This is a genomic window from Azospirillum tabaci (assembly GCF_014596085.1).
GTDB lineage: Bacteria > Pseudomonadota > Alphaproteobacteria > Azospirillales > Azospirillaceae > Azospirillum > Azospirillum tabaci.
On record NZ_JACCJY010000038.1, the window covers coordinates 1 to 56,332 of the forward strand.

General features: G+C 65.9%; 51 protein-coding genes and 3 pseudogenes (1 of these 54 cut by a window edge). 21 read left to right on the forward strand and 33 right to left on the reverse strand.

The genetic code is table 11. From position 1 onward, the window contains the following. Positions 1-261: 261 nt before the first annotated feature. The 3 genes from H0B54_RS25660 (at position 262) to H0B54_RS30025 (ending at position 3,093) form a co-directional block, all read left to right on the forward strand. Complete coding sequence (locus tag H0B54_RS25660; protein WP_188262680.1) at positions 262-741, forward strand: DUF4398 domain-containing protein; 480 nt, start codon at positions 262-264, stop codon at positions 739-741. Further along, positions 741-1,511, forward strand: a complete 771-nt coding sequence (locus H0B54_RS25665; protein WP_188262681.1) for an OmpA family protein — start codon at positions 741-743, stop codon at positions 1,509-1,511. Before H0B54_RS25660 ends, H0B54_RS25665 begins: the two co-directional genes overlap by 1 nt. Positions 1,512-1,785: 274 nt before the next feature. After that, positions 1,786-3,093 (forward strand): methyl-accepting chemotaxis protein, encoded by a 1,308-nt coding sequence (locus H0B54_RS30025; protein ID WP_246472814.1) that lies wholly within the window; start codon positions 1,786-1,788, stop codon positions 3,091-3,093. A gap of 21 nt (positions 3,094-3,114) precedes the next feature. Here H0B54_RS30025 and H0B54_RS25675 read toward each other — a convergent pair whose 3' ends face one another. Beyond that, positions 3,115-4,698, reverse strand: coding sequence for a phospholipase D-like domain-containing protein (locus H0B54_RS25675; protein WP_188262682.1), 1,584 nt, complete (start codon positions 4,696-4,698; stop codon positions 3,115-3,117). A 313-nt stretch (positions 4,699-5,011) separates the two neighbouring features. Between H0B54_RS25675 and H0B54_RS25680 the strand changes: the two genes are divergently transcribed. After that, a complete protein-coding gene (locus tag H0B54_RS25680) occupies positions 5,012-5,431 on the forward strand; it encodes a hypothetical protein (RefSeq protein ID WP_094307080.1) in 420 nt (139 codons plus the stop codon). A 58-nt stretch (positions 5,432-5,489) separates the two neighbouring features. On the opposite strand, the gene H0B54_RS30450 is transcribed toward H0B54_RS25680, so the two are convergent. The 4 genes from H0B54_RS30450 to H0B54_RS25700 all read right to left on the reverse strand — a co-directional run bounded on the left by H0B54_RS30450 (position 5,490) and on the right by H0B54_RS25700 (position 11,415). Continuing rightward, positions 5,490-7,832: an ATP-binding protein gene (locus H0B54_RS30450; RefSeq protein ID WP_188262683.1), complete on the reverse strand. Its 2,343-nt coding sequence runs from the start codon at positions 7,830-7,832 to the stop codon at positions 5,490-5,492. A 107-nt stretch (positions 7,833-7,939) separates the two neighbouring features. After that, the gene (locus H0B54_RS25690) at positions 7,940-8,653 is read right to left on the reverse strand and encodes a gamma-glutamyl-gamma-aminobutyrate hydrolase family protein (protein ID WP_188262684.1); all 714 of its coding nucleotides are present in this window, start codon (positions 8,651-8,653) and stop codon (positions 7,940-7,942) included. 10 nt (positions 8,654-8,663) lie between these two features. Beyond that, the gene (locus H0B54_RS25695) at positions 8,664-9,665 is read right to left on the reverse strand and encodes an amidoligase family protein (RefSeq protein ID WP_188262685.1); all 1,002 of its coding nucleotides are present in this window, start codon (positions 9,663-9,665) and stop codon (positions 8,664-8,666) included. 73 nt (positions 9,666-9,738) lie between these two features. Then, positions 9,739-11,415 carry an ATP-binding protein gene (locus H0B54_RS25700; RefSeq protein WP_188262686.1) on the reverse strand — a complete coding sequence of 559 codons (1,677 nt, stop codon included), beginning with the start codon at positions 11,413-11,415 and terminating at the stop codon, positions 9,739-9,741. A 553-nt stretch (positions 11,416-11,968) separates the two neighbouring features. Between H0B54_RS25700 and H0B54_RS25705 the strand changes: the two genes are divergently transcribed. Continuing rightward, the gene (locus H0B54_RS25705) at positions 11,969-14,926 is read left to right on the forward strand and encodes a PAS domain-containing protein (protein ID WP_188262687.1); all 2,958 of its coding nucleotides are present in this window, start codon (positions 11,969-11,971) and stop codon (positions 14,924-14,926) included. Between the two features lie 21 nt (positions 14,927-14,947). Here the strand turns inward: H0B54_RS25705 and H0B54_RS25710 are convergent, their stop codons facing one another. Next, positions 14,948-15,169, reverse strand: coding sequence for a hypothetical protein (locus tag H0B54_RS25710; RefSeq protein ID WP_137103943.1), 222 nt, complete (start codon positions 15,167-15,169; stop codon positions 14,948-14,950). Positions 15,170-15,458: 289 nt separating this feature from the next. On the opposite strand from H0B54_RS25710, the gene H0B54_RS25715 reads away from it, so the two are divergent. From H0B54_RS25715 to H0B54_RS25725, 3 genes are all read left to right on the forward strand, one after another. Next, positions 15,459-16,409, forward strand: coding sequence for an ABC transporter substrate-binding protein (locus tag H0B54_RS25715; protein WP_137139760.1), 951 nt, complete (start codon positions 15,459-15,461; stop codon positions 16,407-16,409). Between the two features lie 188 nt (positions 16,410-16,597). After that, complete coding sequence (locus H0B54_RS25720; RefSeq protein WP_188262688.1) at positions 16,598-17,386, forward strand: ABC transporter permease; 789 nt, start codon at positions 16,598-16,600, stop codon at positions 17,384-17,386. 9 nt (positions 17,387-17,395) lie between these two features. Continuing rightward, positions 17,396-18,184: an ABC transporter ATP-binding protein gene (locus tag H0B54_RS25725; protein ID WP_188262689.1), complete on the forward strand. Its 789-nt coding sequence runs from the start codon at positions 17,396-17,398 to the stop codon at positions 18,182-18,184. Positions 18,185-18,261: 77 nt separating this feature from the next. Here the strand turns inward: H0B54_RS25725 and H0B54_RS25730 are convergent, their stop codons facing one another. Continuing rightward, positions 18,262-18,654: a hypothetical protein gene (locus H0B54_RS25730; RefSeq protein ID WP_188262690.1), complete on the reverse strand. Its 393-nt coding sequence runs from the start codon at positions 18,652-18,654 to the stop codon at positions 18,262-18,264. 405 nt (positions 18,655-19,059) lie between these two features. On the opposite strand from H0B54_RS25730, the gene H0B54_RS25735 reads away from it, so the two are divergent. Continuing rightward, positions 19,060-19,287 carry a YMGG-like glycine zipper-containing protein gene (locus tag H0B54_RS25735; protein WP_094307091.1) on the forward strand — a complete coding sequence of 76 codons (228 nt, stop codon included), beginning with the start codon at positions 19,060-19,062 and terminating at the stop codon, positions 19,285-19,287. A 512-nt stretch (positions 19,288-19,799) separates the two neighbouring features. After that, a pseudogene (locus H0B54_RS30035) lies at positions 19,800-20,263 on the forward strand (transposase); the annotation flags it as partial. Between the two features lie 36 nt (positions 20,264-20,299). On the opposite strand, the gene H0B54_RS25750 reads toward H0B54_RS30035, so the two are convergent. The 6 genes from H0B54_RS25750 to H0B54_RS25775 form a co-directional block, all read right to left on the reverse strand. Beyond that, a complete protein-coding gene (locus H0B54_RS25750) occupies positions 20,300-21,007 on the reverse strand; it encodes a hypothetical protein (RefSeq protein ID WP_188262692.1) in 708 nt (235 codons plus the stop codon). Between the two features lie 410 nt (positions 21,008-21,417). After that, positions 21,418-23,847 carry a ParB N-terminal domain-containing protein gene (locus H0B54_RS25755; RefSeq protein ID WP_188262693.1) on the reverse strand — a complete coding sequence of 810 codons (2,430 nt, stop codon included), beginning with the start codon at positions 23,845-23,847 and terminating at the stop codon, positions 21,418-21,420. Positions 23,848-23,850: 3 nt separating this feature from the next. Beyond that, positions 23,851-24,525, reverse strand: a complete 675-nt coding sequence (locus H0B54_RS25760; RefSeq protein WP_211109554.1) for a hypothetical protein — start codon at positions 24,523-24,525, stop codon at positions 23,851-23,853. Between the two features lie 68 nt (positions 24,526-24,593). After that, positions 24,594-25,427 (reverse strand): phosphoadenosine phosphosulfate reductase family protein, encoded by an 834-nt coding sequence (locus tag H0B54_RS25765; protein ID WP_188262694.1) that lies wholly within the window; start codon positions 25,425-25,427, stop codon positions 24,594-24,596. Next, positions 25,424-28,879, reverse strand: a complete 3,456-nt coding sequence (locus H0B54_RS25770) for an ATP-binding protein (RefSeq protein ID WP_188262695.1) — start codon at positions 28,877-28,879, stop codon at positions 25,424-25,426. Before H0B54_RS25770 ends, H0B54_RS25765 begins: the two co-directional genes overlap by 4 nt. Further along, positions 28,876-29,856: a DUF4007 family protein gene (locus H0B54_RS25775; protein ID WP_211109555.1), complete on the reverse strand. Its 981-nt coding sequence runs from the start codon at positions 29,854-29,856 to the stop codon at positions 28,876-28,878. The genes H0B54_RS25770 and H0B54_RS25775 overlap by 4 nt, the downstream gene beginning before the upstream one ends. A 203-nt stretch (positions 29,857-30,059) precedes the next feature. Here H0B54_RS25775 and H0B54_RS25780 point away from each other — a divergent pair, with 203 nt between their 5' ends. Continuing rightward, entirely contained in the window at positions 30,060-31,196 is a 1,137-nt protein-coding gene (locus H0B54_RS25780; RefSeq protein WP_246472815.1) for a cysteine desulfurase family protein, read from the forward strand. Here H0B54_RS25780 and H0B54_RS25785 read toward each other — a convergent pair. The 3 genes from H0B54_RS25785 to H0B54_RS25795 form a co-directional block, all read right to left on the reverse strand. Beyond that, positions 31,155-31,529, reverse strand: coding sequence for a hypothetical protein (locus tag H0B54_RS25785; RefSeq protein WP_188262698.1), 375 nt, complete (start codon positions 31,527-31,529; stop codon positions 31,155-31,157). The genes H0B54_RS25780 and H0B54_RS25785 overlap by 42 nt on opposite strands. A gap of 107 nt (positions 31,530-31,636) precedes the next feature. Beyond that, the gene (locus H0B54_RS25790; protein WP_188262699.1) at positions 31,637-32,953 is read right to left on the reverse strand and encodes a DGQHR domain-containing protein; all 1,317 of its coding nucleotides are present in this window, start codon (positions 32,951-32,953) and stop codon (positions 31,637-31,639) included. 25 nt (positions 32,954-32,978) lie between these two features. Then, the gene (locus H0B54_RS25795; RefSeq protein WP_211109556.1) at positions 32,979-33,422 is read right to left on the reverse strand and encodes a GIY-YIG nuclease family protein; all 444 of its coding nucleotides are present in this window, start codon (positions 33,420-33,422) and stop codon (positions 32,979-32,981) included. Between the two features lie 535 nt (positions 33,423-33,957). On the opposite strand from H0B54_RS25795, the gene H0B54_RS25800 reads away from it, so the two are divergent. Beyond that, on the forward strand, positions 33,958-34,401 hold the full coding sequence (locus tag H0B54_RS25800; protein ID WP_188262701.1) for a hypothetical protein: 444 nt from the start codon (positions 33,958-33,960) through the stop codon (positions 34,399-34,401). A 138-nt stretch (positions 34,402-34,539) separates the two neighbouring features. Here the strand turns inward: H0B54_RS25800 and H0B54_RS25805 are convergent, their stop codons facing one another. From H0B54_RS25805 to H0B54_RS25855, 12 genes and pseudogenes are all read right to left on the reverse strand, one after another. Continuing rightward, positions 34,540-34,905 (reverse strand): hypothetical protein, encoded by a 366-nt coding sequence (locus H0B54_RS25805; protein ID WP_188262702.1) that lies wholly within the window; start codon positions 34,903-34,905, stop codon positions 34,540-34,542. A 377-nt stretch (positions 34,906-35,282) separates the two neighbouring features. Then, positions 35,283-35,462 carry a hypothetical protein gene (locus H0B54_RS25810; RefSeq protein ID WP_188262703.1) on the reverse strand — a complete coding sequence of 60 codons (180 nt, stop codon included), beginning with the start codon at positions 35,460-35,462 and terminating at the stop codon, positions 35,283-35,285. Positions 35,463-35,515: 53 nt separating this feature from the next. Beyond that, positions 35,516-36,502 carry a site-specific integrase gene (locus tag H0B54_RS25815; protein ID WP_188262704.1) on the reverse strand — a complete coding sequence of 329 codons (987 nt, stop codon included), beginning with the start codon at positions 36,500-36,502 and terminating at the stop codon, positions 35,516-35,518. Further along, positions 36,499-37,119 carry a hypothetical protein gene (locus H0B54_RS25820; RefSeq protein WP_188262705.1) on the reverse strand — a complete coding sequence of 207 codons (621 nt, stop codon included), beginning with the start codon at positions 37,117-37,119 and terminating at the stop codon, positions 36,499-36,501. Before H0B54_RS25820 ends, H0B54_RS25815 begins: the two co-directional genes overlap by 4 nt. A gap of 298 nt (positions 37,120-37,417) precedes the next feature. Next, positions 37,418-37,788 (reverse strand): annotated as a pseudogene (locus tag H0B54_RS30040) (IS701 family transposase); the annotation flags it as partial. Between the two features lie 281 nt (positions 37,789-38,069). Further along, positions 38,070-40,526, reverse strand: coding sequence for a DUF262 domain-containing protein (locus tag H0B54_RS25825; RefSeq protein ID WP_188262706.1), 2,457 nt, complete (start codon positions 40,524-40,526; stop codon positions 38,070-38,072). A 660-nt stretch (positions 40,527-41,186) separates the two neighbouring features. Further along, positions 41,187-41,456, reverse strand: a complete 270-nt coding sequence (locus tag H0B54_RS25830) for a hypothetical protein (protein ID WP_188262707.1) — start codon at positions 41,454-41,456, stop codon at positions 41,187-41,189. Between the two features lie 329 nt (positions 41,457-41,785). Next, on the reverse strand, positions 41,786-42,148 hold the full coding sequence (locus tag H0B54_RS25835) for a hypothetical protein (protein WP_188262708.1): 363 nt from the start codon (positions 42,146-42,148) through the stop codon (positions 41,786-41,788). Next, positions 42,145-42,492, reverse strand: a complete 348-nt coding sequence (locus H0B54_RS25840; protein WP_188262709.1) for a hypothetical protein — start codon at positions 42,490-42,492, stop codon at positions 42,145-42,147. Before H0B54_RS25840 ends, H0B54_RS25835 begins: the two co-directional genes overlap by 4 nt. Before the next feature lie 245 nt (positions 42,493-42,737). Beyond that, positions 42,738-43,001: a hypothetical protein gene (locus H0B54_RS25845; RefSeq protein WP_188262710.1), complete on the reverse strand. Its 264-nt coding sequence runs from the start codon at positions 42,999-43,001 to the stop codon at positions 42,738-42,740. Next, positions 42,998-43,351 carry a hypothetical protein gene (locus tag H0B54_RS25850; protein WP_188262711.1) on the reverse strand — a complete coding sequence of 118 codons (354 nt, stop codon included), beginning with the start codon at positions 43,349-43,351 and terminating at the stop codon, positions 42,998-43,000. The genes H0B54_RS25845 and H0B54_RS25850 overlap by 4 nt, the downstream gene beginning before the upstream one ends. 62 nt (positions 43,352-43,413) lie before the next feature. Next, the gene (locus H0B54_RS25855; RefSeq protein WP_188262712.1) at positions 43,414-44,478 is read right to left on the reverse strand and encodes a tyrosine-type recombinase/integrase; all 1,065 of its coding nucleotides are present in this window, start codon (positions 44,476-44,478) and stop codon (positions 43,414-43,416) included. 645 nt (positions 44,479-45,123) lie between these two features. Between H0B54_RS25855 and H0B54_RS25860 the strand changes: the two genes are divergently transcribed. Both H0B54_RS25860 and H0B54_RS25865 read left to right on the forward strand, forming a co-directional pair. Next, positions 45,124-46,236 (forward strand): transposase, encoded by a 1,113-nt coding sequence (locus H0B54_RS25860; protein WP_188262713.1) that lies wholly within the window; start codon positions 45,124-45,126, stop codon positions 46,234-46,236. Positions 46,237-46,832: 596 nt separating this feature from the next. Then, the gene (locus tag H0B54_RS25865; protein WP_188262714.1) at positions 46,833-47,960 is read left to right on the forward strand and encodes a hypothetical protein; all 1,128 of its coding nucleotides are present in this window, start codon (positions 46,833-46,835) and stop codon (positions 47,958-47,960) included. Between the two features lie 167 nt (positions 47,961-48,127). On the opposite strand, the gene H0B54_RS25870 is transcribed toward H0B54_RS25865, so the two are convergent. Further along, entirely contained in the window at positions 48,128-48,778 is a 651-nt protein-coding gene (locus H0B54_RS25870) for a hypothetical protein (protein ID WP_188262715.1), read from the reverse strand. Between the two features lie 1,008 nt (positions 48,779-49,786). Here H0B54_RS25870 and H0B54_RS25875 point away from each other — a divergent pair. From H0B54_RS25875 to H0B54_RS30575, 6 genes and pseudogenes are all read left to right on the forward strand, one after another. Further along, positions 49,787-50,167 carry a hypothetical protein gene (locus H0B54_RS25875; RefSeq protein WP_188262716.1) on the forward strand — a complete coding sequence of 127 codons (381 nt, stop codon included), beginning with the start codon at positions 49,787-49,789 and terminating at the stop codon, positions 50,165-50,167. Then, positions 50,164-50,397, forward strand: coding sequence for a hypothetical protein (locus H0B54_RS25880; RefSeq protein ID WP_188262717.1), 234 nt, complete (start codon positions 50,164-50,166; stop codon positions 50,395-50,397). The genes H0B54_RS25875 and H0B54_RS25880 overlap by 4 nt, the downstream gene beginning before the upstream one ends. Next, a complete protein-coding gene (locus tag H0B54_RS25885; protein ID WP_188262728.1) occupies positions 50,394-50,816 on the forward strand; it encodes a hypothetical protein in 423 nt (140 codons plus the stop codon). The genes H0B54_RS25880 and H0B54_RS25885 overlap by 4 nt, the downstream gene beginning before the upstream one ends. A gap of 37 nt (positions 50,817-50,853) precedes the next feature. Then, a pseudogene (locus H0B54_RS30565) lies at positions 50,854-50,994 on the forward strand (transposase family protein); the annotation flags it as partial. A 60-nt stretch (positions 50,995-51,054) separates the two neighbouring features. Then, positions 51,055-51,354: a hypothetical protein gene (locus H0B54_RS30570; RefSeq protein ID WP_425490089.1), complete on the forward strand. Its 300-nt coding sequence runs from the start codon at positions 51,055-51,057 to the stop codon at positions 51,352-51,354. Beyond that, complete coding sequence (locus tag H0B54_RS30575; RefSeq protein ID WP_425490088.1) at positions 51,355-52,185, forward strand: terminase gpP N-terminus-related DNA-binding protein; 831 nt, start codon at positions 51,355-51,357, stop codon at positions 52,183-52,185. Here H0B54_RS30575 and H0B54_RS25895 read toward each other — a convergent pair whose 3' ends face one another. Both H0B54_RS25895 and H0B54_RS25900 read right to left on the reverse strand, forming a co-directional pair. Then, on the reverse strand, positions 52,186-52,380 hold the full coding sequence (locus H0B54_RS25895) for a hypothetical protein (protein ID WP_188262718.1): 195 nt from the start codon (positions 52,378-52,380) through the stop codon (positions 52,186-52,188). After that, the gene (locus H0B54_RS25900; protein ID WP_188262719.1) at positions 52,377-52,664 is read right to left on the reverse strand and encodes a hypothetical protein; all 288 of its coding nucleotides are present in this window, start codon (positions 52,662-52,664) and stop codon (positions 52,377-52,379) included. The genes H0B54_RS25895 and H0B54_RS25900 overlap by 4 nt, the downstream gene beginning before the upstream one ends. 385 nt (positions 52,665-53,049) lie before the next feature. Between H0B54_RS25900 and H0B54_RS30045 the strand changes: the two genes are divergently transcribed. Then, a complete protein-coding gene (locus tag H0B54_RS30045) occupies positions 53,050-53,295 on the forward strand; it encodes an AbrB/MazE/SpoVT family DNA-binding domain-containing protein (RefSeq protein ID WP_188262720.1) in 246 nt (81 codons plus the stop codon). A 389-nt stretch (positions 53,296-53,684) separates the two neighbouring features. Here the strand turns inward: H0B54_RS30045 and H0B54_RS25910 are convergent, their stop codons facing one another. Both H0B54_RS25910 and H0B54_RS25915 read right to left on the reverse strand, forming a co-directional pair. Beyond that, a complete protein-coding gene (locus tag H0B54_RS25910) occupies positions 53,685-54,521 on the reverse strand; it encodes a PAS domain-containing protein (protein WP_211109557.1) in 837 nt (278 codons plus the stop codon). Positions 54,522-54,910: 389 nt separating this feature from the next. Further along, a protein-coding gene (locus tag H0B54_RS25915) for an anti-phage dCTP deaminase (protein WP_188262722.1) crosses the window boundary here: on the reverse strand, positions 54,911-56,332 show its 3' portion. The gene runs 159 nt beyond the window's last position; the window shows 1,422 of its 1,581 coding nt (coding positions 160-1,581); the start codon falls outside the window, past its right edge; its stop codon occupies positions 54,911-54,913.

Genomic DNA, 56,332 nt, shown 5'->3' on the forward strand with positions numbered 1-56,332 from the left:
GCACCGTCTCCAACCTCTCCGCCGGCATCGGCAACAAGGCCCAGCAGCAGGTCATCGGCATCCAGAAGTAACCCCCTCCCCTTTCCCCCTCCCATCCAGGCAGACCTTGCGGCCGGGGCACTCCCCCGGCCGTCTTTCTGCGCGCAAGCGGGGCGTTTCCCGGAGCGGATGTGCCGGCAAGGAACCTTCCACCCGGCGGCGCGTTGGAGCGGCGAACACTCTCCCGCGGCCAAACACCGCGGTCATTCGGGAAGCCGCAGCATGAACCGCAACAGCATTTCGACTTTGGGATGGCGCGCAGCGGCCATCCTGTCGGCATCGCTCGGGCTGGCCGCCTGCGCCGGCAGCGTGCCGCCGCCGACCGCCCAGCTCGGCGCGTCGGCGCAGGCCATCCAGCAGGCCGAACGGGCCGGCGCCCTTGAGCACGCCCCCGCGGAGTTCCAGTCCGCCCGCGAGAAGCTGGCCGCCGCCGACGCCGCCATGCGCGAGGACGAACGGACCCAAGCCCGCCGTCTGGCCGAACAGGCGCAGGCCGACGCCGAACTCGCCACCGTGCGCTCGCAGCGCGCGACGGCGCAGCAGGCCGCCAGCGCGGTCCGCACGCTCGCCAACCCCAACGCCGGCATGCCGGGCGCCGCGGGCCGGGCGCCCGCCGCGTCCGCCGCCGCTCCCCTGGCCCCGTCGGCCATGAGCGGAACCTCGACCTGGAGCGCCCCGCGCACGCTGGAGGGCACGCCGTGATGCACAGCACAAACAAGAAGACCCGCAAGATGGGGAAAAGTCTGGCCCTGGCGTCGCTCGGCGTCGTCGCCCTGTCGCTCGGCGCCTGCGCAACCCAGGACGACACCCCGGCCCTGGCCCAGGCGCGCCAGTCCTATTCCAGCGCCGCCGCCAACCCCCAGCTGGCCAGCAACGCCACGCTGGAGCTGCGCCGCGCCGAAGAGGCGCTGCAGCGCGGCGAGCGGGCGCGCAGCGACGGCAACACGGCGGAGATGGACCATCAGGCCTATCTCGCCAACCGGCAGCTCCAGATCGCCCAGGACGTGGCGGCGATGAAGGGCGCGCAGCAGGTCGTCGCCAACGCCGAGACCTACCGCCTCCAGGACCAGATCCGCGCCCTCCAGGCGGAACGGACGGAGCGCGGGCTGGTGATGTCGCTGGGCGACGTGCTGTTCGCCACCGGCAGCGCCCGGCTGACCTCCGGCGCCGACGCGCGTCTGGGGGAACTCGCCAACTTCCTCCAGCGCAATCCGGAACGCACCGTGCGGATCGAGGGCTACACCGACACCACCGGTTCGTCGGCCACCAACCTGCGCCTGTCCGAGGAGCGGGCCATGGCGGTGCGCGACGCGCTGACCGCGCGCGGCGTCAACCCCAGCCGCATCGCCGCCCAGGGCCTGGGGTCGGCCCAGCCGGTCGCCTCCAACAGCACGGAGTCGGGACGCCAGCAGAACCGCCGCGTCGACATCGTGATTTCCGAACCGGGCTCGGTGGCGGAGACGCGCTCCTGACGGGCCATGCTGCCATTTGACGCAGATCGTGCGTGACCAAGAACGGGCGGGCCGGAAACGGCTCGCCCGCCTCGATTCCGGCCCGATTTCCCGCCGGTTTTTCCGCTCCAACTTGGCCGCCCCGCACCGCCATTGCGCCTGAACCGCAGCCCTCCGGAAAAATTGTCTCGAATGCTGAGCAAAATCAATGCTTCTTTACCTTTTATGGTGTGTGGTTTTACCATGCGCGAACACGATGGGCCTTGGCGTCCTTCTGATTGCGCGGGAATTCGGAATGACCACTGGACGGGGTGACGAGGGGGCGATGCTCAGCAAGGGATTCCTGAAGGCGCAGGCTTTGCTTCTCCTCATCATCGGCGTTCCGGTGATCGTGGTGGTGGTTCTCCTCAACCCGCTGTGGAACGCCACGCTGCACCGCTTCGGCGTGCCGGAGGGGCCGGCGGCGGCGCTCGGCATGATCGTCACCATCATGGTGGTGATGGTCGTCCAGTATTGGGTGCTGGAAACGCGGCGGACCATGGTCACCTCGCTGTTCAACTTCATCCCGCACGAGCATCTGACCTTCGACGGCGAAACGCTGACGACGGACGAGGCCAACCGCCTGTTCGTCACCCTGCACCGGGATTCGGAGGAGTGGCGCCGCCTGCTGCGCGACAACGGCATGGACGGCCCGCTGGACGAGTTCGGCAGCCTGTGCGCCGCCCGGCTGGCCTTCGCGCGCCGCCCCCAGGGCATCCCGCCGGAGGCGGAGCGCGCCATCGCCGAGGTGCCGCAGGCGGTCGAACTGGCCAAGGCCCGCGTCGGCGCGGCGCTCGATCAGGCGGAGCGGGAAGTGCAGGCCCTGCGCGCCCGCCTGTCCGACACGCAGGACGCGGTGGCCGCCCTGGTCGGCTTCATCCGCGACAGCGGGGTGCAGATCGCCGGCCGCCACGACGACGCCCAGCGCTGCGCCACGCAGAACCGCGCGCTTCTCGCCAGCCTCCAGGAGCATCTGGACCGCCGCCGGGCGGAGGCGACCTCCGACCTGACGCGGTTCGAGCAGATCGTGGCGGAATCCCGCGCGCTGGAGGATTCGGTCAACGCCATCACCCGCATCATGTCCGCCACCAACATGCTGGCGCTGAACGCCGCCATCGAGGCGACGCGGGCCGGGGAATACGGCCATGGCTTCCGCGTGGTGGCGAACGAGGTGCGCGATCTGGCCCGCCAGTCGAACGAGGCCATCCAGGTGATCCAGAAGGGCATCGACCGCATGCAGCAGGCGATCGCCCAGCAGATCGCCGGGCAGGACGCCCAGGCCAAGGTAGCCGCCGAGCACGCGCTGCTGTCCGATCTGGCCGACCGCCTGCAAAACCTCAGCGCCGGCCAGCAGGACGTCGCCGGGCACGAGCGGCGGCTGATGGGCGAGCTGGACCGGCTGGGCGATTCCCTGGCCGACACGCTGGCCGGTTTCGCCGGGGACCTGCGCGTTTCCGAGGGGCTGCGGCGGGAGCTGGACGCGATCAGCGGCGGGCTGGCCCGGCTGAACGGTCTGGAGGAGGATCTTCGCGGACTGTCCGGCATCCGGAAGCGCGCCGCCTGACCGACCTGTGCGGCGCGCTGCTCAGCGGTCGCCGCGCTCGGTCTCGACCATCGCCCGCGCGACGGCGTAGACCCCGGCGATCGCCCCGGCGGTGAACAGGGCCGCCCCCACCGCGCGGGTCAGGGAGCGGGCCGGCGCCGGGGCCGGGGGCATGCGCTTCCACACGGCCCAGGCTTCCTCCGGACGGTCGGGATCGGCGATGCGCAGGGCGGCGAAGGCCTGCTCGGTCAGGCCGGGGTCGGTGTCGGGCAGCGGCGCCAGGCGACGTCCGGACGGTTTGTTCAAACGGTCGATGGCGGCCACCAGACCGCCGGTGGCGCGGACGGCGGCGGTCATCTCCGACGGGTCCACGCCCATATGCTCGGCCAGCAGGCGGTTGCGCACCGCGCCGATGGCGTTGGCGGTGCTGCGGTCGCCCGGCGACGCCTCCACCGCCAGATCGCATTCCGTGTCGTAGCCCATGGAGCGGTTGTTCAGGTTGCTCGACCCGATGCGCAGCAGCCGGTCGTCCACCACCATCAGCTTGGAATGCACGACGATGCCGTTGCCGCCCTCGGTCAGCGGGGTCATGGCGCGCAGGCGCCCGTGGCGGTCGGCGGCGCGCAGCTCCTGAAGCACCACGCCGCGCGGCGTGTCCATGGCCATGCGGTCGAACCAGCTCGGGCTTTCCATGGGGACGACGACGACCACCTCCGGCCCGTCCGGCTCGCGCAGCCGCCGGGCCAGCGCCTCAGCCACACGGAAGGAGGCGAAATACTGGTTCTCCAGATAGATGCTGTGCCGTGCCTCGGCGATGGCGGCGAAGGTCAGCGCCTCGTTCTCGCGAACCGGACGGCCGACCAGACAGTCGGGAAGCGTGCGGGCGATGCCCACCGCCGCGTCGGTGATCAGCGGGTGCAGCCCCTCCGGCCAGGGGTCGGCGGCGCCCGCAAGAAAGCCCTCCGGCGGCGGGGGCGGCAGCGCCTGTCCCGTGGCGTGGCTCCAGCGCTCGCGCGCCATCAGCCCCAGCGCGCGGGCGGCGGGTCCGTCCACCGCCATCATCACGTCGTGGCGCGGCGCGTGAAGCTCCCCCGTCGGCCAGCGGCGGCGCGGGTCGTTGTCGCGGTGCTCCGGCGTGTCCCAGCGGTCTCCGGCCAGATCGATGCCGCCGCAGAAGGCCAGCGCGTCGTCGATCACCACCAGCTTCTGGTGCTGCGCCGCCCCCACCGGCAGGGCGTCGTCCAGCTCCAGCGTCAGCCGCGGCCCGGTGCGCCGGTTCAGCCGCTCCAGCGGCCCGTGCGGGTGCTCCAGCGAGATGGGAAAGGGCATGTCCCACTTCAGCGCGTGGATCTGCAGCGACGGACGGTGGCGGATCAGGCGGGCGAGGAAGTCGCCCAGCGTTTCCGGGTCGTCGGGGTCGAGGCGCATCCGCGGATCGATGTCCCAGCCGAGCAGGATCACCGACCGCCGCGCCCGCAGCAGGGCGGCCCGCACCGCCGCGAAGAAGGCGGCGCCGTCGACCAGCACGGCCACCCGGTCCGCCCGCTCGGTCCGCCAGCAGGTGGCGCCGGGACGCAGGATCGGCCGCGCCCCGGCAAGGTCCGCCGCATCCCGATGATCGCTCATTCCTGCCTCGATGTGCCGTAACGGTGCTTGCGTCAACTCTTTTGGCGGCGGCCTGTTCCGCTGGGCGCCCGGCTGCTCCGGAATCGCCCGGAGCCCGCATCTGGATGGGAGCGGATGGAGGGCCTGGACGGTGGGCGGACCGCCAAAAGATCGGAATGGGCCTCCGGTTTTGCCGCAACGATGCCCCGGGCGTCCTGTTGGGAGTGACGAATGGGGGATGGGCGCGCCGCAGGGCGCCGGACTGAATCCTCGCCCGAACCCCCGCCAGGTGGCGCCCGGCCAAAGGGCGCCGTCACCAGATGGAGAGATGAGGATGCGTACCCTGTTGATCGCCGCCGCTTCGGCGCTCGCCCTGATGGCCGGCTCCGCCGTCGCCCAGTCGGGTGGCACCGCCGTGAGCCCGACCGTTCCCAGCACCACCACATCGCCGTCCACCGGCCTGAGCACCTCCGGTCCGGGCTCCACGCCGGGCAGCGTCACCTCGCCGGGCACGTCCGGTTCGTCCGGCACCATGAACACCCCGGGGACCACCATGCCCGGTTCGTCGGGCAGCACCATGGGCAATGGCACCATCGGCAGCGGCTCGTCGGGGGGCACTTGGCAGGGCCAGACCACCGCGCCGTCGGGCCTGGGCAGCGCCACCAGCAGCAACCCGGCCCGCGACAACCAGACCGCGACCGGCACCCACTGCCCGCCGGGCACCCCGAACTGCGGCCCGGACGGCAGCAAGTAACGGCTTCAAGGTTTGCACCGAAGGGCGCGCCGGGACCTCCGGCGCGCCCTTTTCCGTTTCAGGCCACCGGCTCCGGCCTGATCGCAGCCGGTTCGCCGGAGTCCACCGCGGGAGGCGCCTCGGCGGGGAAGCGCAGGACGAAGCAGGTGCCTCCGCTCTTCTGGCCGCTCGTCTGGCCGCTCTCCTGGCCGTCTTCCCGGCTTTCCACCCGGATGCTGCCCCGCAGGCGGGTGGTCACGATGTTGTAGACGATGTGCAGGCCGAGCCCGCTTCCCCCCTCGCCGCGCCGCGTCGTGAAGAAGGGATCGAAGACGCGCCCCAAATGGGCGGCGGGAATGCCGCAGCCGTCGTCGCAGAAGCGCAGCTCGACCTCCTGCGGGTTGGGGCGGGTCACGGCGACGGTCAGCGTGCCGGCCCGCCCGTCCGGATAGGCGTGGACCACCGCGTTCATGGTCAGGTTGGTCAGGACCTGGAACAGCGCACCGGGATAGCTGTCCACCCACAGGCCCGCCGGGCATTCCACCACCACCCGGTGGGGGGTCTGCTTCAGCCGCGGGCGCAGGCTGGTCAGCACGTCGTCCAGATAGGCGGCCAGATCGACTCGGCGCCGTTCCTCGCTGGTCTGGTCCACGGCGGTCTGCTTGAAGCTCTGGATCAGTTCGGCGGCGCGGTTCAGGTTGGTCTCGATCAGCCGGCAGGCCTCCCCGGCGGTGGTCAGGTAACCGGTGAAGTCGGCGCGGCGCAGCGTGTTGGCCTCGACCCCGCGGACCACCTTGCGGGTCTGGTCGGCCAGATGGGTGATGCCGGTCAGGGCGATGCCCACCGGCGTGTTCACCTCGTGCGCCACCCCCGCCACCATCCCGCCGAGCGAAGCCATCTTCTCCGCCTGGATCAGGTGGGCCTGGGTGTCGCGCAGATCGGCCAGGGCGCTTTCGGCCCGCTGTTTGGCGGCCTCCGTCTCCTCCTCGGACCGTTTGCGCAGGGTGATGTCGTTGACGGCGATGAGAATGGCCGGCTCGTCCACGTCGCGGATCTCCACCGCGGAAATCATCGCCCAGAAGGGCCGCCCCCCGGCGGTGCGCATCTCCATTTCCAGGTCGCTCGCCGCCCCCTGCTCGGCCACCAGACGGGACAGCCGGGCGGCGTCGGACGTGTGGATGAAGAAACACGCGTTGCGCGTCAGCGTCAGCCGCGGCCCCTCGGTCCCGAACAGCGCCTCGGCCTGCGGGTTGGCGAACAGGACGGAATCGTCCGACCGCCGCGCGATCACGATGGGAAAGGGGGAGGCCGCCAGGATGGCGCGCATCCGCTCCTCCCCCGCCTTCAGCGCCTCGGCGTAGGCGTGGGTTTCCACCAGCGCCGTGCCGAAGCGCTCCACGCTGGTGGAGATGGCCTGAAGCTCCGCGAACAGGGCGGGCGGCAGCCGGACGGTCCGGCGTTCCTGCTGCACCATGGCCAGCGCCTGCGACGCGCGGCGGATTGGGCGGACCACGTGGACGCGCAGCAGCACGTAGAGCACCGTCTGCACCGCCGAGGCGATGCCCAGCCCGACCAGCACGATCCACAGGCCGCTGCGCGCCTGATCGGTCAAGGTCTCGGCGATGCGCCGCGTGTTGGTCGCGGCGGCGTCGGTCAGGCTGCCGCTGAGGTCGTTCAGCACGCCGTGGGCGATCTCCGTCTCCAGCCCCATCAACCCCGCTTCGGACAGGATGGTCCGGCGCAGCGTGAACAGGTCTCCCAACCCGTCCAGGTCGCGCGCGGCGCGGGCCAGCGGCGCCCGCTCTCCCGGCTCCAGCGGGATCAGCGCGTTCACCACCTCGGCGGCGTGCTGGTGGAAGCGGGCGACCTCAACGGAGAGTTGTTCCGTGTCCGTCGCGATCAGGCCCGCGCTCAGCGCCTCCAGCGCACGGTGGTAAGGCTCCTGCACCACCAGGGGAGCGCCGGAGCGCAGCAGACCGAGGAACGCCTCATCCCCCTTGCGCTGCAGGGCGACGGCCTGGGCCGCCAGGGCATCGATGGCGTCGGCCCGCTCCGCGGTGCGGCGAACCGCCTGGATGGCCTGTTCGAGCCGTTGCAAAAGCGCTGGAGCCGCCGCGTCCGCCGCGAAGCGCTGCGACACGCCTTCTACCTCGGCCAGGGCACCGGCGCGCTCCTCCGGCGAGCGGGAGCGCAGGACGGCTTCGGCGAGCTGGCCCATGCGGGCGGCGAAGACGGCGTATTGGTGCTGGCGGGCGATCTGGGGAACGATGGCGCGGTCCGCCTCTTCCGCAAGGTCGAGCACCCGGACGAAGGCTCCGCCCACCCCGAAAGTCAGCCCGGCCATCAGAAACGCCGTGGCCAGCGCGGTGAGCATCGTCACCGTGTGCAGCCGAAGCCGCCGGCCCGCCCGTCTGTCCGTCACGCGCTCGCCCCTCCGCCGTTGCGGCGGCCCGATCGTTAGGCCCGATCGTTAGGATAACCGGTTCCACGCGCGAGGGAAATGGTGGCACAACGAACGGTTAAGAGGCACTACAGAGCGGTGGCGTCCTCCAGGCTGGCGGTTCCGGCGGCGGTGGCGGCCAGCATGCGGAACAGCGCCTGCTGGCGCTGGTCGGCGACCAGATATTCAGGATGCCACTGCACCCCGATCAGGAAGGGATGGTGGACCGCCTCGATCCCCTGGACGATCCCCACAGTTTCGCGCGCCACCACGCGCAGGCCGTCGCCCAGCCGGTCCACCGCCTGATGGTGCAGAGCGTTCACGCGGCATTCGGCGATGCCCAGGATGCGGTAGAGATGGCTGCGCGGGTCGATTCGGATGCGCTTGCGCGGCAGGACCGTGCGCAGGCGCGGCGCCTCCTCGTAGACCTCGTGGATGTCGGTGAGCAGCGAGCCGCCGCGGTGCACGTTGATCATCTGCGAGCCCCGGCAGATGCCCAGCACGGGAAGCCGCCGGGCCGCAGCGTCGTCCAGCGCGCACAGCTCCAGCCGGTCGCGCTCCGGGTCGATGCGCACCTTCGGGCGCGCGGTCTCGCCGTAGAGGGCGGCGTCGATGTCGTCGCCGCCGCCGACCACCAGCCCGTCCAGCCGCTCGATGGGAAAGGGGTCGCGCGCCGTGATGCGCACTGCCCGCGCCCCGGCGCGGCGCAACGCCAGACGGTTCGCCCACCAGGCGATGCGGCTGCCGTGCACCGACGCGGTGACTCCGATCAGGGGGCGTCCCCTTGCGATGAAGGCGGCCATGTCGCCCCCGTCAGACGGCGAGCCGCCGGCCCGCCTCGGCGGCCCAGCCGTCCAGCGCCTTGCGCGCGGCGAAGGCGCGGAAATCCACCCCCAGAGCGTCGAGCCGGTCGCGGTCCGCCGCCAGCTCCTCCACCGCCACCCACCGGTTCCAATCCTGGGCAAGGCTCCAGTCCGGATCGCCCAGCCGGGCGTTCGGCAGGCGGTAATGGAAGGTCGGGCGGGGCCGCACGTGCGGGTCGCTCAGCTTGGCCGCCATCGTCTCCGGGGCGAGATGGGCGAACAGCGGGAACAGGTCCAACTCGCGGTTGCGGGTCGGGTTGGCCTCCAGATAGTCACCGATCAGCCCGTCGAGGTCCGGGCGGTAGGCGGGATCGACGACCCTCACCGCGTAGTCCACCGGGAAGGCGGCGATGAAGCCGGTCAGGCGCCGGGTCGGGTCGACGCGGATCTCGCGGCGCAGCCAGGGGGCCAGCAGCAGGAAGGCCTTCAGATGGTCCAGCACATATTCCCCGTCGGTGCGCGCCACCTGCGGGTTCAGGTGCAGACCGAAGGCGAACAGCGGGCTGGCGTCCGTGCCGGCCGCACCCTGGTCGCTCAAGGCGGAAAACAGCGGCTCCAGCTCGGCCAGCCGGGCGATGGGGATGGGTGGGGCGGCGATCTCGAAGGGCATGACGAGGCTGCCGATGTTGCCCCACCAGGGCCGCAGCGCCTCCACCACACCGTCCACCACCTTTCCCAGCGGGCCGGCCTCGCTCTCCTCCGTCTTGCCGGCCTCCGCCTTGCCCGGATGTGCGGAACGCATGTCCAACTCCACCGAGAAGTCGCCCAACCGCGTGCCGGTCACCCGGCAGCGGTGCGGACTTTCCGGTTCCAGCGCGCCGCCGTAGAGGCTGCGCACCACCGCCGCCGCGGAGGGGGCGTCAAGGTTGGCGAATTCGACCTCCACGCCGACTGTGCGCGGGGCGCCGTCCGTCGTGGTGGAGTGGGGGGGCGTGCGGAATGGGGTGTTCATGGCGCCCGTTCAACACGGCGCCCGGCGTGGCGGTTCCCCGCCGCCTTCATCACCGCCTTGGCCATTGCCCGGTTCAGGCGGAACCTTCGCCCATCGACGCCCGCGGCAAATAGAGCGTCACGGTGGTTCCGGCCCCGACGGTGCTGGTCACCGTGACCGTTCCGCCCGACTGCCGGGCGAAGCCGAAGACCTGGCTGAGCCCCAGCCCGGTCCCCTTCCCCTCCGGCTTGGTGGTGAAGAAGGGTTCGAAGATGCGGCGCAGATGCTCCGGCGGGATGCCGGTTCCGGTGTCGCGGACGGCCAGCGCCACGAAATCGCCGGTCAGCCCGGTGTCGTCGCCCCGCCGGCCCAGCAGGCCGCGGTTTTCCGCCATGACGGTCAGCGTGCCGCCCTCCGGCATGGCGTCGCGCGCGTTCACCGCCAGATTGAGCAGCGCCACCTCCATGGCGTCCGGATCGGCAATGATGGGCCAGAGGTCGTCCGGAACGATCAGCGCGGTGTCGACCGCGCTGCCGGCGGAGCGCGCCAGCAGGGCCTCCAGCGACGCCTTGCGGTCCTGGAGATGGAAGGGCACCGGCTCGTAGACGCTGCGGCGGCCGAAGGCGGCCATCTGCCGCATCAACGCCTGCCCGCGCGCCACCGCACCTTCGATCTCGGGCAGCACGCGGGTGATGCGCGCCGGATCGTTGGCACGGCTGCGGATGACGGCGATGCCGCTCATCACGACGGTCAGCAGATTGGCGATGTCGTGGGCGACGCCGCCGGTCATTCGGCCCAGGGCCTCCAGCCGCAGGCTTTCCTCCCGTGCCGCCTCCTGACGGCGACGCAGCCGCAATTCGCGGGCGAAAAGCCACAGGAAGGCGCCGGCCATCAACAGGCTGGCCAACGCCCCCGCACCGGCCAGCCATACGGCGGTGGAGACCGGCGCCCGATAGGCGTCCTGCGGGATGGCGAAGTGAACCGACCAGCCGTAATCGGGCAGCGTGCGGAAGGCGACCACCGTCGGCGTGCCCTCCAGGCTCATCCCGTCATAGACGCCGCTGCCGGCGGCGCGGCGGGCGCGGAGCGCGTTTTCGCTGGCGTGGCGCCCGATCATGTCCGGGTCGCCACCGGCCCGTGCCACCACACGTCCTTCGGCGTCGATGACGGCGGCGATCCAGCCCGGCGGCAGGTTGTTGCCGAACAGCAGGCTTTGGAATCCCTCCGGCATCACCACCGCCGACAGGACGGCGACCGGCGCCCCGTTGCGCGTCACCGGAACGCGGATGGGAAAGGCGTGGCTGCCGCGCGGGCCGCGCAGGATCGTGCCGACCGCCGGCTTGCCCGTCTCCACCACACGCCGGTGGCTGTCCATGTCCACGACCCTGCCCCTCGTCCCCCCCACCAGGAAAGGGGCGTCGACCAGCCGGTTCCCCTCGACGTCGCTGAGGACGATGGTCGACCACAGGGGAAGCGCGCCCTGCACCCGCTCGGCGTATTCGAAGAAGGCCACGGCATCGACCTCACGGCCCGCGGCCAGACCGTCCAGCAGAGGCGACGCCGCCACCGCCTTCAGCGCGTCCATCTGCGCGGACAACTCGCGGTTCACCAGGGCCGACAGCCGGTCCACCAGGGCGACGGCGTTGGCCTCCATCGCGCTCTGCTGCCCCCGCAGCCAAGCGCCGCCGAGAACCGCCGACAGGACAACCAGCGGCAGCAGCGCGGCCAGCACAAGAAGAACCAGCGGACGATGATGGGACTTCGACGGCAAGCGGGTCTTCCGGAGCGGCGGGAGGCGCACTGTAGCACGGCCGTCCTCCGCTGGAAGCGGGTGATCCGGCCCGGGGGTGCCACGCTTCCCGCATTCATCATGGGTTGCGGAGCAGGATTCCATACACCCAGGATAGACCCTCACCAAAAGGTTGCAGAGCGTTATTTTTCGGAAGCCTCGCAGGGGTCCCCGCGTGGGTGCGTCCAATCGGGCATCCGCCCCTCTTCGAGACCAACGGCCCGAAGGGCGCTTCTCCTGAGGGCACCCGGTATCGACCTGAACCCATTCGCTTATCGAAGGGGCAGGTGATTAACTCTTCCGATAACAGAAAATCAAAAAATTTTAGGAGAAATGCAAAAGTAAATCTTCAGCAACCCCATCCCAACTACCCCTTTATTGCCAGGAAAATTCCGGTAAGTTTCCGGTCTGAAAGAAAATAAACACGGCTCATTAACTGCGGTTTAACCATGCAAAGGTTATCCGGAACACAGGCGAAACGATAGCGGACTTTCGGTTCCGGCTGCTTTCCCGCCCGATGGGAGCCTGTGACACGATGACCTTGCTGGCGCGACTTTTCCTGCTGGTGCTTCTGGCCGTCCTGCCGGCCCTTGGGATCCAGGCCTACAGCGTGTTCCAGTTCCGTGCGGAACGCGCCGAGGAAGTCGCGGCCCAGGCCGAGCGGCTGCTGCATCTGGTCGAAGGGGAGCAGGCGCGGATCGTCGACGGCGCGCGGCTGATGGTCACCTCCATCGCGGAATCGGCCACCCTGCGGTCCGGCGACTACGCCCAGTGCCAGGCCCATCTGATCCGGCTGGCTCAACGCGCCCCCGAATACCGCACCCTGTCCGTCCTGGACCGCGACGGCGCCGTTCTGTGCAGCGCCGTTCCCGACAGCGCCCCCGCCGCCGCCGACCTTCCCTACGTCCGCCGCGCGCTGGCGGAGGGCCGCTTCGTCGTCGGCGAATGGACGAGCCCCGGCCCGGCGGCGGAGCCCGGCACCGCCATGCTGCCCTTCGCCGTTCCCTTCCGCAACGAGGCCGGCACGGTCGCCGGGGTGGTGACGCTCGGCCTCGACCTGCCCTGGCTGGCCACCAACTTCGCCGCCCGGCCGCTTCCCGAGAACGCCAGCCTGCTGGTCACCGACCGCAACGGCACCATCCTGGTCAAGCTGCCCAACGGCATCGTCCAGCGCGGCGAGCGCGTGCCGCGGCCCTATCTGGACCTGCTGGGCGAAAAGCGCGGCGGAGTCACCACCCTGCCGGGGATGGACGGGGTGGCGCGGGTGCTGGCCTATTCACCGTCCCGCCAAGGCACGCGCGACCTGTTCATCAGCGTCGGGCTCGACCACACCGCCGTGGCCGGCACCATCGACCGCGCCACCCGCCAGGGCCTGTTGATGACGCTGACCGGGCTGCTGGTCGCCATCCTCGCCGCCTGGATCGGCGGCACCCTGTTCATCCGTCGCCCGGTCGAGGCGCTGATCCGCGCCACCCAGGGGTGGAGCGCCGGCAATTCCAGCGCCCGCGCCGGTCTGGTCGACCGCAAGTCGGAAATCGGCCAGCTCGGCCGCGCCTTCGACGCCATGGCCGAGACGCTGGAGGCCCGCGAGCGCGCGCTCCGCGGTTCGGAGGAGCATCTGCGCGCCGTGCTGGACGCCCTGCCGACCTTCGTCGGCGTGCTGAGCCCGGCGGGCGACGTGCTCCAGGTCAACCAGACCGCCGTCCAGGCCGCCGGCCTGCCGGTGGAGCAGATCGTTGGCCGCCCCTTCCACGAGGCCTGCCGGCGCGCCTTCGCCGGCGCCGCGGGCGATCGCCTGCGCGTGGCGGTGGAGCGCGCGGCCCACGGCGACTCCGCCCGCTTCGACGCCCCGGTGCGCATCGCCGGGGACCGTGCGGCGATCATGGAGGTCCGGGTCACCCCGATGCGCGGCAGCGACGGGCGGATCACCCACCTGATCGTCTCGGGCATCGACATCACCGAGCGCAAGACCACCGAGGAGGCGCTGCGCGTCGCCAACGAGCGCTTCCGCACGGCGCTGCGCAACTCCGGCGTCGTGGTGTTCAACCAGGATTGCGCCCTGCGCTACACCTGGATGCACAACCCGGCGCTCGGCTACACGGCGGAGCGCGTCGTCGGGAAGACCGATTTCGAGGTGTTCGAGGACGCCGCCGACGCCGAGGCACTGACCGCCGCCAAGCGCCGCGCGCTGGAGACCGGCGAGGGCGTGCGCGAGGAGGTCCGCATCCGCCACGCCGGGAAGGACCACTTCTACGACATGACCATCGACCCGCTGCGCGGCCCGGACGGCGCGCTGGCCGGCATCACCTGCGCCGCCGTGGATGTGACCGGCCGCAAGCAGGCGGAGGCCGACCTGCGCCGCGCGCGGGAGGAGGCGGAGCACGCCGCCGCCGGCAAGTCCAAGTTTCTGGCCGTCGCCAGCCACGACCTGCGCCAGCCCGTGCAGTCGCTCTACCTCTTCGCCGCCGCGCTGGGCGACCGGCTGCAGGACCACCCCAGCCTGCCGCTGCTCGACAACATGCGCCAGGCGCTGGACACGCTGAAGGGTCTGCTGGACGGTCTGCTCGACATGTCGCGGCTGGAGTCCGGCAAGATCGCCGCCAACCCGGCGGAGGTCCGGCTGGGCCAGGTGCTGGGCCGGCTGGTCGCCGAATACGCGCCGCGCGCCGCCCAGAAGGGGCTGGAGCTGCGCGCCGTTCCGACGCGGGCCTGGGTGCGCACCGACCCGTCGCATCTGGAGCGCATCCTGCGCAACCTGATCGAGAACGCGCTGCGCTACACCCGCCACGGCCGCATCCTGATCGGCTGCCGCCGCAGCGGCCCCGACCGGCTGCGCGTCGAGGTGTGGGACAGCGGCGTCGGCATCCCCGCGAACCGGCTGGAAGACATCTTCGAGGAGTTCACCCAGATCCAGGGCAGCGGCGACCGCGGGCTGGGCCTCGGCCTCGCCATCGTCAAGCGCCTGTCGAAGCTGCTCGACCACCGCGTGCGCGTGCGCTCGAAGGAGGGGATCGGCTCCGTCTTCTCGGTGGAGATGCCGCGCGTCGTCGTGGAGAAGCCCCGCGCCGCCGTCCCCCCGCCCGCCATGGACCTCTTCCGGCAGGCCGCCAACGACTGCGTGACCAAGGGCATGGTGCTGGTCATCGACGACGAGGCGATCATCCTGCTCGGCCTGAAGGCGATGCTGGAGGGCTGGGGCTACAGCGTGCTGACCGCGCGCTCGGGCGACCAAGCGCTGGAACGGCTGCGTGCCGACGGGCGCCGCCCGCAGATCGTGCTGGCCGACTATCAGCTCCAGCAGGGGCGGACCGGGCCGGAAGCCCTGGCCGCGGTGCAGGGTCTGGTCGGCAAGGACGTGCCGGGCATCATCCTGACCGGCGACACCGCCCCGGAACGGCTGGACGAGGCCCGCCGCAACGGCTTCAGCATCCTGCACAAGCCGGTCTTCCCCAACGACCTGCGGAAGATGATGGCCAGCGCCGGGGCGGCGTAAACGACGGCAGGGCGTGCAGAGTCAGCGCCGCCGGACGATCCTCCGCCACAGCGGCACCGGGCGCTCCTCGGCGGCCTTCTCGGCCAGCCACTGGTCGGCCAGCTCGCGCACCTGCCAGCCGCCCAGGTAGCGGTCGCAGTCGATGGCGCTGTACAGCCGAACCTTGTCCCGGCCGAGTCGTTCGAAATAGTCCAGCGTGCGCTGGCGGTCCGTCGCGTTCATCGGCGGGTTCATCGGGTCCATGGAGCGCATCCTGTCCGGCCTCCCCTCTGTGGTGCCCAAAAGAACGGCATACACCCGTCGCGGTTTGTTCAGTTGGTATATGGATTGGGCACGCAAGCATCCCAATAAGCCTTTGGTTGCAAGAGCTTCCCTCCGGCCCTTCCAACGAAGGTCAGGCTTGCGCGACCGCGACCGCCCATCCCTTCCCACCCGCCCCGCGGGCGTGCACAATGCGGCACACGGATGCGTGGGCGGCGGGCCGCCGCCCGGCGCGATCAAAAGACACCTTCAGAACCGGGAGCGGGGGATCATGAGGAAGACGTCGTGGATGGCCGGAGCCCTGGCGGCGGCCGTCGCCGGGCTGTGCGCGGTTTCGGCCTCGGCGCAGACCAAGGTGACCGTGGCGATGAGCGGCTGGACCGGCTTCGCGCCGATCACGCTGGCCAAGGAAACCGGCATCTTCAAGAAGAACGGCATCGAGGTCGAGATCAAGAAGATGCCGACCTCCAACCGCCACCAGGCGATGGCGGCCGGCGAGGTGCAGGCGATCACCACCACGGTGGACACGCACCTGCTCTACGCCTCCTCCGGCGTGGACGTGACGCAGGTGCTGGTGCTCGACAGCTCGCACGGCGGCGACGGCATCGTCGTGCGCGACGCGGTCAACAGCCTCGCCGACCTGAAGGGCAAGCAGGTGGCCGTGCAGTATGGCGGCGTGCCGCAGTTCTGGCTGGCCTATGTGCTGAAGAAGAACGGCCTGTCGATCGGCGAGGTGCAGACCGTCAACCTCCAGCCGTCCGACGCTGCCAACGCCTTCGTCGCCGGCCAGTTCGACGCCGCCGTGACCTACGAGCCGTACCTGTCCAAGGTGCGCGAGGCCAACGGCAAGATCATCGTCACGTCGGACCAGACGCCGGGCGTCATCATCGACACGCTGGCCTTCCAGCCCGACTACATCCAGAAGAACCCGAAGGTCGTGAAGGCCTTCGTCGACAGCTGGTTCGAGGCGCTGGATGAGATCAAGAAGGACGAGAAGAAGGCCTTCGAGATCATGGCCCGCGACGTCAACCAGACGCCGGAACAGTTCGCCACCTCCGCCAAGACCGTGCTCTGGTACGACAAGGCCGGCAACGTCGAGTATCTGACCAAGACCATGCCGACCTTCATCAAGGAGGTCCAGGACGTGATGCTGGAGGCCAAGCTGATCCGCAAGGCCCCGCCGAGCCTGGACAGCATGACCGACACGTCCTTCGTGAAGTAAGTTCTTGCCCCCTCCCCAGCCCTCCCCCGCCTTCGGCAAGGGAGGGAGCCATTCCCTCCCCTGCGCCAGCTCTCACGCAAACCGAAGGTTTGCGCTGACGCGGCAGGCGGACCTCTGGTCCGCCGAGAGCGGGTGAGGGTCAGGGAGGGGGCACCGCCTTCCAAACCCGACAACGGTCCACCAATCCCATGTCCCCCCTCTTCACTCCGCTGAAGCCGGTCGCTCCGGCGCTGCGCACGGTGCTGGGCATCGCCTGTTTCGTGCTGTTCTTCCTGGGCTGGGGCATCGCCACCTACGGCGGCTTCGTGAAGCCGCTGTTCCTGGCCTCCCCCGGCGACACGCTGACGGCGGGCATCGCGCTGTTCCGGGAGTTCGGCTTCGCCGAGGACATCGCCGTCACGGTCTGGCGCGTCTTCGCCGGCTTCGCCATGGCCGCCGCCCTGGCGGTGCCGCTGGGCATCCTGATGGGAGCCTTCAAGCCGGTGGAGGCCTTCTTCGAGGCCTTTGTGTCCTTCGCCCGCTACCTGCCGGCCTCGGCCTTCATCCCGCTGCTGATCCTGTGGGCGGGCGTCGGCGAGTTGCAAAAGATCCTGGTCATCTTCATCGGCTCGGTCTTCCAGCTCGTCATCATGGTGACGGTCATCGTGTCGGGCATCCGCACCGATCTGGTGGAGGCCGCCTACACGCTGGGCGCCAAGCGCGACGGCGTGGTGCTGCGCGTCCTGTTGCCCGCCTCGGCCCCGCAGATCTTCGAGGCGCTGCGCCTCGTGCTCGGCTGGGCCTGGACCTACGTGATCGTGGCGGAACTGGTGGGCGCGTCGCGCGGCATCGGCCATATGATCATCGACGCCCAGCGCTTCCTCGACACCGGCCAGATGATCTTCGGCATCTTCATCATCGGCGTGATCGGCCTGATCACCGACCTGCTGTTCCGGGCGCTCAACGCCCGTCTCTTCCCGTGGGCCAAAGGACGATAAGCGCCGGCCATGAGCAAGCTGTCCATCCGCAACGTCGAGAAGATCTTCCCCGGCCGCAACAGCACGGCGCCCACCCGCGCGCTGGTGCCGACGAGCCTGGAGGTCGCCGACAACGACTTCATCACCATCCTGGGGCCGTCGGGCTGCGGCAAGTCCACGCTTCTGCGCATCGTCGCCGGGCTGGAGACGCCGAGCGCCGGCGAGGTGCTGCTGGAGGGCAAGGCGGTGTCCGGCCCCGGCCCCGACCGCGGCATGGTGTTCCAGTCCTACACGCTGTTCCCCTGGCTGACCGTGCGCGACAACGTCTGCTTCGGCCTGCGCGAGCGCGGCCTGCCGCGGGCGGAGCAGTTGGCGATCGCCGACCACTTCCTGGCCCAGGTCGGGCTGAAGGGCTTCGAGAACCACCATCCCGCCCAGCTCTCCGGCGGCATGCAGCAGCGCACGGCGCTGGCCCGCGCGCTGGCCAACGACCCGAAGATGCTGCTGCTGGACGAGCCCTTCGGCGCGCTGGACCACCAGACGCGCGAACTGATGCAGGAGCTGCTGCTGGGCATCTGGGAGGCCGACCGCAAGACGGTGATGTTCGTCACCCACGACATCGACGAGGCCATCTTCATGGCCAGCCGCGTGGTCGTGATGTCGGCCCGCCCCGGCCGCATCAAGTGCGACATCCCCATCGAGCTGCCGCACCCCCGTTCCTACAAGGTCAAGACCACTCCGGAATTCGCCGCCTACAAGGAGCGGCTGACCGAGGAGATCCGCGTCGAGACCATCAAGGCCGTGACCATGGAGCGCTGATGCCGCTCTGTTCCGGACCGGAACATGCGAAAGAGCGGCGCTTGCGGGCGCCGCTCTTTTGTTTTTTCACCGCGGGCTCAGAGCCGACGACCTGTGTTCATGACCAGATCGGACAGGGCGATGCCGGCACGCTCGGCGTCCGATGTGAGGGCGCGTGGGCAGTTCCAGTGCAGCCGTCCGTCGATTTCAAGCATCCGGCCATGGCGCTTCACCACCCACACGCCGGTGGTCGCCATGTGGATGACGCGGGCCAGCGGCTCCCCATTGAAAGCCGGGCGGGTCTGGGACGTGGATTGGCCGGCTCTCGGAACGGCAGGTGGAACCGCCGGGTGGCTTGCCGCGTCCGAGCGTTCGAAGGCCGGCGCGCAAGGATGGGCACTGACCGGCTGCAGCGGGTGCCGTTCGCGGCGATCGCTCGGGCGGCTCGCCGGGAGGACGGCGAAAGCCTGCGGCCTGGAAAGATGCAGCATTGTGGGCATCCTGGGACGTTTTCGATGAGCCTGCGTCCTGATACCGCGCAGGTCGTTATGACACTGAACGTTCCATGCAGCCTTGATCGTGTAAAGGGGAAACGCTCCCAAATCAGTGCAGCGTTTCGACGCGGCATAACGGTAAACAAAGAGTAACCAGAATTAAATTGTAATTTCTCGCTGTTGCCCAAGCGCAGTTCCTACCGGCTTTGCCGAAGGGCTCCGAATACCCATCTTGAGGAGCAAACCAGCTCCATTTGGGATGAATATGATCACTTTCTGCCCCGGAATAGTCACACGCAAAGGCGTGTTCGTTCCGTAAGCATGTGTCACAAGCGCAGGCTTGGCCGCAGCCCCTCCAGGCTGACGGCATTCAAGAATGCAGGGAAGAAAACGGGTAGGATCATGGTGAAGAAGCTGGCAGTAATCCTGGTTGGCGGCCTTGTTCTGACGGGTTGCTCGAACCTCAGCCACCGCGAACAGCGCACGCTCTCTGGCGGCGCCATCGGCGCCGCGGGCGGTGCCGCGGTCGGCGCCCTGACGGGGGGCAGCGCCGTGATGGGCGGCGTGATCGGTGGCGCGGCCGGCGCCGCGGTCGGTGCCCTGACCTCCAACAACGGCAAGCACCGGTAAGACCAGTGCTTTAAAACGGGATTGGGCCGCCGGACTGGTGTCCGCGGCCATCCCAAACGCCTCCGCACCCTGAACGTCCGGGTTTCAGCAGGCCAATGATTTTCAAGGAGATTTTGGAGCGGGTGAAGGGAATCGAACCCTCGTCGTAAGCTTGGGAAGCACCGCAACCTCAGAGAGAGCTTGGCCGTCGGTATAGAAACATTTGAAACCGCTTTTCTTTTAACAACGCCAACCTTCGCGAATTAGCCGCCTCGTGGGACAATGCGTCCCAAGATGTCCCAGCCAAAAAACACGTTTTGCGCGCAAATACGGTCCTCAGATTGCACGTCAACCGTCCTCGTTCGCAACGTCCACGGGAGGCGCGGTCGCGCGTGTCCCGAACCGCTCGGCGACGCCGCTGAGCGCACACATGGCATTGTGCACAGGACGGCACGGCCGCCCTGCGGTCCGGTTTCCGGCCATTCTGTCAGGCGGCAATGGCCCCCCAGCCGGAACGGATCCAGCGGGGCCGCCATGTCTACATTTGTCAGGGCAAGACGACGCTGTTCGCCGTACTCAACGTACCGGACAGCACCGTTCTCGGCCAATGCGCTGCCCGCCACCAGCATCAGGAGTACATCCAGTTCTTGAACGCCGTCGAGGCTGCAGTGCCGGTTGGCAAGGTGGTGCACGTGATCCTGGACAACCACGCCACCCATAAGCACCCAAAGGTCTTGGCTTGGCTGGAAAAGCACCTACGCTGGGTCTTCCACTTTACCCCGACCTCGACGTCCTGGCTGAACGCGGTGAGGGCTTCTTTGCCAAGCTGACGACCAAACGCCTGCGCCGCGACAGCTTCCGCGGCATCGTGGACCTGCAAGCCGCCATCCACCACTACATCGCCGAGCACAACAGGACAGCCAAGCGCTTCCTCTGCACCGCCGATCCCGACCGCATCATCGAGAACGGCAACAAAGCGAACGGGCGTCAGACTTGAGCCAATGGGGGAGGCGCGAGAGGTAGAGGGGATCGCTTACGGTGGCCCGATCTCGACGACGTTGGCCGCGCGGTCGCGGATGTAGACGCGCAGGCCGAGGTTGCGGAACGCACCGGGCATGAAACGGCGCATGAAGCGGGCGACCTGTTGCACCTTCGTGGCCTCGTGCAACCGGATGTCGATGCCCTTTTTCAGCGCCTTCCTCCGGCGCTCCTCGTGCTTGCGGCTGACTTCGTAGTAGCGGTTCCAGAAGAAGATATCGACCGCCGAGGAGGCGACCCAGCCGACCTCCTCCACGTAGCCCGCCACCCATCGCACCCCCATGTCGTTGCCGTCGGGTGGCGTCAGAAGGGCGCGGGCGGTCTTGGCGTTGCCGACGAGGCAGCAGCCGAAATAGATGCCCTTGAGGCCGCCGGTGCGGCTGGCGGTCGCTTCCTTCAGAAGCTTGCCGAGAGCCTTACGTGGGATGAAGTTGTCGTCGTTCCCGGCCGCGCCGCAGATACCTGTCTTATCGCCGTGGCTGGCGATGTAGACGTTCGCAATCTTCCGGTCGGCCGCCAACCGTCCCATGATCTCCCGTAGCGACGCGGTGTTGTTGAACATCTCGTAATGGTAGTTCACCGGACTGCCGGTCTGGATCTCGGCTAGGATGTCGAACATGCCCTTGACGGTGCAGTTGCCCGTCTTCCACCAGCGGCTTTCCACCACCGCAAGGTTCAGCGCATCCACGTCGCCCTCTTCCACCGTCGTTCCTCTGACGTTTTATCGCGCGGACTCGCCTGCTGCCACTCCATTGTGGATTGCGGACGCCGGCAGCATTCGCCTATCGGGCCACCTTGGCCTGCCGGCGCCGCATGTAGACCGCGTGCGCGTCGGTGGGACAGCGTCAGGTCTAGCGATGCCGTGCGCCGCGCGACCAATCCATTGCCGACACCCCGCTAATGGCGTGTGCCAGACGAACCTTTACGTATGTAGCTCGCCTGAATCGGCAAAGTACGCCGACTTCGATGAGCTACAAACGAGCCGCTTCGTCTGATTCGGGTCATTAATGGCGTGTGATAGGAATGACAAAGACGGCATGGTCAGCGTTTAAGAAAAACCAAACCCAAGTGCTTGTGGGCCAGCCAGGATGAAGGACACGCCACGCCTCCATTCTAAATGAATGGAGGCGTCGATTTTGGATCAATTCCGTTCCCGGCTCCGCTCGGATCGCCGGCATCACTCGCACCAGCATCAAAATCTTCACCTGCTTCTATATCATCCCGCTCTTCAAAGCCCGCGGTATCATCAGCAGGAACCAATCTCTTCAAGATTTGCTTACGAGACTCAACCCTACCCAGGCTTGCTTTTAGATGATTCCTGCAGATATCAAGGGTTACCGACATTTTCTCCAAAAGCGCTTCTTCTTCTATCGTCTTAATTTCGACATCAGACTTATTTTGAGATTTTGCCTGCATCTTTTTTAGCTCTACTTCTTGCTTGAAGTCGGCGGCGCCCTGCGCCGTCCGTACAGCAGCGTCAAAGTAACGCTGGCGCAATTCCTCCAAGTCGTCAAGGAGCTGGGGAAGAATAGCGCGATAACGAGCGGCTTGGCTCTGCCATTGCGGGTCCGCTAGTACCGCTTGGACAGTTCCGTTAGCTAACCGCGAATGCAAAATCTCGAAAATTACGTAACGGAAGAACTCCCATTGCTTCTCATTCAGCTCGCGCACGTTGGTGGCCGCGAGCAGGCCGCGGAATCCTGGTTCCGCCGCTTCAAACGCCTTGGCGCGCGACTCAATCACGTATCCTGTCAGCGTCTTATGCTTTGTGGCGGTTACAGCGAAGAAGGAGTTTACGCCCTCGACAAGGAGCTTGGAGGCAAATCTGGTGGCCTCCAGCCGCTCATCATATGTCCCTCCAGTGTCCGGCAGCATCAGCTCGACCAAGGAAAGCGCGGCCATTAGGTAACCGATCTGAAACGCCTGTGTGGAAACAGTGTCAAAAATTGCCTTTGCACGCCCCCGAACGAGCTTAATTTCTGCTTCTACTGTCGCTTTGTCGCGGTTGGCCGCAAAGCCGTTACGATCGATGTTAAACAGAAAAAAGGCGCGGTCCTTTCGTACCTGCTCTTCGCGGGCCTGCAGAGCTCGTGTGACAGCATCGCAATAGCTGATTTGGCTTACCAAGTGGGCTGGCAGGTCCATACCCTGCTCAAGCAGGTCCTTGGATCGTTCCTTCAGCCGGTCGGCGTGCTCTTCGAAGACGTGCTTCGTCCCGCTGCCCTCAAAGAGCAGCGTCCTACACTTGCTTTGGACGCTATCAGCCATAGCCGTGGGATCTTCCAAGGCTGTCTTGAGCTCCTGCATGGCTTCGTTATGCACCGCGAAGGGGCGGAGCTGGTCGAACATCGGCAGCATTATGATGTCGGTTAAGGCACCAATGCTCTCGACGACGGCGCGGACATCCGCTGGGGAATGGTTCTTAGCGGATCGGCGGCTCAAAGACTGGAGCTTGGTGCTGCCGCTCCCTTGCAGAACCTCAATTGGCCTTGCTGGGTTGCGCACCTTTCGGCCGTCGGTGACATCGTCAGGTTTGGTGATGTTGTAGCAGCCGGGTAGCCCAAAACCCGTAGCCGCGTGCATTTTGTGGATGGCCACCGCCGAGCAATACTCGAGCTGGCCGGACATCACTTGACTGCCGTTATCGGCCTCGGAGTCGCCAAAAGCAAATGAATAAATCCGAGCGGATTGGACGGATTCCACCGACCGATCTTTGAAGTGAGAAAGGGTCTGCCGCATCATAAAGGCAGCAAAATCTTCATCATCGAGCAAGAGCTCTCGGGACTTACTGACTTCCTTGGCCTGCTTGTTGACGACAGTGAATATTTCGCGACTGACCGTCGTGAGATCGATGCGGCCTTTCTCCAGCGCGGTGTTGCCATCGTGCAGATCTGGGAAGAACATGAGACAAACCGGCAGCTCGACATGTGCGACGGCTTCTGGCGTAACTTGGATGTGGCTGTAATAAGGGGCGAACGGGTCAGCTTCCCAATTCTTGTTAAGCTGGCGGTGAAGGGCCAGCACGGCCATCGCCCGGTGCTGACCGTCGACGATCACCATGGCGGTGCGCTGGGGGTTGTAGTTGATGACCCCAAGCGGGGTTACGGTGCCATTGATCTCGACCTGCTCGAAATCGAACAAATCGCCGAAGCTGATCCTCGCTCCATTTTGGGATGGCGCTGGATAATAGGGCGAGATTCCACTGCGATCGCTCCGCTTCGGCACCATGACGGCAAGAATCGGCGGAAAGAAACGGGCATTGTGACCGGTTTCACCAAGCAGATATGGAATCAGGTCATGTGCCACCCGGCTGTCGTCCAGGTCGCGCTGGATCAGCTCCTCGAACGAGAGCTCCTCGATTTTGAAGACCTCACGCCACGGCTTCATCTGAGAAGCCAGCTGGTTCTCCCATAATCCCTGTAGGCCCGGACGGATCTTCGTCAGGACGTATTGGGCGCGGATCTGGGACGAACCCGACCCGACGGAGAACTCCCCGTAGGTTCCAAAAAGCGGAAACTTTTGGACTGAGAAGTTGTACGACATAATTCACCGTCTTCCACAAATAGGGTCGGCCAGCAACTGCAAGAGGCGTTCGAGCGCCCTGCGGGTCTTAGACTCGTTGGTAGCTATGTTATCCGGCCCAATGCTCTCGGGCATCTGGTCGGTCTCAAGGATCGAAACCACAAGGTCCATCGGGGGAATACCTCGCACCCGGGCCTCCAAGGCGAACGAATGAGGAAGCTCCAGTGCGTCCATCACCTTTTGGACTGAGGCGTCGGGGTGAACGGACATGTAGCGGGTGACACTAGAATTGTCTTCCCAGAACTCGGTGAGCGAAACATAGTGTTGCTTGTAAACCCGATCGTTGAGATTCTTGGCTATACCGATGTAGATAGGGCGACAGAAGTGCACAAACTCTTGTGACTGGAAGAACCATTCCAAAAACGGCTCAGCTCGGTCGAATGCTTCTTTCATTGCATTGGGAACCGACTCTTCCTCGCTGCCGAAAACAATCTCACCCTGAGCGCTTCCAATCAGCTTCACCCCGTAACGGTGCGTCACCGTGGTGTTGACTTGGCTCTCCGACGAGAAGAATCGGCCCAACGTGCGAAGAATCGCCTCCCGATCCACCGACTTCGGGCGGTAATACCAGGCATACAGACCGGGCCGGGCTGGAATGCGTGTCAACCGTTGCCCGACATACTCCGTGTAGGTAGACATTCGATCACCGCACGATGATGGGGTGCCATTTTATGCAACTCTCCATGGCGGGTAAAGCGTGCATATTCTTATTTGTGGCAAGATATGCAAACTTTTGCCGTTCCATAAATATCATCGATGTCCAGCGGCTCCGCGTCGGAGCGCAGAGGGTTGACACGGCGACGCTGCTCAAGCCGGGCCAACCGCTTTACATGCTCCTCTTTAATCTGCGCGATCCGTTCGGGACGCGCGAGCTCCTCCAAGCTCTCGCCTTGGCTCCAGGTAAAAGGCGAGCCATGCTCCACGGCATTTTTCTCGTAGCGCTTGGCCTCGTCGAAGGCGTCTGGGTGCTCGTCTAGAAGGCGCACCCATTCGATCTTCTGCTGGTAGAAACAGAAGGTACATCCGCTGCGTGACCGCCACCGATAGTAATCAGGCAGGCCGACGCCATAGGCGTCCAAAAGGTCGAGCACGCCGTCTTTGTCGATACCGCGCTCCCGGAACGGCAGCCGGACAGAAAGGTTAGGATGCGTCGACGCGTAGCCCTCTCGGTAATCCTCGTCAGCCCGGATTGCGATGTAGCTCACGACCTTTACGCCGGCCTCGAGCGAGGGCCGCAGCCACTGCTCCATGGGACGGATCTTGAGCTGGCGCGTGCACCAACGGGTCTTCGGCGAAGGAAGAAAGTGCTTGTACTGCGTCAGCCAAAAATCAAAGTCGCGATCCGGGTTTAGCCGTTCGATGGGCTTGCCGAGAAACCCTTCCAGACGCCCGAGGAACTCATAGACCTCGGGCAGCTCCTTGCCGGTGTCCGTGAAGAAGTATTCGATATCGAGCTCTGGGTGGTGCTGCCGCATGAACACGGCGAGCGCGGCGCTGTCGCGCCCGCCGGAGAGACCAAGGACGTGGCGTTCGCTGGTCATGAGACCCTCCGGCGTCGGACTGCATTAGTGGCGGTGGTCACGAAACCGGCTGGTTCATTCTCGGCCAGGCGGGCAGCCAACTCCGTCAGAGCAGCTAGCGCCACATCACGCTCAGCGCCTTTGCGCACCAGAATGTGAAGGAGCTCCTCAGCAAGTTCCTCGACTTGGTTGCGTTGACTTTCGGCAATGTCGAAGTCCGGCGAGATTGGCGAGGCGCGGTGCGGATCGCTCAGAACAATGGACATCCGGAACCGCTTGTCTGGACGCCCCTTCACATGCGCCAGGCTCTCCGCCTTGAGGAACTGCTGCGCCAGTGCCGCGACCTCGATGCGGGCTTGATCGATGTCGCGGTCGACCCAGTCTCGGGGTGGTCTGTTGGCGGCCAAGCTGGCGATTCCCTCGATCTCTTCCTCCAGCCCTGAATAGCCCTTGAGACGGGTGGCAAACGCATCCAAGCGGTAATTGCCCGTGAGGCCGAGCACGGTTTCGGCACGACTGTGCAGCTCGGCGAGCTCGGCCGGACCGCGCTCTCGGACTCGGAGTTCGGCGAGCATCACCGCCTCGAGCTCGCGCAGCATTTGCGGGTAAATGCCAACGAGCTCGCTCAATCCCTCGCGGACGGCGGCGATCACTGGGGATGCATCCGCCGCACTCGCTCCATGTCCGCCACCGAAGAGGTTGGGGATGTCGTCGAGCAGGAACTTGTTGGGATCATTGGCCCGCTTGGCCAGATCGCGCACCTTAACCGCTGTTGGGGAGAGACGCGTCGTCTTGAGCACCCATGGTTTTAGGCCCGTGACGACCGCGACGAGGCCGCGGGCAATCGCAATGGGCTCGGGATGGGCGGGGCCAGCGGGCGTCCCGCCGAACTCGGCCACGAGGTCGGCGATGCCGGTGAGGACATGCAGATGAAACTCCGTCACGTCGCTCCAGCGCAAGCGGACGGAGCTCGGATCCTGGGTCAACCGATCGATCAAGAGCGCCCCGAGGCGGGGTTGGAAGACGCCGTCCAGATAGACGGCGAGACGATCGATCCGGGAGAGCAGAAAGGCGATCGCGAGCACGGGGAGCACGCCGTCGCGCACGCCGAAGGGCGGCGCCTGCCATGCTTTGTAGAGCGCTGCCACGGTGTCCCCCCCGGCCCCCGCCCCGCGGAACAACTTGTCAGCGGCGTCCCACAGGTCAGCGAGGCCCGCGTCGTGCCCGGCCACCGGCTCGACAAACCGCCATCGGCCGGGCTGGTCCCGGCTTTCCTGATAGAGGCCAGTCTTCTCCAGCAGTGAGGAGAACAGGCCGCGCTCTGCTGGGTAGCCATCGACGAATCCCAAATCCGGCTCGCCGACCCTCTCCACCATCGCCCGGAGCAAGCCTTTCTGCGCGGCCACCGCGTTGCTCGACGGCTTGATGCGGTTGAGCAGCTCGTTCTTGAGCCGCGGGGACTTCTTGTAGCGCTGATCGGCCAGGTAGGATGCCGCAGGGCTAAGCCCCGCAAATCCAGTTTGTTGGGGGAGCGCCGTGATCTGGCCATCCGTGGCATCGGTACCGTCGCTCACCGCGCTGACGATCCAAGTCGCGGATAGGAATGCGCGGCGCAAGCCCTCTTCGAGTTCAGCCGCGGCTCGCGCCACGCGCGCGTTGACCTCTCGGCGAGCGACGGCATCGCCGTGCAGCTCCGGCCGCTCGGCACGGACCGTCTCGAGCGCCAGAAGCTCCATAGCGAGCTCCCGAATGGTGTAGCTGTCGCGCGACCACCCGATCGCGACGGGCCAGTCGCGGGCCGCCGCCGCCGCCTGTTCGCGAAGCCTCCGCGCCCTGGGCTCATTCTCTCCTTGCGTGCCGATAAGAAGAAGGAACAAGCCCGTAGCCCCGTTCTGGGGGCGGTAGGCTTGAACGCACTCGGCGCCATTGGCCAATGCGGCAATGTCCATATCGAACCAGCGCAGCGCCCCCGTCTCATGGTAATGGCGCTTGGCGACGACCGGCTGAAGCAGCGCAAGGGAGCGCAGCTTGGCGAGATCGATCCCGGTCATCCGGGCACGGGCCTCGTCGACCGCCGCGTCGATCTCGAAGTCGCTTCCGGCGTAGATTGCGAAAGCGCCTTGATGCCGTTTGTAGATGATGATCGACCAGCCCTTCAGCTCCTCGAGCAGGGCGTCGAGTTTGGAGCGGCCGAGGACGGGCAGGGCATGCGCCAGGACCTCCGGGCTCGGCAGCAGGCCGGAGCGTTCCTTGAAGAGGTCTATGAGCGCGATCGTCTTGACGAGGCGGAGGTGCTGCGCGTCGCCACCACGGGCCTCGCAGCGCTCGACGGCCTCCACCGCCAGCGACCATCGGTGCCCGTCCGGCGATGCCAGGATGGAGGGCTCCAGGTTCGCCCTGAGATAATCCCAAAGCCGGTTGGGCTCGTAGGTGACGTCCGTGCCCACAACCGTGCCGCGGAGGAATTCTTGGAAGCCATGCGGCTCTGCCGAATTAAGAAATCCGAACACGCTGCGCTGATTTTGGCCGAAGCGACGCCGCGACAGCGGCCCCAGAAGGCTCGCGACGACCGGATGAAGGGGCCAGCACTCGTGCAGGCGCCGCTCCAAGCCGTTTCCGGTTCCGGGGCGGTTGCGTCGGATAGCCTCCGCAACGCCGGCAGCGAGGACACCGTTCGCATCGGGACGATGATCGCATTCGATGGCGCGGGCGATGAGTTCGATCTGCTCCTCGCCTGCGACGTTGATGGGGATGTCGGCGAAGCGGCCTTGGATCTTCAGCCATTCATCCCGCACCTCCCGGGCCAAGCGGTGCGCATAGTCATCAAACGCTTGGTGCAGGATGCCGATGACGACAAGCCGACGGTTGCTATGGAACGCGGCTTCGGCGAGCTGCTGGAAGAAGTAAACGTCGGTGCCACCGACCGCGGCTTCCTCGAGGAACTTGCCCATTTCATCGATCAGCACGAGAAGCCCAGCGCCCGGCCCTTCTGTGGCCATGTGGTTGAGCTGCGCGATGACCTCGGTTCCATTCCACGTGGTCCGCCGGCGGCCGCGGCGGGGGCCTTGCAGGGCGGCGAGCGCCTCGCCGATCACGGCAGCCGGATCGCCTCGCCGCCCGACCACCGGCAGCACGGCCCACCCGGCATCGCCGGGTGGGATCAAGGAGACGAGCTGTCTTGCCGTTTCCTCGCCGATCGCCGCGAGCGCCTGGTCGCGCAAACGCCCGGAGGGGCCAAGCAGCGCAGCCATCGCCACGGCGAGGCTGGATTTGCCGCAGCCATATGGGCCGGTCCACGTGAACGCGCCTTGGCCGGTTTCGGCGACCTGGCGCGCCATGGTGAGCAGCGCGTCCGCCGCGGACGGGGGGCAGACGAATCCCTCGAGGGCGGTCGCGCCGATGTCGGTGTCGATGCGGATCGAGCGCTGGAAGCGCCGATTGACGCGGACAACGTCGCTAAGCAGGGTGGTCATGCGGCCCTCGCGCCGGAGTGGGAAGTGAAAAGCCGCTTCAGGTGCTTGAAGGGCTTGGCTGCCTTGGGGTCAGGCGAGTAGACCTGCCGCAAACCGGTCGACTCATCCCAGCGGATCGCTCCCTTGGTGAGATCGGTCAACCGAGCCAATCGGTCGGCGACTGTTTCCTCATCGAGCAGGAAGACTCGTCCGGGAGAGCCCGGCTCGTGGGTGAGCGTCTCGACCGAGAATTCGCCCCGCTTGGGAAAGAGGGTCGTCCAGAACTGAACAAGCCCAAACAAGAAGACCTCGTCGGGCAGCGTCGGTTTAGGGCCTCGACGGAACTGGAACGCGCCACCGACCTCGACGGGCTGGATTAGAAAAAGCTCAGCCAGTGGGCATTCCAGGCTCTCTTCATGGGAGGCGCGGCTTGTCGAGAGGCGCGCCACGTATGTCCGGATGAAACATTCAACATCTCGACGCAGCGTGGTTTCGGTGATTCGGGATTCTCGCAACCGCCCCGCCTCGCGCAGCTCCTCGCACCGGCGCAGCAGCCGTGTCCGCAGCAGCTCGCGGCTGAAGGTCGGCTCATGGAACTCGTTGAACGCCCAGTACCAAGTCGTCGCGCGCCCCGGCATCGAGGCAAAATGCCAATGGATCAACCAGAGGGAGGCCGGGTGCTCCAAGTAGGGATCGGCTTCGCCTAGGATGAGCCTGCCAAGCTCGGTGGTGTAGAGCCGTGCGGGATCTTCCCCCTCTGCGCCGCCATTGCGCAGTATTCCTGACGCCAGCGACCAATGCCGCATAGACGCCACCATATTTTTCCCGACACCGAAGTTGGCAATCGCGTCGTCGGTAGTAAATATGGACCTGCTGTCAAATTCTTCACGTTCTTCATCAGGAAAAATGGCATCGAATGACTTCTTTAGCCAGCCATAACGCAGCGGGAATGTTTCATGCCCGGCAAATTGAAGCTTAAATCTCTCGTCGTCGAGCAAACTGCGCACCATGACCACCGTCTGACTGGAACCCTCTGCCAGTTGAGAATAGAGCGCTCCTGTTGTACGGTCAATGCATCCGACTGGCGCTTACCGCCAGTCCGCTATCCTTAGAACGCCACGCGCGTCAAGCGGGGTATAGGAACAAAAGGGTAACGTAAAGAATGGAAGAGCAACCCCCATCGAGCAAAGCCGGAATTTACATGGATTATCAAGCCACTACGCCCGTTGATCGACGGGTGTACAAGGCGATGGAAGCACACTTTTTGGAACAGTACGGGAACCCGCACGCCGCCGATCACGCGTTTGGGTGGCAGGCAGAGTCCGCCGTTAGCGAAGCACGGTGGCGAATCGGGGCGGCCATCGGCGCGGATGCGGATGAAATCGTGTTCACGTCGGGTGCGACTGAGTCCAACAATCTTGCCCTGCTCGGGATCGCGCGCGCCATGCCGGCGCCGCGGCGCCGCGTCTTGGTTAGCGCCATCGAGCACAAATGCGTGCTCGGCGCTGCCCGCGCCTTGTCGGAGGAAGGCTTCGAAATCGTCACGATCCCCTGCGGCAACGATGGCATCGTCGACCCAGCGACTGTCGCGCAGGTTGTCGACCGGCAGACGGCTTTGGTGTCGGTCATGACGGTCAACAATGAAATCGGTACAGAGCAGCCGATCGCTGAGATTGCAGCCCTGTGCCGCTCGGTCGGCGCTGTGTTCCATACCGACGCTGCGCAGGCGCTCGCGGTGCAAGCCCTCGACGTTCGGGAGCTTGGCGTTGACCTGCTGAGCCTGTCAGCGCACAAGGTCTATGGCCCTAAGGGCATCGGGGCGCTGTTCATCCGCCGTGACCTGCCGGTGCGTCCGCGACCGATCATTCATGGAGGTGGCCAGGAGGGCGGGCTGCGTTCGGGAACGCTGCCGACCCCGCTGTGCGTCGGCTTCGGAGAAGCTTGTGCACTGTTGAGTCGAGAGCGCGAGGCGGAGATCGTGCAAATCCGCACTCTGCGGGATCGGCTTCTTTCCGGCTTGCAAGCGAGCATACCCGGGCTCTGCGTGAATGGGTCTTTGGCGCATCGCCATCCGGGCAATCTCAATGTCCGTATTCCCGGCGTTGAGGCCAGCCTGCTTCTCAACGCCGTCCAACCGCGGCTTGCCGCGTCCGCAGGGGCCGCGTGCACGTCCGGCATTCCGGAGCCGTCCCACGTGCTGCGGAGCATAGGGTTGCCCACTAGCGCTGCTGATGAGTCGATCCGGTTGAGCCTCGGTCGCTTCACAACGGAGCAGGAGATTGAGGCTGCCGTGCTGCTATTGAGCGCCGCGGCCGAGGAGATCCGGCGGGCGCTTTAGCTCGGACACCACGGCTCCTTGGACCGTGTAGACAACGCGCACTCGGCAGGATGTGATGTGGGGATGCTCCTGCTGCAGGTCCTGCGCGACTCCCTCGATTTCGTCAGGGTACTCGAGTCCGAGCATGCTCTGGATGCTCCCCTCCAGCTCCTCGGGGATCCGAAAAACGGTAACGGTGAATTCGTCGTGGAAGTGGGGGTCTCGAGGGGCGCAGAAGGCGTCCATCTGGTCATAATAGCTCTTCACCGCGGCGCAGGGGTCCTTCCCCCACACCAACATGCCGTAGTTTTCAGCCTCAATGACGGCGATGTGAAGGCGGGACTGCTCAGGCATCGGAGTTCTCCAACGTGTGACGATCGCGGATCACGCCTTAGTCGCTCAACGAATTTAGATTGGCGCGCCTCTGCCGCCAGAAGCGGAGGCGCGCCAGCCGGGGAGGGTTAGGCGGCTTTTGCCGTGGCTTCGCCGAGGAACTTCTTGGCCTCCGATGCGGTGTAGATCTCGCCTTCGACCGGCTTCGGCAGGTCTTCGTCAGGCTTGCCGCGGGCGCTGGTGAACGAGCGCCAAGCAGCGGCCTTGATCTTCTCGTCGAGCTTGTCCGCCGCGATCAGGTAGCAGATCAGCGTCGCCATGCGTTCGCGGGCCTCTCCCCCGGCATCGATGGTGCCACCGGACTTGATGATGATGTCGCGCCACAGCTCTGCCCCCATGCTCCAATCGGGGATGCGGTTGACTCGCTTCACGGCATCGACCAGCGTCAGTTTGCCGAGCGCCATGCTCCGCAAGACCCCATCGACGAGGGCGAGCTGCGCCGCCGGCTTGAACAAGAGCGCGGTCATCGCCTCGTCCTTGCGCATCTCGGGAATCCTCGACAGATCCGTCAGCGCGGTCTGGTAGGGCTCGATGTGCTCGAGCAGTGTTTCCCACAGTTTCGTGACGTGCTCGGTGTAGGTGTCCAGCGCGTCGTCGTCGGGGCGATCCTGCGGGTCGAGCTTGGCCACCTTGTCGTGCGCCAGGACCAGCTTCACCGTCTCATAGACGACGCTGATGGTGGTCAGGCGGGTCGAGCGGGTCGTCAGCGTGTTGTTCTTCCACTCCACCACGTCTTCGGACTTCTTGCCGTACACCCGAGACCCCAACGGCGCGCCGTCGCGCAGCAAGCGGCGGGCAACGATGGCGTAGCCGTCGTCCTCGCTGGTGATGATGTTGTCGCCACGACTCGTCTGCTTGGCATAGCGGTTGACGGTGTTGAAGATGCGGCGCGTCTTGACGTCGTTTTCGTAGTTGATGAACAGCACGCAGACCTCGTCGTCCGGCACCTCCGCCGCGAAGTCCCCCTCGGCATCCCCCTGCTGCACTAGGCGCAGCGCAAGCAGTCGATGCTGGCCGTCGAGCACGATCAGCGCCCCCCCGTCGATGGTCAGGAAACCGATCTGCTGGGCGATCTGCTTGTACGCGGCGGGCACGCTCTTCGCGAGCTCAGCCATGGTCTCGAACTCGACCTTGCCGTTGTAGACCAGCACGATGAGCGAGCCGAAGAAGCGGTCTGCATTGCGCACGATGTACGGTGCGAGCTGGTTCTTGATGCGCTTCAGGTCGGCGTCGCGCTGCATGCGTTCCTCGATGCCGAGGTTGGCCCAGCGGTCCATTTCCTTGGGCGGGCGAACGGCCTGCACCAAGTCGCGGACTTTCATGGTGGTCTCGAAGTACTCTGTGTTGCCGAGCTTCGCCTTGATGGCGGGAATCAGAATGGCCATGGTGCGTCTCCTTGAGGAAGGGGATTCAGTTGGGGGCGCCGGGGATCAGCCGGTTGCACGGCGGCTGAAGCCAAGAGACAAGGCGGCGCTCAAGCGTGGCACGGTCGCTCTCGGCCTCAACGAGGATCCAGGAGAAGGCAACCTCGCCGAACGGATGGCGCCGGGCGACCAGCAAGAGCTCGTTGTCGGCGATCCAGAAATGCTCGTTGAAGCGGCGGCGGAGCAGGTTGGTGCGCCCGACGTAGAGGACGCCGCGCAGATCGTGGATCAGGTAAACTCCGGCGTTGTCGGGAACGAGCATGCCATAAGTCGGGAGGAACGGAGCCGAGCCGCTCGGCTCCATCTGAACAGGGGTGCGCAGCAGAGCCCGGTTGTAGCCGTGTAGGGTGGGCGGCTTGCGCGGACCATGCGGCGCCGGTTGCGCTTTGGTGCGGTCCGCCGAAACCGGCGGGCAGGGGCGGAACGGCATCAAACCCTCATTGTTTGTGGTGAACGGCTCACTGTTCACCGTTTTTTTCGGTTTGTATGCGCAAACATATGCCATGCAGGATCCGATTCTGTCAACGGAATGATGGCAAAACTATCGCGATTTCGTCAGCACATGCCAGTTGTTTGCGCAAACATATAAGGGGAGATGCCTTTTTTCTTTTGTGTACCAATGGTTTAGCGGAAAACGTCAAGTCAAAGCCTGGCGTATCGACTGAGGCAGGCCGCAGCTTTGAATGGATGTCATGGTATGGTTGTTCTCATTTTGGAAGGACCAGGGCCACGCTAGGCGCACGGGCAACCTTCCGCCGCTAACGCCGCTGATATGCGGCAGGGCGCATACGGACAATTAGCTCAGCGATAGTCCGCCGGCAGTCATTCCACCGCCCGCATGCGGGCACGTTCTCATCCGCCGAATGCCGACTTTCACCGCGCCACCGCCGCGCAGCGCTCTAGCAGTAGGGGGACGCCCCCATGATGCTGTTTTCGCCAGACGCAACGCACAAGGAGGCGGTGACATGATGATTCGAGAGCGACGGGGCCAGCGGCGGTGGACGATCCAGCTGATCCGAACTACCTACGCCTCGGCCCTAGGGCGAGGGCAACAGAAGGTCGTGGGCAAGTTCTCGGCATTCGACGACACGCTGCCGACTGCCGTGTCGGCAGCCCTGACGCCGCAGGAGCGCGAGCAAGTCGAGGCGTGGCTGGCCGAACGCCGCCGTCGCAGGGCGGCGCTGCTGGTAGACAACGCGGCCGTGAACCTCGTGCGTTCCGCTGGCGACCTAGTTCTGGCCGCATCCAGTCCCGGCGAGTTGAGCCGCATCCGGGCAGCAATGGAGCACGCTCGCCTCGTCTACGCCGTGCAGCATCTACTGCAATCGGTGTATGGCGCGGAAATCCGAATCGTTGTCAGAGCCAAGGCCGCTCAAGCCGGTTACGGCACGGTCGCTTCCCTCGGCTGATCAGTTGCGGCATTCCGGTTCGTTGCTCAGCCAAGCTTGGCCCGGAATGCCGCTTTTGACGCCAGCCCTCCGAACAACTCTGGGCGACTGATATAGAAAAGAACCCCACCCTTTTCTTAACGCAAGCCGCGCCTTCCTCTAAATAACTTCCAACTTTCTATCGGACTTCGTTTCTGTAACTTTTATCTTTCTTACCTCTGTATTTGGGCTTGCATCTTTGCAGTGCTCCATGAATCTGTAAACACTTTCGCCCCCATCATAGTCGTCATCTTCCATCATATCATAGTATTTTCCTTCAAGTACTTTGGGGACTTTAACGCACTCTATTTCATACTCATAATAATGATCGTCCGGAAGTTCGAACGAGCAGTAGCCTCCATCTTTGCTCTCAGCGTCATCAAGCGCTTCTTCTATCGTTGAGCCTTCTCCAGCGTGCGCCCACATACCGTCAGCCGAAAATATGTAAAGGCTGGAAGCACTCTGCTGATTTGTGTTGGATGACATTTCAGGCCCTATCATAGCTATATGTTCGGTCCGGCACTCCTTTTTTAGGATTTTCCACCGGATGGCCGTTATCTTACATGGTATGCATCTGTTTTGGCAATATCAACTCGCACAAACAACCTTTAGGATACGGCCCCATGTTCTTCATCCGGGGTGCTCGGGTCTGCGTCGCCTGCGCGATCCGCGGCGACGGCCTCGTTGGTCGCCGGCGTCCAATCCGGTTTGCCGATCAGCTCGCTGTTGCGCATGCCTACCCCGAAGTGCTGGTCCGTGTCCGCAGGCCGACATTCCCGGTCTCGCGCCCTCGAGCGAGGGCGGCCAACAACCGGCCGCTTCCATCCGGCGCCCCCGCCCTACGGGGTTGGCTAACTCCACGGTCATGGGGACGGCGGCACGGGCGCGGAGCGCCACCGCACGATCGCGCGCACGGCAGACAGGGCATCCTCGTTGCGCTCGATCGGGAAGTACCGGCGCAGCTCGGCCACGGCCGACCATTCGCCGCCGTCGTCGAAGGCGCGGCGGATGGCGGTGCGCTCCTCTTCGCTCACCACGAACATCGTCTCTCCTTACCTCTCGGGGTCTGCGGCGCGCCTGGGGACGCCTCGCCCGGTCACAGCGGTAGATAGCGCCCGACGTCGTCCTGGAACAGCTGGCCCTCCTCGATGTAGCCACGCATCACGCGCTCGGAGCGGTCGCCGGTCTGGCGCATGATGACGCGTTCCGGGGCACCGTGCTCGGCGGCGGCGGTGGCCAGGCCGCGGCGCAAACTGTGGCCGGCGAAGCGTTCGGGCTTCAGCCCGACCCGCGCCACCGCCCGCTTCACCACGAGCGCCACGGTGCGGTCGGACAGCCGCCCATCCTCGACCACCCCGTTGTTGCGGACGCCGCGGAACAGCGGCCCGGCGACGAGGCCGGCCGCGGCGATCCACGCCTGCACGGCGGCCACCGGGTCCGTCTCCGGGTGGCGGCCGCGGCGAATGGCGATGGTGCGGCCGCGGCCCTCGCGGTCGGTCTTGGAGCGTCGGATGGTCACGCGCAGGCCGTCGCCGGCCGGTTCGAGGTCGGCGAGGTCGAGGCCGGCGAGCTCGGCGCGGCGGAAGCCGCCAGCGAAGCCAAGTAGCAGCAGGGCGCGGTCGCGGGCGCCGCGGCAGTCGGCCGGCAGGGCGGCGAGCATGTGGCGCAGGTCGACCACCCCCACCCCGGCCTTTTTCGCCGGCGCCGTCCCGTGCGTGGCGCGGATGCCGCGGCGGACCAACCCCACGGCGGCGTGGCCGCGCGGCGCGGGATGCCCGGCGGCGGTGTGCGCCCGGCCAATGGCGACGAGCCGGCGCTCGAGGGTGGATGGCTTGAGACGGCCGGCCAGGTCGGTGAGGTAAAGCACGACGGTGTCCGGCGCGGCGGGCAGGCTGTCCAGACCGTGCGCCGCACACCAAGCGGTGAAGGCGCGCCAGTCGCTGGCGTAGGCGCGCCGCGTGTTCGCCGTCAGGGCGGCGTCGGCGTACGCCTTCGCCTTCTCGACGGCCGCCGCCAAATCGGCCGGAAGGCCGAAGCTGTCCACCCGCGTTGGCAGGGCAGGCCGCTGCGGCTCGCCGCTCATGGCGCGAGGTCCTCGAGGCCGTCGACGTGTCCGTCGCGCCCGACCAGCGCGATGCGGACGTCGGTGCCGGCGAACAGCGGCCGGTCTTTCCAACGCTCGCGCAATGCGGCGAACCGAGAGGTCGCCGGGACCCCAACGACGATCAGGTCCTCCGGGGCAACGGCCTCGATCGTGACGACCTGGCCGATGGCCTTCTGCAGGATCGGGTACTCCGGGCTGCCTTTCCGCGGCACAAGAGGACCGCCCTTGCACTCGGCGCGAATCCGGCGCGTGCCGACCCGGGCCATCACGTCGCCGACGCCGGAGCGGGCGTGCACCGTCAAGGCGTGGTTGCCACGGCGGTACCGACCCTGCCAGGCGTTGCCCGCGTTGGGGCTCCGCTCCGCCTGCTGCCAGCCGGTTGCGGCGAGGAAGGCGGCGAGCGGGAAGATGTCGCGGCCGGCGATACGGACCATGGCGCCATCGATGGCGACCTCGGCGTGGCCGTCGCTGCCGGGCTGGTCGAGGAGATGGAAGGCGAGGCGCAGCGCGACCTCGGCCTCCGGCATGCGGTCCGTCGGCAGGGCGATCGGCGGACCAGCGACTTGGGCGGCGCAGGGCGTGGGAGGGACGAGCATGAAACGCTCCAGAGCAGGAGCGGCGATCGTGCGGCGGCCAGCGGGGTGAGGCACCAGCGTGCGGCGCATCTAGCGGCCCCATGGACGAACAGTCCGCGGCGGACGCCGCAGATCAACCATCGACATATAGGAGCATCGCGCGCGGGCGCGACGGGAGGTCGCGGAAGGGGGCGTCCCGCCCGCGCTCAGGTCCGGACGGCCGGGAGCGCGGCGGGTGGCGGACTGGTGGGAACATGGCCAGTAACCCGCCAACATCCTTTGTAGAACATAACTGCCCGTTCGGCGCGGACCACCAGCACTACTTTAGCAGTTCTACTGTCGCCTGTGCGGGACGAGCCAGCACCGACAATACGGACATCGGATCGGTGCGGTCTGACGAGTGCGCGCGAGAATAGCTCGGCGGACGGCGGGGAGCGTCGGCTGCGGAGGTGGACCGCTGTCCTCGTCGGTCCTTTTTCCCCCACTCCGGCGCGGCGGCGAGCCAAAGGTGCTGGAGAAACGCCAAAGCGATCATCACCAGGATCGCATGATGGCGCAGGCCGTGCCAGCTCCGGCCCTCGAAGTGATCGAGCCCAGCTCCTTCTTCATCTGCTAGTGCCCTTGTTCGCAGACCCATCGCGCCTTGATCCAGGACGCCAGGGTGCGGAGCGGCGTGTCCGGAGCCAGATTCAGCGGAACCACAGCTGCGTGCAATCCAGGATTTTTGCGGTTCTCAGGGCTGGTCCCGAGATTTCCCAATGATCCCTGCATGCCCTATGTCTCCTTACCGTGGTTCTCGCCCGTCCTATGGAGCGACCCCGAGTTTGCCCAACACCACCGCCGCGTAGTCGCCGTTCCAAGGTCCGACGGTCTCGAACATCTTCGGGCTCGAGAAGCATGCCCGAGCGTGCGTCAGACTCAGCTCGGCGTTTGAAATGTCGCCACCTTGCGCCACACCGCCCGTTTATCCATCATTGCCTCCTCACGCGCGTCCGTGGCACCTGCGGCTCCTCAAGCCAAGTCCAGAGCCGATTCCAAGCAAGCTCCGCCAGCCGCGTCCCACGCTCGGCAATGAACGCCTCGTCCCATTCTCCTTCGTACGTCGCAACTGCTTCGCACATCGGCAAATAGCGCGAGGTCGCCACAAGATCCTCGGCGGTGCGGCCCACATTGAAGCCGCCCCGACGGGCCAAGGTGATTGCTCGTTGCGCCTGTCGGACAGTCTTCGATGAGAACAGGGTGTATAGAATCCGCTTCTGCTCCCAAGATCGGTTGGCGAGTAGGTTATTTTCCTGCTTGGGCACAAGGATGAAGTTGCCGAGCCGCTGCACGGTGCGCACATCCTCGTACACGTCCTCGGGCCATCCGTTGCTAGGCGCATTCGGCGCGACGTGCTCGACGCTGATATTGACCTCGTCGTGCCATTGCTCGCGCGTGAGCATCGGATTGGTGCCCGTACGGCCCGGCTCGATCAGCCCAGGCGCGTCCTCGTCTGGCGTCGCGTCGTGTGACGCCGCGAACAGAAGAAACTTTGTGATCGTCTGCCCGACACGGTAGATCGGGATCTGGCTTGCGTTGCGGATCCAGGTCTCACGGTCGAGGTCCTCCTCGTTGAGGTAATGGCGCAGCATCGTACGCAGCGCCGCCGCCGTCGGCGTTTCTCCCCGCTGGCGCGCAAGCGGCGCGCCCCCAGCGGCTCCCCTTCGCATGATGTCGCGGTAGACCCCGTCGATGTTGGCCGTTCCACCTTGGCTCGCCCGCCAGAGCATCGAGAACGCCGTCACCGCCTTGATCGCGGCGAAGTACTCTGCCGCTGCCGAGGCCCTGCCGGCGGTGCGAACGTCGCAGTAGGCCGCGTAGAAGCGCGCGATGGGGGCGATCGCGACGTCGTGGCGGATATCGCGCAGAACCTCCATGCAGAGTTCGGCCACCGGATCGGTCAGTCCCTGATGGGGCAGAAGCTGCGGGTCCTGGCGCCGACGGGGCCGCCAAACCGAGCCCACGAACTGTGCGGTCGTCGCTAAGCTCGTCGTGAAGCGTTGCTTGGCCACGATGTCCGGCGCTCGCGCGTAGCCGTCCCTCAAGTATCGGCGCTGCGCGCTCAGGTGCTTCTCAAGCTTGTGGCCCTCCTCGATGAGCGCGAAGGGAATCATGAGCGTGCTCGCCGCGTTCTGCCGCTCGTCTGCGCGCTTGAACCGGTCGAGGTAGCCCTGCACTTTCTCGATGGCAGCTCGCGACTCTGACATTTGGTAGGCGCCCCCCTCGGCTTCGAGCACCTTTGGCTTGAATGTCTCGAAGGCTGTCAAAGGCTGGCCTGTCGTGTTCAGCGACTCGAACATGTCGAATGCGTGATCTTCGGCTTGCGTTAAGACAACGGTCACGGCCATGCCCTGGTTGACATAGCGGGCGAACGCACCGAGCCGGACTGCCCGCTCCAAGGCCCCGTGTAGCGGGTGGCCGCCGCCGTCGCGTAGGAACTGCGCGAGGTGGGGTGGCAGAGGGTGCGGCCACAGGCTATCCCGGAAGTGCTGTTTTTCCAGGATGTCCGTAGCAGTCGGAAGCACGAGGTTTTCGTACGCACCCTCCGCGAGACCATCGATTGCATCGCGGAGGTAAGTTATCACGTCGACGACGGGCCCGTGATCCTCAGGGACTTCGTCGTCGTCGTCGGTCGGTTCATAGTCGAAGCGGTTCCCCGCTTCGTCCGCAACGTGCTCCATATATTCCCAGATGAAGCGAGCGATCGGCGAAACGTAGCGGGCCACCGCCGCCGTCCTGCCCCACCGGTCGTCATAGGCCCGGATGATGCGGGGATACCAATCGTGCCTGTCTCTGGCGCGTGCCCGGCGCCCGATGAAGCGAAAGGTTTTGGCGAGTTCGTCTAGAAAGTCGTCAGTGTCCTCCTTGAACCATCGGATCGCCTCGTGCTCCTCCTCCTCGGCTATCTCGCGGCCTAGCGCGCGAAGTGCATCGTGCAGGACAATGTTGAGGATGATGAGCGTGCAGAGCCGCTGCTGCCCGTCGATGATCGTCAGGGTTCGAGTCGGCAATTCGCGGGCAAACGGGGCTTCGATATCGATTAAGGTTGTGCCTTGGACCGCGATCACCGTGCCGAGGAAGCGGATCGAGCCGCCGTCTTCCGCTAGCTTGGCGAATCCGAGAGTCGCGTCCTCAAGCAGACGGTGAACGTTGCCGGTGTCCCACGCGTAGGGCCGCTGGTAGGCCGGAACGTAGCAGCCCTGCCCCTCCACCGTTAGGAGATCGAAGACGCTTTGGCTTTCGGCCGTAAAGACCTGTTCAATATTGATTCCTGTCATTGCGCTAGAATACCAGAAGGGATCGGCAACCTGCAAGGCCACCGATCGGTCAACGAGCACCGGATCAACCTTAGCGGAACACCTCGCCCGCCGGTCGGTGCGATATTGCATGATGAGCGTTATACCAGGACCGCCGGGCCCTCCGCCCGGCACCGCAGCGCAACGGAGGCCGATGTTGGCGTACCCTCTTCCCGGAAAGCTTTTTCTCATCACCGAGGGTGGTGTGTCGGTTGAGGTCTACGAGCACGAGGACAGCCGGCGCTCCATCACCCGGCACAGCGGACTCGGGCGCGAATGAGAGGCAGCTCAACAGTGGGTCGACGTCAGGGACCGGCCGCGAGGCCCATGGATGGCTCTAGGCGAGATCACGGCCAGCGTCAAAGCCGGCTGACAAGGTTCTCGGGGCCGAATTAAGCGAAGCCCGACTGATCAGTATCGACCATAGGTCAGTTCATAGCGTCCCATTCGACCCACATAGGGAACGCTTCTTCAACCCACCACCTCTTTGCCAACGCGTCCTAACCAGGAAACTGACGTACGTCGAGACGGCCCGCCAGCAAGGTCTTATCAGGCTCGGCCTCAACATGGGCCTCGAGAAGTGCGCCGCCAGCGGGAGCTTCCGAGCACCTGCGGGAGTGAGTTTGGAACTTTTCGACCGAGGACCGTCCTCGTGCACCGGTTTGGAACTTCCCGACCGACTATGACGGTCCTGGCGCGGTTCGGACCCACTGATGTCGACCGACAACGGTCCTGGTGGCGGAGATTTGGAACTTACCGACTGGCTTGAAGACGGGCGATCTCGCGCTCGGGGATCGGCGGCTGCGAGGGATGCAGGACGGCGCCTTCCTCAGTGAGGTCGACGCATGCCTGCTCATAGACCGTTAGGGCGAAGTCGAGCGCCTTGCGGAACTCCGGCTTGAAGTGCTTCATCTCGTTGTACCCGCCGCCGAACTGTCCGAACAGGGCTGGCCACCCGATGGGCGTGGAACGCGTTAGCACGTGCAGGCAGTAGGCCAGCCAGACATAGACGTCGAAGGCCATGGAACGGCACGCCGCGATCGAGCAGCGCGCGTTCAGCCATGGCGCAGGCGTCGGTGCATGTCGGTGCGGGACGTTCCCAGCCGCACGTCAGCCACGCGGGGCCGTGACGCATCATCAGGTTCCATGCCCAGCGGCCATCGGCATCCTCCGCGACGCGGGCGCCATTGTCCCCCACGATGAGGACGAAGACGTCGTCGGAGGTGCGGACCCAGCGGCACGCATCGGTCATGCAGCCCTCGCCATCTCCGCGACTTGGTGCCAGATCAGCAGCTTCAGTCGGATCAGTTTGCCACTCCCTCGCGTTCCGGGCTCCCGTTCCGGGGCGATCGTCATTCGTCTTCTGGCATAAAGTCGCGGTTCCATTCGTCCACGAAGCGTCCGTGCTTCTCGTCGAACGCGTTCCAGACCGCGGCGGTCGCCGCCCGTACCAATTTCGCGCGCTCGTGTCCGGTCAGCAAGTCTCCCTCGAGCAGGTGCGCTTCGGCGGCCCGCATTGCCGCGTCCGGCGCGCTTTCCCAGCCCAGGGCCTCCGCGGCTTGGTCAGGATCCGTCGACCGTGACAGCATCCAGCACCATTCCGTCTTCTCAGGCACGACGCCCGGCACCCGCCAGACACCCAGGCGCCACTCATCCCATTCGGCCCGATAGACCAGACCGTTGTCATGCCACTCTAGGAGCGTTCCGTCGGTCATTGGTCGCCACCGCCGGAGAGCGTCCCGCACGGGATACGCCCATTCCGAGCCATCAGCTTCCACCCGAAATCGTCGGGTCGACGAGCCTCGAGACCGGCCGATTGTTGCGCCGTCGGTGCGCCGTGCTCGTACAGCGCACGCTCGGCTGCGCGCATGGCGTCGACGCGCTTAGCGAAGCCGTTGGCTGCTCCAGGAACGTGGAAGAAGCCGCCGCGTATGTCGCGGCTGAGCAGGCGGTGGTTCCACCGAGCCCTGCCCGGCGGAAAGACGTCCGCATACAGCGGCATTGCCGTTAGGCGCGGGGTGTCGCCCTCTGCCCCATCGCACTGCGGATCGTCGGGCATGGTCGCCTCCTGTTGAGACGATTCTCTCAAGCCATCGGCGCTGGCGACAGCCCCTCGTCCTTTGTGCGTGTCCATGGCGACAATACCCCCGCTTTTCGGCTCCATGGTTCGTCTCCTCTGTCCGCGGCAAGGCGCCGGCCCACCCGGCGCAACCCTTGTTCGCGACAGAACGTGAGACGAGCCACCGTCAGCTCAGCAGTGACATGGGGTCTAGTACAGCGTAACTGCCCGTTCAGCTTGGGCCATTAGCATCGGGAAGCGCCCCAATCATCTTTTCGGTACACCGACCCCGGCGGAGAGACGTAGAACAGCACGATTGATCGCTGAACGTCGTCAAGCCGATGCCAAGCGGATTCGAAGTCGGGAAACCTTGAAGGCAGCAGGTCCAAGCGGTTGATGCCCAATGCAACACACAGGTATTCGGACGTGGACAGCGCGGCCATAGCGTCCTCCGGCTCGACGACGTCCTGACGGATCCGTTCGATGATGCGGGCTTCCTTGCTCATCATACTTGCTCCTTTCGTAGTGCATGGAGTGCCAATGCCGTCGTCTCGGGAGGACCAAAGCAGGGTTTCCTCTCACGGGACGGACGGGCAGGATCGCCGGCCAAGTGCCGAAGCTGCTCGATCAGATCCTCCAGCGACCAGGCTGCGGCCGGATCATCCGGAACCTGGCGCCAGCCGAAATACCGGCCGACATGATGACGCGCCTCGTCACGACAGTCCGCGAGCGCCCGTCGTGCCGCAGAAACTTGATCGGGATGCGCTCGCAGGTACGTCTCCAGCGCGCTCGGTCCCCAGGTGAAGGCGACGGGCACGAGCGGGTGCAGTCCGGCAGCCGCGAACGCCTCGACGAGCATCCAACGGCACCGGACGTCCAGCACCGGGGCTCCGGTCGGCCGTACCAAGCCCGGGTCCGCATTCATTTCTCCGCCTCCTCGAGCACCGGCGCCGTGAGCATCGCGTCCGTCGGCACAACTGGCGGCAATGTCGCGCTGCCCACGCGTTGCCGGTGCAACTGCGCGACCGCACCACGCGCCGCGGCCAAGCGCGCAGCGTAGCGGGCCGGCAGATGCGGAGCCCGCCAGCCGCCGGCGTGCATGATCAACGGCGGAGCGAAGTTGCCGGCGGTCAGTTCCTGCGCCATGCCGACTCGTGGCGAGTGCGAGCTGATGCGCACCGGATCGAGACCGGCAAGGCGGGCGAGCCGCTTGAACGCACGTGACACGTGCTCCGGGGACAAGCGGTTCGGCGTTACGCCGGAACGCGTCAAGCTGCGCAGCAGCGGGCCGTCGGTGATGCCTGCGGCAGCTGTCCAACGATCGACGGTCGCGAGGGTGGCAGGCGAAATCCAGCCGACGGTCTCGGCATCACTGGTCACGACCTTCGCCCGGCAAAAGCGCACCAGAGCGCTCCCATCCGATAACCGCTCGATATCGCCGACATCGATGCTCACGGTTTCGGACCGTCGGCCGAGCAGGTCGAGGGAAAGATCGAGCAGTGCCGCGTCGCGCAGGTCGACGAGGCCATGACCCAGCCGGGCCTGAATGCGGTCGCGAATGTCGAGCGTCAACGGTGCTGCTTGGCGGCGGTGGCGACGTTGCCGGCGCGCCGCCCCCTTGAGCGCGAGCGCGACGGCGGGATGCTCCGTGGGGTCGGCGCAGCCGGCCAGGCGGTGGAGGCGGCTCAGCTCGGCGACGCGCCGGCTGAGCACCTCGGTGCTGAGCACGCCAGCGCGTCGGCGCACATAGGCCAGCACAGTGTTCGGTGTTGCCGGAAACACGCGCGATCCGCGCTGGACGCAAAAGCGCGTGAAATCTTTGATCCCGATGAGGACGTTCCGCGCGGTTTCCGGAGCGAGGGCTTCCGCAACCATGCGCGCCGCGCGTTCAAAGCGTTTCAGCGTGGTCGGGCGCGCTACCGCATCACCCAGAAGCCTCAGAACCCGCCAGGTCGCGTCGAATCGTTGATCCAGTGTCCGAGGCATGCGCGCCCTCCCCCGCTCGCCTTGCCACCCGAAGGCCCAGGGATCGTAGCGCCTTTTTATGTCGCAGGACTCTTAAATTAAGGGATAATATTGTCGGCGGACAATCAACCACAATTTCGTGCTACGCCGAGTCATCCATGATAAATGCGCCCCTTAACACCAACGTTTTGCATGCATATCACTCTGAATTGCCTTCGTCAATCCTTAACCATATCTCCGAATGGCCCCGAAACGACGATCGTCTTCATGAGCAATTCTAAGGAGCACGAGGACGGTATTCATGATTTCAAAACGGTCATCGTGTCAAAGGAGAGCAAGCGAATGACGAGGCGTGGCAATGGTGTGGGCGTCGCAACCTCGGCCCCGCCCCGAACGGCGAAGCGAGGACAAAGCGCTCCGGTCCGGAGGACGGCGGAGACAGCGCCGAAGGCGGTCCGTGCGACCGCGTGCGACGGCGGCGCGGCGGGAATTGACTTGGCCGCCCCCGGCTCCGACCGCGGCCGGCCCGAGGCGGCGGAGATCCACCGCACCGAATCCCACCGGCCGCCTGACCCGCGCTGCCCGGCTTGCCGGCGCGGAGACCTGGAACCGCGGGGTGGAGCGCGGCGCAAGACGGTGTGGGACTGCCCGCAGGGCTCCGTTCCCGTGCGGCTGACCGTCGAATTCCGCGCTTGGGTGTGCCCCATGTGCGGCCACACGATCGATCCGAAGACCGCCTGGATCGCGCCCGGATGCACGTGGATCGAGCCCGGGGTGCCGGTCACACCGGGTCTTGCCCGCCATCTGGAGGAGGAGCTGCGCGGTGGCACGGTGGCGGATCTCCTCCGCCGCACCGGCGTTCAGCACGAGACGGTGACCACCCTGATCGACCGCATCGGCCAGGACGTGCAGCACGCCATGGCGCACGGCCTGCTGCCTCCGGCCCGGGTCGTCGGCCTCGATGGCAAGAAGTTGGGGAATACCCACCATCTGGTGGCCGCCGACCTCGAACGCCGCCGGCTGCTGTGGTGCGCGAAGGGAACGGAGGACACGGCATCGGTCGCCGCCTTCATCCGGAGCCTCCCCGGGTGGCAGGACATCGAGGTCTTCGTCTGCGACTTCGCTCCCGGCTTCGAGTCCGGCATCCGGAGGGCCTACCGGGGGCTTTCGCAACCCCGCATCGTGCGATGCCTGCTGCACGCCGCGCGCGGCTTCCTCGACGCCGGGCACGCCGAACGCCGGCGGCTCGCCAGAGGACGAGCGCGCGGCAAGCTGCCCCCGCTGAACCGCATCTTCACCATGCGGGCGGACAGGCTGAAGCCGGCCCACCGGGCACTCCTGCGCCGCCTGAGGGAAAACATGCCGTCGCTCTTCAAAGCCTATTGCTTCAAGGAGGCGGTCTACGGCCTGTTCACCCCCGGCGTGACCGCTGCCATAGCGGAGGCCCGCTTGATCCGGCTGCAGCGGTGGATGGAGCGCGATCCGGAGATGGAGCGCGTGTTCCGCAAGCCGATGGAGACCGTCCGGAAGCACCACGAGCAGATCCTGTCCGGCTTCGCGGAGGACTGCGTCGCCACGAACAACCGGACCGAAAGCATCAACGGCCAGCTCGACGCGCTCGACCGTGCGACGAAGGGGCTCGCCCGGCGTGCGTTCGCGCGCTTCCGCGTCCGCGCCCTGCTGCGCTGCGGCGCCCTGCCCCCGGAGCTCCTGGACATCATCCGCGCCGCGCGCCTCGCTGCCTATGCCGCTGATGCGGCCGACGCGGAAACGCCATGACGCCGGTGTCCGCCGAACTGACGCCACCCGGACAGCCGGTCTTGGACGGCGGTCCGCGGCGCCGCCGCGGCCAAGCCCCGGCACCCGGACGCCGAGGCCCGGCCGCCCACCGTCGCGGACGGTGGCCTGGAGGCGCGTCGCACACCGGCATAGCGCGGAAAAGCCGCGCGTCGCGGCTCACTGAGCTGCGGCGGCCGCGCCGGCGCGGAGTCCGGCGTGGCGCGCTTCCCGCCGCCGTGCGGCGCGGCCGGAAGCCGCGGGAAATCGGGGGGTTACGGCCAAGGCTCCGCGTATGGCCAGATGCGGAGCCTTGGCCGTAACGCCGCACCGCCCCTGCCGAATCAACGGTTTGCGGGCCGCTCCTCATCCAAAATTCCGGCTATGCCGAAGCAAACTACCCAATCTTTGGTGGTAAACATGGGACTCTCTAATCAATTTGATAGAAAACGCCGGACGGCGTCCCAGGCGCTCCGCCGGGGCGCGCCGGCGGCGACCGCTCGGACCGTCCGTCAGCCGACGCCCGTCCGGAGCCCGGCCTGCGCCGGGCCCCGGGCCCCGGCGCCGGCCATCGGACGCTCCGCCGTGGGAGCGTGAGCATGGCCAGTATCGCACGAGCTTTCGCCCCGATCCGACGGCCCGTCGCAACGTCGCCCGAAGAGGCAGTCGCGCTCGACCGCCTGCGGCCCGTGCCGTTCTGCCTGGAACGGGCCCCCACCGACGCGGAACTGGCGGCCGCCCCGCGGCACGACGGTCCCATCATCGTCCGCCAGATCCCCGCAGATCCGCGCGCTCCGGTCGACGTACTGGCCGGGCTGGAGCGCCTGGAACGGCTGCGCCGGCATGGGGTCGCCATCGCCTACGTCTCCATCGCCGCGCCGCAGGGCGACCTGCAGGCTCTGATGGTGGCCTGGACGGCCGTGCCGGACGCACGGCTGGACGTCGCCGCGCTCGGCCAGCAGGTCCGCGCCCTGTTGCCGACGGTGTCGACCGGTGCGCCGGAGGAGGCCGAGTACGCTTTGGCACTCGTCACCGAAATCCCGCGGTCCGTGATCAGGCACGCGATGCTTCTTGCCGAAGCGGCCGATGCCGCATCGGATGGGGGGCCGACCACGGAGGCGCTGGCCGCGATGGGGACCGGAGCATTGCGCAGGATCATCGCCAAGCGCGCGAACGCGACGCCGTCGGCAGCGCCGCCCGTGCCGGTCGTCAACGCGGCTCCACCACTCGCCGAGCCGCCGGTCATGCCCAGCGTTGATGCCGTGCTGGCCATGCGAAAGGACGAGCGCTACGGCGCAATCCAGCAACTCCTGCCGCCCGGCGCGTCACACGACGACCTCTACGTCGCGCTCACGATGGTGAGCAGTCGCAAACTCAAGCGCGACACCATGGATCGGACCCTGAACGGGAAGCGGAGCAATGCGGAGACCATCCGCGATATCCTCCGGGCCATCATGGCGCTGCACGAAGCCGCCTGGAAGCCCGAGGTGGCCGAGGCGCTCACCGCAACAAGGGAAAAGATGCCGCTGCGTACCCGTCCATCCGTCCCGGCGTCCCCCCGAGGGACGGTGGCGGCGCAACGGGACGGTGCCGAGTCAGCCATCGGCCAGAACGGCCCGCGGAACACGGCCAACAGCGACCACCTCCCGGCGCCCCCGGCAATGCCCGACGAAGGCCCCCCGCGAAGCCACGGACCGTTCTCTTCCGAACCGCCCCGCCCGCAATGATCGGCGCTGGCGCGAACCGCCCCGTGGCCGGTTCGCCACCGCGCGCCAACGGCACAAACCTCTGATCCGCAACGAGGGGCCAGGCACGCGCCCGGAGCTGCCGCAGGAGGCTCGGCGACCCGATCAGCATTGTCGGCACGATGGGACGCAGCGCGCGACCGCCCCACCTACGCCCCTGCGCGTTCCGCCATGGCGGCCAACGCTCGGCGCGCCTGCGCGGCGGCAGCGATCCACGACTCCCTCGCACGCGGCTTGACTCCCTCGGGCTTGCCGACGGCATTCGCCGCGATGGGCGAACAGTTGATCAGCCCCAGCCGCCGCTCGGCCTTCCGCCCGAGGGCGATGACGACACGGTTTGGGAAAAGCGCGAGTTGCTTTGCCAGATAGTCGTGGGCGCACGTCCTCTGGGCGCCCAGCGTCGTGTCGCCCGTTACCGACGGCAGCGAACACAGGTACGACTGCGTGATCCACGTCCGCCGAAGCTGCCCGTCGAAGGGTATGTCCCCCCAGACCTGGCTCATGACGAACCGAACGTTGCGGTGATGGACGCTATGGTCCGGTGACGAGGGATTGCCGTAGCTGTCGTAGGCTTTGGCGAACGTCTGGGCGAGGATCTCGTCCCCTGTCCCCGCATAGGTCTCGCCGGGATCCGGAGGGCTTGGCTCCGCAATCACCAAGACCAGCCGGACCTCCTCAAGCGTGCCCGTGGCTCCCAGACTTCCGCGAGGTACGTACCCGGCTTCCGGCTCGTAGACGGCCCGCCGGCAGGCACCGTCGAAGTGCCGGCAGCGGTAAGCGGGCCGCAGGACGTCGAGCATTTCCCTGCACGGCAGCATCGGCTTTCTCCATTCAGCATGGTGCCGCTCAGGATGCCGCAGAGAGCCGTTGGACGTTGGAGAGCAAGAGGCGGGAAACGTCACCGCAGCGGCACCCACTGAGGGCACAAGGAACGCCATTTGGCGTGCACCACAACGATCCGTATCGCTCGCAGGCATGGCACAACCGGCGAATGACCTCTCCTCCACTGCACTGATGCCCGGGCACTCCTCCGGTGGCATCGTGGGGCTTTACAGTTGGGAGACAGGAATGGACACGAGCAGACGCCGTGAGGCGGGACGAAAAGCAATTGAAACGATGGTCAGGGAGTGGGGCGAGCGGGAATTGGAGCGGACGGGGCGTATGGCCGCGTGGACAAGAAAGAATCCACATCTACCGAAGACCGACAACCCGTACACCCGCGCCAACTTCTATCCGCCGTCCCCATGATTGACAATTGCCCAGAGCTCTCATCCCCTGCGATGCCTTTTGCAGAAATCCAGGCTGATCCGCAGGGCTCCATCGGCGGCCTGCCCCGAGACCCATTCTGCGCGGAACGGGCTCTTCGGCACGGAAGCGTCCCGGAAGCTATGCCGAGTTTATCCATTTATAGCGCTGCGGCACTATAAATGGCCGGCTCCTGCCCCCCACGACTGCTCGGCTGTCGCTCGCCGATCGACGCTGCTGCTGGTGCCGCCTGATCTCCGAGGTCGGCGTCCACCCGGACGCCTCAGCACATAGCGGTCTTGGCGCAGCGGCCGAGCGTCCTCACGTGGAAACGCAGAGCCAACAAGCGCTATACCCTCGCTTCCCCCTCGTGGCGACCGGCGGCTGTCACTCTGGTCGTCTCCGGCGGGCGACCCGGAGTGGGATGGGGCGCCTCGTAGCCGGCGGTTCCGGGAAGCTAGAGGAGGTAAGCGCATCCGCGCAGGCGACCCCGTTTGAGAAACCGGCAAGGAACGAGCGGACGGCGCTACTCTTGGGGAGCGGGAGAGGAGGGAGACTGCGCGATGAGCGGGGGATACATCCAATGGGTCGAGAGCTCCGGCACGTCCTATACGGGCGCATGCGGTGACTGGCAGGTGACGGCCAATCGGCTCAGCGGGCACCCGCTGCACTGGGGCTGGGTCGCTTCACTGTTGGGCCGCGATAGCCATGGGCACCTGCAGGTTGTTGATCGTCTCCAGGGTGAGGTCATCGGCATCGACGAGGTGGCAAAGGCGGCCGCCGAAGCGGCGATCCTGGGACGGATGACGGCACACGAGTTGACGAATCTGGCGCGGCAGACCGAAGAACGCCGGCTTCAGAGCGTCAGGGAGATTATCGGATGCGAAGGCAAGCTCAAGGAGAGCCGCCTCGGTCGCGGTGATCGTCTGGAGGAGGATCAATGACGGCGGGGAAGCCCGACGCGACGATGGCTCACCTCACACCGGAGGCCCGCAGCGCATTGCGGGCTCCGGCGAAGGAGGATGGCCGCTCCATAGCCGGCGAACTCGACTGGCTCATCCTGCAAGAGACCGAACGGCGCGGGCGTCCCACCAAAGACCGGTTCGAGCCGCGGTTGGTCGCGCGCAACGGCACAATTCCGCGCGGATCGCTGTGGGACGGAGGCGGAGGATGATCGACGGGCTGAGACTTCGCTGGCGGCGATGCGCCGGGATGCGCGTCGCGGATTGGCGCGGCAGGCACCTGTCGGTCGAGAGCGATCGGTTGGGGCCATTCCGGTGGGACCACGTGTGGTGCATCGGCCGTGATTGTGCCGGCCGTGATTCGGTCGAGGTCTTCGGCTTCGCGTCCACGTTTGCCACCGGGCAGCGCGCCGCCGAAGCCGCGATGGCGGAGTGCTTGACGGGGCACGAGCGCGCGCAGCTGGCGCGTGTCAAACGTCTTCAGGAACTGGACCATCCGCATTCCCGGTGCAGCGTGAGTGCACTGATGGGCGACAGTGAGCACATAGAGGGAACGGTATCCCCGTTTGAGTGCTCTGATTTCCTTGTCCAAATCGCTGCTGTCCCTGCTCCCGCCCGGTCTCGCCGTTGATCACGTCACCGTCGCCCACAATCGCGTTGTTGTAGCCGTGCGCGCTCGCGCCGCTGCGGCGGCCTGCCCGGCGTGTCGGCATCCTTCGCGCCACGTTCATAGTCGTTACATTCGCCGCCTCGGCGACCTGCCTTGGCAGGGCCGGGTCGGCCAAATCGACCTCGAGGTTCGCCGGTTCCGCTGCGCTGCTTCCGAGTGTCCGCGCCGCATCTTCGCCGAACGCCTGCCGGCCGTCGCCTTGCCGAAGGTTCGGCGGACCGTCCGGCTCTCGGAGGCGCAACGGCGCATCGCCCTCAGCGCCGGCGGCGAGGCTGGTGCCCGCTTGGCGGCTTGCTTGGCCATGCCGGTCAGCGGCGACACGCTGTTGCGCCTGATCCGGGCGGCTCCCCTGCCGGTGATGCCGACGCCGCGCGTCATCGGCATCGACGACTGGTCCTGGCGGCGCGGTCAGCGGCACGGCACGATCATCGCCGATCTGGAACGCAACCGCCCCATCGACCTGCTGCCCGACCGCCACGCGGAAACGGTGGCGGCGTGATTGAAAGCCCACCCCGGGGTAGCGGTCGTTGCCCGCGACCGCGCTGGCGCTTACGTCGACGGCATTCGGGCCGGCGCTCCGAACGCCGTCCAGGTCTCGGATCGCTGGCATCTTCTGCGCAATCCCGGTGATGCTCTGGCCAGGGCTCTCGACCGGCATCATCATGACCTGCGCATGGCCAGCAAAGCGGCAGCTGAAACCGCCATGGAAACCGACACGGCTGCCGCGTCGTCGGCGACGACCGCACCGCTCCCGGCACCAGCGGCCGAGATGCCGATGACGGAGCGCCACGGCGTTCGGCAGGCCCGGTTTGACGAGGTGATGGCGTTGCACGGCCAAGGCTGGCCGATGAAGCGCATCGCCCGCACGCTCGGCATCACTCGCAAGACAGTCCGCGCGTGGGTATGGTCCGGCGAACTGCTGGTCTGGTCTCAACGGGATCGCGGCAGTGCCATCGATCTCCACGCCGTGTACCTCCGGCAACGCTGGGGTGACGGTTGCCACAACGCCGCCCGGCTGTGGCGGGAGATCCAGGAGCGTGGGTTTCGTGGCCAACTCCGCACCGTGCAGCGCTGGGTGCACCGCCTTCGGAACGCCAACCCGCCCTCAGCCGGCGCGGTCGGTACGATCCTCTTCCGGACGGTCGCTGCGACCGCGGTGGCTCTCCTCGAGCTCGCCTTCCCTACAATTGTCCTTCCGAAAGCCTTGAGCCGCAGCTCTTCGGTCCGCCGCGCCAGATCCGCCAGCTCATGCGTCGTCATCCGTCCCGGGATCGCCGTCTCGGCGGCCGCCTTTGCCACCTCGATGCCCCTGGCGGCACCCTGGAGATAATCACGTCGGGGCATCGCCGCCGACCGCGGCGCCGTCGTCCGGCGGCTTGGCGTCCCAGTTCCAGGACGTCGGGTGCGGGAGCGCGTTCGGGGAGGCCCACAGGAGCCACCCGCGCCAGCCTGCCACGACGTGGCCCAGTCCGGGCGGATCGCTGGCCAGCGGCAGCCAGTGCAGTAGGAGCGGAGCGTCGGTCATGAGGCGTCGTGGTCCCCCGCCGACTGGCGTGCCCGGCACCGCGCCAGGTCCGCGGCCTGATGGGCGGTCAGCACGCCAACGTCGAGCAGGCAGCGCTCCACGGCGGCGCGGGCCGCGGCCTCGGTCTCCGCCTCGCTGTATCCAGGCGAGCCCCCGATTCCGTCGACGCGCCAGAGCCAGCAGCCGGCGGTGACTGGCGACACGAGGCCGGCAACGCGTCCGACGCGCAGCACTGCGCCCACCCAGGGCGGGGTGATCGGCGTCCACTCCGGGGCATCAGTCATTGGCCGCTTCCCTGAAGGCACCCGTTCTCACAGGGAAGTGTTGCATGATCCGGGGGGTACTGTCCACTGGCCGGCGTGCCGGAGGTGCTGCCGGCGCGCCAACCGCATCCAGGCGAACGGCGACCCCTCCGGTGCGGCGACGATGCCCAGCCGGTCTTCCGATCGCCTGGTCGCAGCCGTGGATTGTTCCGCCTTCATGACCCAAACGCCGCAGGCGTGTTGGAATGCGCCTATTTGGTCGACACGGCGATGCAATTCAACCGCACCCTCGATAGCCGCTCGTACCCGGCCCCGTCCGACCACGGGGCCCGCTTGAATCGAACCGGCCTGGTTGCGGCACACACTCACTGTATATTCATTGCCGCGTCACTCTCGGAGGTCCGTCATGCGCCAGCAGTTCGTTCGTTGGGGCAATAGCCTCGCCCGCCGGGCTACCAACGCGTACGCCAAGGACCTGAACGTTACCGATGGGAGCGAAGCCGAGCTGAGCATCGAGAACGGCCGACTGGCCGCCGCCCCCGTGCCGCCGACCCCAGTTTACGATCTCGACGAGCTTCTTGCTGGCATCACAGATGAGAATATCCACGCGGAAGTTTCCACCGGAGCCGCCGTCGGCGAGGAGTCCGCCTGATCGCCGGTGCCGCAGCCGAGCCGTGCTGCCCTGAAGAGGTGGCCCGGCAGCGCCGCCACCTGCAGAAAACGGCGTTTCGCCGAAGCGGTGAAACAGAGTGCGGCGCCCAAGCATTTTCAACGCGCCGGAAACCGTGGCCGAGGCGGATGCGCGGGTCGCGCTTGTCGAGGATGACTCCCTGATCGCGGAAAGCATCGGATCCGCTCTCGCCTTCGCTGGGCACGAGGTGTGCGCGATTGCGCCGAATGCCACCATCGACGGCCCCCCGCGTCAGCACACCCTAGCCACCCAACCGCTCGGCTATGTCCCGAAGCCGTTCATGCTCTGGAGCTTCCAGACGGTCGTCGGTGGGGCGAGCGGACGGGCGAGGCCCGCGGCGCATTGCAGGCTTAGGCGAAGGAGGAACGCCGCTCCATGGCCGACGAACTCGGATGGCTGGCCCCGCGCAAGGCCGAGCGGAGCCAGCGCCCCACCGCGGCCCGGTTCGGGCCGCGGTGGGTTGCGCGCAAGGGAGCAATCCCGCGCGGAACGCTGCGGGGCGGAGGCGCTGAATGATCGACGGGCTGAGACTTTGCTGGCGGCGATGCGCCGGGATGCGCGTCGCGGATTGGCGCGGCTGGCACCTGTCGGTTGAGAGCGATCGGTTGGGGCCATTCCGGTGGGACCACGTGTGGTGCATCGGCCGTGATTGCGCCGGCCGTGATTCGGTCGAGGTCTTCGGCTTCGCGTCCACGTTTGCCACCGGGCAGCGCGCCGCCGAAGCCACGATGGCGGAGTGCTTGACGGGGCACGAGCGCGCGCAGCTGGCGCGCGAGGCTGACGAGGGCCGTCGCCACGGTGGCCGCCCTCTCCGCGATGATGTCACGGCCGACACCGTGGAGGTGGCGGCCGTCCGGATCGAGCGAGAGGGTCGAGGCGATCCAGCGCCACGATCGGTCGGCCGCGCAAACCCAATCCTCGAAGCGCACGGGACGACCGCTGTCGCAAAGCTCGTCCAGCTTTCCGCGCACCAGACCGATGTCGTCGGGGTGGATCAGGTCGGTGTAGGGCCGTTCACGCAGCGCACGCTCATAGCCCAGCAGACGCGAACAAGAGGGACAAATGCGCAGCAGGTAGCCCTCGTGATCGGCGTAGACAAGGAGGTCTCCGCTGAGCTCCCGCTCGATCCAGCTCTCGTTGCGCTCTCCGTTTGCAACATCGGCGGCTTTTGATCCAATGCGGACCATCGCTGGAGACCGCTTTGCGCCAGTAGCGGACATCATCACCCGGTGCTCAGTGGCAACTGGATTGATGTAGCTCAACAGGACGGAGCACAGGATTCCTAAGAGTCCCAGGAATCTCTTGGGCAGACCAGAATCCCCGAAAACTTCAAAGGCTTACGGTGAGCGGAACATTGTAGCTCGCCCACCGTCTAAACCAATTCTAATAGCCGCCATCAATTCAAGCGTTTAGTTCCATCAAACCGGAACTAAGTAGCTGATCGACCAAAGCTTTACGGCTTCGCTCAAATCGGAGAGAACACAGAGACACTACCGTCTGCTCCACCTTTGGGCGGAGCACATCGAGTTCTCTATTATCTTTCTCAGGCACAACGAGCATCAAGCAAAGCTGCCTTTCATCCTTGCGCTTCGTCATGGCCCGCACCCTCCGTTTTCTCCGCCGTCTCAGCTTCGGCGCGCTGAAGCCGATGAACGACAATCTGCTCTCTGCGATGGAATCCGTCAAGCGGCGAGCGTGAAACGGGCGAAGCGTCGGTGGGTTCCCTCTCTATAGCTTTGCCCCCCTCCTTGCGAGCAGCACCTTGGCTGAAAAGGCGCAACATGTTTCTAGGTGCAACGCCTTCGTACTGAAGGAACTCAACTCGTCCCTTGGCATCACCCTCCTGCAAGGAGATTGCGTCGCTATGCAATACCGTTGCAAGACTCTTCGGATAAGGCTCAATGTAAACTACTCGCGATATGCCGCTTGCAACTATATGACGAGCGCAATTGTGACAAGGGAATGTAGTGCAATAGAGCGTTGATCCAACTATTCCGTGCTTCGCACCGCGCACCACAGACATAATAGCTTCCATTTCTGCGTGGACAGCACGGGAATACTCGATCAGATTTTTTATGTCAGTTTTCTTCAATACTTTCTTGATGGCGTCATACTCTGTATCTCGACCAACAATCCCCGCACCTTTTAGCTTTTTAGTGATGTCCTTATAAAGAAGTTCTTTGCGATCATCGTTGTGGCAAATCCTCCCTTCCCATTTATGACACCGATGATCGTTTCCTTGATCTTCCCAACAATACTGACCACCTTTCGGCTTAGGAACATCATTTGCACCCTTTCCGATCAGTTCTCCTTCCTTCGTATATATAGCTGCGCCCACCTGCCTGGAAAGACAAGCAGACGATGTAGCGGCAGAAGCCGCTGTATACATTGCAATTTCGTCTCTCGTTGGGGTATTAACTTTTGCCCCAAAAATAATGTCTAGAAATCTCCTAATAGATTTCTCCAACTTCTCCCTATTAACGTCGTCATTCCTGATGAAGAAGTCAGACTTTTCAATGGTGTCTCGGACCTTTTGCCCCGAAGAAACACCTTCATCTTCGTCAATTTCGAAAATGCTTGTAATAGTGCTGAGCTTAACGCCGTCTTTTACCAACCTGCTACGCCGCACCTCTTCAGGTGCGAAAACTCCAAACACCCAGAATATTTCTCCATACACATCACGCAGCAGGTCAACTTCGGCAGGATTCTTCAACGAGTCAATAACGTGAATAACTCTCCGGGGACGAGAAACAAGCTTACCGCCGACGCTCTTATATCCGTCGTTCTGGTGCCTATGCACCGCAATCCTTTCGACGCACTTTTCCGCAACATAGCCTTCGCCAAAACTGTCACGCATCTTATTACCGATTTTCTGAAGCTTCTTGATGCGCTCGCTCTCGTCGTCGTCCTCTTCGGGGGCATCTTCGCCCACAACTCCAGCAAAGCTCCGTATAATGTCACTCACCTTAATGTAGTGGTGGCCGTAACCGAAATCTTT

Excerpts from the sequence above, each read along its gene's own strand:
- H0B54_RS25660 (WP_188262680.1), top strand. The coding sequence starts at position 262 with ATGAACCGCAACAGCATTTCGACTTTGGGATGGCGCGCAGCGGCCATC.
- H0B54_RS25665 (WP_188262681.1), top strand. The coding sequence starts at position 741 with ATGCACAGCACAAACAAGAAGACCCGCAAGATGGGGAAAAGTCTGGCC.
- H0B54_RS30025 (WP_246472814.1), top strand. The coding sequence starts at position 1,786 with ATGACCACTGGACGGGGTGACGAGGGGGCGATGCTCAGCAAGGGATTC.
- H0B54_RS25675 (WP_188262682.1), bottom strand. The coding sequence starts at position 4,698 with ATGAGCGATCATCGGGATGCGGCGGACCTTGCCGGGGCGCGGCCGATC.
- H0B54_RS25680 (WP_094307080.1), top strand. The coding sequence starts at position 5,012 with ATGCGTACCCTGTTGATCGCCGCCGCTTCGGCGCTCGCCCTGATGGCC.
- H0B54_RS25690 (WP_188262684.1), bottom strand. The coding sequence starts at position 8,653 with ATGGCCGCCTTCATCGCAAGGGGACGCCCCCTGATCGGAGTCACCGCG.
- H0B54_RS25695 (WP_188262685.1), bottom strand. The coding sequence starts at position 9,665 with ATGAACACCCCATTCCGCACGCCCCCCCACTCCACCACGACGGACGGC.
- H0B54_RS25705 (WP_188262687.1), top strand. The coding sequence starts at position 11,969 with ATGACCTTGCTGGCGCGACTTTTCCTGCTGGTGCTTCTGGCCGTCCTG.
- H0B54_RS25710 (WP_137103943.1), bottom strand. The coding sequence starts at position 15,169 with ATGGACCCGATGAACCCGCCGATGAACGCGACGGACCGCCAGCGCACG.
- H0B54_RS25715 (WP_137139760.1), top strand. The coding sequence starts at position 15,459 with ATGAGGAAGACGTCGTGGATGGCCGGAGCCCTGGCGGCGGCCGTCGCC.
- H0B54_RS25720 (WP_188262688.1), top strand. The coding sequence starts at position 16,598 with ATGTCCCCCCTCTTCACTCCGCTGAAGCCGGTCGCTCCGGCGCTGCGC.
- H0B54_RS25725 (WP_188262689.1), top strand. The coding sequence starts at position 17,396 with ATGAGCAAGCTGTCCATCCGCAACGTCGAGAAGATCTTCCCCGGCCGC.
- H0B54_RS25730 (WP_188262690.1), bottom strand. The coding sequence starts at position 18,654 with ATGCTGCATCTTTCCAGGCCGCAGGCTTTCGCCGTCCTCCCGGCGAGC.
- H0B54_RS25735 (WP_094307091.1), top strand. The coding sequence starts at position 19,060 with ATGGTGAAGAAGCTGGCAGTAATCCTGGTTGGCGGCCTTGTTCTGACG.
- H0B54_RS25755 (WP_188262693.1), bottom strand. The coding sequence starts at position 23,847 with ATGTCGTACAACTTCTCAGTCCAAAAGTTTCCGCTTTTTGGAACCTAC.
- H0B54_RS25760 (WP_211109554.1), bottom strand. The coding sequence starts at position 24,525 with ATGTCTACCTACACGGAGTATGTCGGGCAACGGTTGACACGCATTCCA.
- H0B54_RS25765 (WP_188262694.1), bottom strand. The coding sequence starts at position 25,427 with ATGACCAGCGAACGCCACGTCCTTGGTCTCTCCGGCGGGCGCGACAGC.
- H0B54_RS25770 (WP_188262695.1), bottom strand. The coding sequence starts at position 28,879 with ATGACCACCCTGCTTAGCGACGTTGTCCGCGTCAATCGGCGCTTCCAG.
- H0B54_RS25780 (WP_246472815.1), top strand. The coding sequence starts at position 30,060 with ATGGATTATCAAGCCACTACGCCCGTTGATCGACGGGTGTACAAGGCG.
- H0B54_RS25785 (WP_188262698.1), bottom strand. The coding sequence starts at position 31,529 with ATGCCTGAGCAGTCCCGCCTTCACATCGCCGTCATTGAGGCTGAAAAC.
- H0B54_RS25790 (WP_188262699.1), bottom strand. The coding sequence starts at position 32,953 with ATGGCCATTCTGATTCCCGCCATCAAGGCGAAGCTCGGCAACACAGAG.
- H0B54_RS25795 (WP_211109556.1), bottom strand. The coding sequence starts at position 33,422 with ATGCCGTTCCGCCCCTGCCCGCCGGTTTCGGCGGACCGCACCAAAGCG.
- H0B54_RS25800 (WP_188262701.1), top strand. The coding sequence starts at position 33,958 with ATGATGATTCGAGAGCGACGGGGCCAGCGGCGGTGGACGATCCAGCTG.
- H0B54_RS25805 (WP_188262702.1), bottom strand. The coding sequence starts at position 34,905 with ATGTCATCCAACACAAATCAGCAGAGTGCTTCCAGCCTTTACATATTT.
- H0B54_RS25810 (WP_188262703.1), bottom strand. The coding sequence starts at position 35,462 with ATGTTCGTGGTGAGCGAAGAGGAGCGCACCGCCATCCGCCGCGCCTTC.
- H0B54_RS25815 (WP_188262704.1), bottom strand. The coding sequence starts at position 36,502 with ATGAGCGGCGAGCCGCAGCGGCCTGCCCTGCCAACGCGGGTGGACAGC.
- H0B54_RS25820 (WP_188262705.1), bottom strand. The coding sequence starts at position 37,119 with ATGCTCGTCCCTCCCACGCCCTGCGCCGCCCAAGTCGCTGGTCCGCCG.
- H0B54_RS25825 (WP_188262706.1), bottom strand. The coding sequence starts at position 40,526 with ATGCAATATCGCACCGACCGGCGGGCGAGGTGTTCCGCTAAGGTTGAT.
- H0B54_RS25830 (WP_188262707.1), bottom strand. The coding sequence starts at position 41,456 with ATGGCCTTCGACGTCTATGTCTGGCTGGCCTACTGCCTGCACGTGCTA.
- H0B54_RS25835 (WP_188262708.1), bottom strand. The coding sequence starts at position 42,148 with ATGACCGACGGAACGCTCCTAGAGTGGCATGACAACGGTCTGGTCTAT.
- H0B54_RS25840 (WP_188262709.1), bottom strand. The coding sequence starts at position 42,492 with ATGCCCGACGATCCGCAGTGCGATGGGGCAGAGGGCGACACCCCGCGC.
- H0B54_RS25845 (WP_188262710.1), bottom strand. The coding sequence starts at position 43,001 with ATGATGAGCAAGGAAGCCCGCATCATCGAACGGATCCGTCAGGACGTC.
- H0B54_RS25850 (WP_188262711.1), bottom strand. The coding sequence starts at position 43,351 with ATGCTCGTCGAGGCGTTCGCGGCTGCCGGACTGCACCCGCTCGTGCCC.
- H0B54_RS25855 (WP_188262712.1), bottom strand. The coding sequence starts at position 44,478 with ATGCCTCGGACACTGGATCAACGATTCGACGCGACCTGGCGGGTTCTG.
- H0B54_RS25865 (WP_188262714.1), top strand. The coding sequence starts at position 46,833 with ATGGCCAGTATCGCACGAGCTTTCGCCCCGATCCGACGGCCCGTCGCA.
- H0B54_RS25870 (WP_188262715.1), bottom strand. The coding sequence starts at position 48,778 with ATGCTCGACGTCCTGCGGCCCGCTTACCGCTGCCGGCACTTCGACGGT.
- H0B54_RS25875 (WP_188262716.1), top strand. The coding sequence starts at position 49,787 with ATGAGCGGGGGATACATCCAATGGGTCGAGAGCTCCGGCACGTCCTAT.
- H0B54_RS25880 (WP_188262717.1), top strand. The coding sequence starts at position 50,164 with ATGACGGCGGGGAAGCCCGACGCGACGATGGCTCACCTCACACCGGAG.
- H0B54_RS25885 (WP_188262728.1), top strand. The coding sequence starts at position 50,394 with ATGATCGACGGGCTGAGACTTCGCTGGCGGCGATGCGCCGGGATGCGC.
- H0B54_RS25895 (WP_188262718.1), bottom strand. The coding sequence starts at position 52,380 with ATGACCGACGCTCCGCTCCTACTGCACTGGCTGCCGCTGGCCAGCGAT.
- H0B54_RS25900 (WP_188262719.1), bottom strand. The coding sequence starts at position 52,664 with ATGACTGATGCCCCGGAGTGGACGCCGATCACCCCGCCCTGGGTGGGC.
- H0B54_RS30045 (WP_188262720.1), top strand. The coding sequence starts at position 53,050 with ATGCGCCAGCAGTTCGTTCGTTGGGGCAATAGCCTCGCCCGCCGGGCT.
- H0B54_RS25910 (WP_211109557.1), bottom strand. The coding sequence starts at position 54,521 with ATGGTCCGCATTGGATCAAAAGCCGCCGATGTTGCAAACGGAGAGCGC.